Origin of the sequence: Streptomyces sp. NPDC102406, from assembly GCF_044765725.1 — a bacterium.
Lineage (GTDB): Bacteria > Actinomycetota > Actinomycetes > Streptomycetales > Streptomycetaceae > Streptomyces.
Genome location: NZ_JBIWKP010000007.1, coordinates 57672 through 114359 on the forward strand (window position 1 = coordinate 57672; position 56688 = coordinate 114359).

Below are 56688 nucleotides of genomic sequence, written 5' to 3' on the forward strand. Positions count from 1 at the left end.
ACGGGCCGCGGTGCCTTCCGCGTCGTCCCCGGCGTCCCCGCGTACGTGAGCGGTCGCCGGATCCGGTGGCCGCGCAGTTCTGGAAGGGGATCTCCCGCGCATGGCTCTCGAACCGCCGCAGCGACTGGTGAACGCGCTCGGCGAGGTGCGCGACGACGGGGCGTCGGCGTGGCTCGCCCGGGTCGGTGATCTGCTCGACGAGGCCGCGGCCCGGCGCCGGGTGACCGTCGAACGGGTGCATGTGCCCGGCGGGCGCAGCAGTCTGGTCGCCCATGTCCGGACGGCGGACGGCGCTCCCGCGGTGCTGAAGGTGGCGCCGGAGCGGTTCCGTCCCGAGGCGGAGCGGGCGGCGCTGACGCACTGGGACGGGTTCGGCGCGGTGCGCCTGCTCGACCCCGGGATCAACGACGGGGCGCTGCTCCTGGAGCGGCTGCACCCGGAGGTCTCCGTGCGGACGCTGCCGGAGGCCAAGGCGCTCCTGGAGGCGGCGGGGACGCTGCGGCGGTTGTGGACGGAGCCGCCCGCCGGGCGCAACTGCGAGACGGTGCCCGAGCGCACGGGCCGGCAGGCGACCGTGATGCGGGCGAGCGTGGCGGCCTTCCCGGAGGTGGCGCCGCTGGTCGACGCGGCTCTGGAGGCCCGTGCGGAGCTGGTGGCCGCGCCGCCCGAACCGCGTCTGCTGCACGGCACGTTCCGGCAGAGCAAGGTGCTCCAGGGCGAACGGATGCCGTGGCTGGCGGTCGGCCCCGACCCGGTCGTCGGTGAGTGCGCCTTCGATCTGGCCCGCCTTGTGCGCGACCGGGTCGAGGACCTGATCGGCTCGCCGTCCGGGCCGGCCATCACGCGCCGTCGGGTCAAGCGCCTCGCCGAGTCCCTCGATGTGGACCAGGAGCGGCTGCGGGGCTGGACGCTGTTCCGGGCCGTGGAGTCCGGGGTGCGGGCGATGCGCGTGGGCCGGGAGCGGGACGGCGAGAACCTGCTGGAGTTCGCGGGCTGGCTCTGAGACACCTGGACGACAACGCGACGAGCCGCGGGCGACGCCCGCGGCTCATGCGTTCTCCGGACGTGCTCAGGCGGTCAGGCGGGCGACGGCCTCCTCGACCGTCAGCTCCTCGCGCTCGCCGGTGCGGCGGTCCTTCAGCTCCACGACGCCGTCGGCGCTGCGCCGCCCGGCGACGAGGATCTTCGGCACACCGATCAGCTCGGAGTCGGTGAACTTCACGCCCGGGGAGATGCCGGGGCGGTCGTCGACCAGGACGCGGACGCCGGCGGCGGCCAGCTTGTCGGAGACCTCCAGGGCCAGCTCCGTCTGGAGGGCCTTGCCGGCGGCGACGACGTGCACGTCGGCCGGGGCGATCTCCTCGGGCCAGACGAGGCCCTTGTCGTCGGCGTGCTGCTCGGCGAGGGCGGCGACGGCGCGGGAGACGCCGATGCCGTAGGAGCCCATGGTGACGCGGACCGGCTTGCCGTTCTGGCCGAGCACGTCGAGCTGGAAGGCGTCGGCGTACTTGCGGCCGAGCTGGAAGATGTGGCCGATCTCGATGGCGCGGTCCAGCTTGAGGCCGGTGCCGCAGTTGGGGCAGGGGTCGCCCTCCTGCACGACGACGACGTCGACGTACTCGGAGACCTCGAAGTCGCGGCCCGCGACGACGTTCTTCGCGTGCACGCCCGCCTTGTTGGCGCCGGTGATCCAGGCGGTGCCGGGGGCGACGCGCGGGTCGGCGAGGTAGGTGACCTTCTCCAGGCCCTGCGGGCCGACGTAGCCGCGGACCAGGTCCTCGCGGCCCTCGAAGTCCTCGGCGGTCACGAGTTCGACGGGGGCGGGCGCGAAGTGGGCCTCGACCTTGTCCATGTCGACCTCGCGGTCGCCGGGGACACCGAGGGCGACGATCTCGCCGTCGACCTTGACCAGGAGGTTCTTCAGGGTCGCCGACGCCGGGACGTCGAGGTACGCGGCGAGCGTCTCGATCGTCGGGGTGTCGGGGGTGGGGATCTCCTCCAGGGCGGGGGCGTCGGTCGCGTCGACCGGCTTCAGCGCGTACGTGATGGCCTCGGTGTTGGCCGCGTAGTCGCAGTTCGGGCAGTCGGCGAAGGTGTCCTCGCCGGCCGCGGCGGGGGCCAGGAACTCCTCGGACTTGGAGCCGCCCATGGCGCCGGCGGTGGCGGCGCAGATGCGGTAGTCGAGGCCGAGGCGCTCGAAGATGCGCTGGTAGGCGGCGCGGTGCAGGGCGTACGACTCGGCGAGGCCCTCGTCGGTCAGGTCGAAGGAGTACGAGTCCTTCATCTGGAACTCGCGGCCGCGCAGGATGCCGGCGCGGGGGCGGGCCTCGTCGCGGTACTTGGTCTGGATCTGGTAGAGGATCACCGGCAGGTCCTTGTAGGACGTGCACTGGTCCTTGACCAGTTGGGTGAAGATCTCCTCGTGGGTCGGGCCGAGGAGGTAGTCGCCGCCCTTGCGGTCGTTGAGGCGGAACAGCTCGGCGCCGTACTCCTCCCAGCGGCCGGTCGCCTCGTAGGGCTCCTTGGGCAGGAGCGCGGGGAGCAGGACCTCCTGGGCGCCGATGGCGTCCATCTCCTCGCGGACGACGCGCTCGACGTTGGCGTAGACCCTGCGGCCGAGCGGCAGCCAGGACCAGACGCCCGCGGCGGTGCGGCGCACGAAACCGGCGCGGACCAGCAGCTTGTGGCTGAGCACCTCGGCGTCCGCCGGGTCGTCGCGCAGGGTCTTCACCATCAAGCGGGACATGCGCTGGACCTGGGCCTTGGCCATGATTTCTCGACTCCTGCGACGAAAGGGTTGTGTCCAGGAGGTTAGCCGGGCGGTGGGCGGAGCCGGAAATCGGTTCCCGCGCGGCGGCTGTCAGCGGCGCAGCGGCAGGGGCGCGCCCATCACCGCGTACGGCTTGGGGGCGCTCGGGAACAGGACCTGGCGGGACAGGTCCTCGTAGCCGAGGGAGTGGTAGAGGCCGCGGGCCGGGCTGTCGAAGTCGATCGCGGAGAGGATCGAGCGGGGCTGGGTGGCGGCGTCGGTGATGGTGGTGATGAGGGTGCGGCCGATGCCGCGGTTCTGGTAGCCGGGGTGGACGTGCAGCTCGGTGATGACGAAGGAGTCGTCGAGCCAGTGGTCGTGGCCGGCCGCGCGCAGGTACGGCTCGACGACCGTGGACCACCAGTGGGTGCGGTCGTTGGGCATGCCGTAGACGAAGCCGACGAGGCGGCCGGTCTCCGTGGTGGCGCCGAGGGCGCGGGCGCCCGCGTAGGTGATGTGGCGCAGCACGATCTGGCGGCGGACGGCGATCTCGTCGTCGCTGAGGCCGAAGGCGTGCGCCTGGACGGCGAGCGCCTCGTCGACGCGGGCGTGCAGATCGAGGGGGCCGATGGTGACGGCGGCGGCGTCGTCCGTACGGTTCCGGTGCGGCATGCCCGGAGAGTACCCGGGGTCAGGCCTCGGCGGGCAGCCGGGGCACGCTGGCGAGCAGGCGACGGGTGTAGGCGTGTGCGGGCGTGCCGAGGACCGTGGAGGTGGCGCCGGACTCGACGACCCGGCCGCGCTCCAGTACGGCGGTGCGTTCGCACAGGGCGGCCACCACCGACAGGTCGTGGGAGACCATGACGATCGTGAGGCCCGCCGTCTCCTTCAGCTCGGCCAGCAGGTCGACGACCTTCACGCGGGTCGTGACGTCGAGCGCGGAGACCGGTTCGTCGGCGAGCAGGACGCGGGGGTCGCAGACCGTGGCCCGCGCGATGGCGATGCGCTGGCGCTGGCCGCCGGAGAACTCGTGCGGATAGCGCTCCCCCGCGTCCGCCGGGAGGCCCACCCGTTCGAGTGCGTCGGCGACGCGGCGGGCGGCGTCCGCGCCGGTGGCGACGCCGAGCGAGCCGAGCGGTTCGGCCACGATGCGGCGCACGCGCTGGCGCGGGTCGAGGGAGGCGTACGGGTCCTGGAAGACGCACTGGACGGTGCGCCTGAAGCTCCGCATCCGCGCCCGGTCGCCCGGCCGCAGGGGATCGCCGTCGAAGCGCACCGTTCCGGCGGTGGGCCGGGCGAGACCGAGCAGCATCCGCAGCAGCGTCGTCTTGCCGGCTCCCGACTCGCCGACGAGCGCGAGGCTCCGCCCGGCCTCGACGCTCACGGACACGTCCCGGACGACCGGGTCCTCGCTGCCGCGGTACGCGTACGACACCGCGTCCAGTTCCAGGATCGCGGTCATCGCGCACCTCTCAGGTCGAGCGCCGATTCCAGTTGACGTGCGCTGTCGACCAGCGCCTTGGTGTAGGGCTCGCGGGGAGCGCGTACGACGTCGGCGACGGCGCCCGTCTCGACCGCGCGGCCGTCCTTCATGACGAGCACCCGGTCGGTGACGCGGGAGACGACGGCGAGGTCGTGGCTGACGAACAGCACGGCCATGCCCCGGTCGCGGACGAGTGCGTCGATCAGGTCGAGCATCTCGGCCTGCACCGTCACGTCGAGCGCCGTCGTCGGTTCGTCGGCGATGAGCAGCGCCGGGTCGCAGGCCAGGGCCATGGCGAGCGCGACGCGCTGGCGCTGGCCGCCGGAGATCTCGTGCGGGAAGGCGCGGGCGACGCGGTCCGGGTCCGGCAGCCGCACCTGGTCGAGCAGGGCGGTCACCGCACTCCGCAGCGCCGCGCCCTTCACCTGCCGCCGCCTGCGCAGCGGACCGGCGATCTGGCGGCCCACCCGCATCAGCGGGTCCAGGGCGGTCAGCGGTTCCTGGAAGACGACGGCGGCGGCGCGGCCACGCACGCCGGCGAGGGTCCGTTCGGCCGCGCCGACGATCTGGGTGCCGTCCAGTTCGACGCTGCCGGTCGCCGTCATGCCGGGGGGCAGCAGGCCGAGCGCGGCGAGCGTCGTCAGGGACTTGCCCGAGCCGGACTCGCCGATGAGGCCGAGCCGTTCGCCGCGCGCGATCGTGAGGCTCAGGTCCGAGACGAGCGGGCGGCCCTCGGCGGTCCGGATCGTCAGGCCGGAGACCGCGAGCAGGGGGTCGTTCACAGCGCTGCCCTTCCCTTGCGGGCCGTCGGGTCGAGGACGTCGCGGAGCCCGTCCGCGATCAGGTTGACGCCGATCACCAGGAGGACGAGCAGCACGCCCGGCGCGAGCGCGCCCGCCGGCGCCGTCGTGAACGTCGCCTGGGCCTCCTGGAGCATGCGGCCCCACGAGGCGTTCGGCGGCGGTGCGCCGAGGCCCAGGTAGGACAGGCCCGCCTCGGCGAGCACGGCGAGGCCGAACTGGAGCGCCAGGTTGACCGCGAGCGTCGGCCAGATGTTGGGCAGGACGTGCCGGGCGACGACCCGGGGCCAGGACGTGCCCGAGGTACGGGACGCGGTGATGTAGTCCTGGGCGAGGACGCGCTTGACCAGGATCCGGGTCAGCCGGGCCACGACGGCGCTCTGGGCGAGGCCGATGGCGAGGATCGCGGAGCCGAGCGTCGCCGAGCGCGCGGCGACGATCAGCATGGCGAGCAGCAGCGTCGGGAACGCGATGAGGATGTCGAGCAGCGCGGAGAGGGTGTCGTCGAACCAGCCCTGGGCGAAGGCCGCGAGCACGCCCAGGCAGACGCCGAGCAGCGCGGCCACGGCGACCGCTCCGAGGCCGGACTCCAGGGCGATCCGGGAGCCGGTCATGAGCTGCGTGAACAGGTCACGGCCGAGTTTGTCGGTGCCGAGCAGGTGTCCGTCGCCGGGGCCCGAGAGCCGTTCGCCGGAGGTGTCGTCGCTGTCGTAGGGCAGCCAGAAGAGGGAGACGAGGGCGAGCAGGACGACGAGTCCCGCGAGCACCGAGCCCGTCCACAGGGTGAGGGACGATCGGCGTTTCATCGCAGGCCACCGCCCGACAGCCGGCCGCGCAGCCGCGGGTCCACGACGCGCTGCACGAGGTCCGCGGCGAACCCGATGATCAGCACGGCGAACGTCGACACGAACAGCACGCCCTGGATGACCGGGTAGTCGTGCTGGGCGATGCCGGTCGCGAGCATCGAGCCGAGGCCGGGCAGCGCGTACACGGACTCGACGACGACGGCGCCGAGCAGTGTGGAGGCCAGTTCGATGCCGAGGACCGAGATGACCGGCACAGCGGCGTTGCGCAGCCCGTGGCGCCACATGGCCCGGCCGAAGGAGGAGCCGAGGGCCCGTGCCGTGCGCAGGTACTCGCTGTCGAGGACGTCGAGGGTGGCCGAGCGTACGTACCGGATCAGGGAAGCGGACATCACCAGCGCCACCGTCACCACCGGCAGGACGAGCGAGCGGACCGCCTCGGCCGGGGTGTCCCAGCCGTCCTGCGGGAAGCCGCCGGAGGGCAGCCAGCCCGCGTTCAGCGCGAAGACCGCGATGAGGATCATGCCGAGCCAGAACACCGGTACGGCGATGCCCAGTTGGGAGACGCCGCTGAGCAGCGCCCCGTACCAGGTGTGCTTCTTGTACGCGGCCACGAACCCGGCGGGAACGGCGACGAGCACGGCGAGGACGAACGCGGAGAGGGTCAGCGGCACGGTCACGTTCAGGCGCTGGGAGACCTCGGGTCCGACGGGCAGCGAGCTGACGAACGACGTGCCGAGGTCGCCACCGGCCAGTTGTCCGACCCAGTGGGTGAACTGCTGCGGCAGCGGCCGGTCGGAGCCGATGGCGTGGCGGGCCGCGGCGATCTGCTGCGGCGAGGCGCCCACCGAGGTGAGCGCGTTCGCCGGGTCGCCGGGCAGCATCCGCAGGAGCACGAAGAGCACGACGGACGCGAGGACGAGGGAGACCAGCAGGAACACCAGTCTCCGCAGGAGGTACCTGACCATGGCGGGGTCAGCGGTTCTTCTTGATGCCGTACGCGAAGAACTGGGAGTTGAGGCCGTTGAGCGGGTAGCCCGACAGCTTCGTGTTCGCGACGACGATCTGCGGATACAGGTACAGCCAGTCGCTGGCCGCGTCCTCGGCGGTCTTGCGGTTGACCTTCTTCAGCAGCTCGGTCTGGCGCGCGGTGCTCGACGCCTCCTCGGCCTGCTCGACCCACTGCTGGACCTGCTTGTCGTCGTAGCCCCAGTAGAAGTCGGGGTTGCCGTACCAGACGAGGTCGCGGTCGTTGACGTGCTCCTGGAGCGTCGCCGTGAAGTCGTGGTTCTTGTAGACCTTCGTGTACCACTCGTCGGGTGTGATCGTGTTGATCTCGACGGTGATGCCGACCTTGGCGAGCTGCGACTTGATGAAGGTGGCGGCGGTGGGGTGCGGGTCGTAGTTCGGGGTGTCGAGCGTGAAGCTGAACCCCTTGCCGTATCCCGCGTCCTTCAGCAGCTTCTTGGCCTTGGTGACGTCGTACGCGTCGACGTCCGTCAGGTCCTCGTACCAGGGGTCGGTGGGCGGCACCATCGACCCGATCTGCTTGCCGTAGCCGCCCCAGACGGACGAGAGGAGTTTCTTGTCGTCGATGGCGGCGGAGACGGCCCGGCGCACCTTGACGTCGGTGAACGGCTTGGCCTTGTCGTTGAAGGCGAGGAGCAGCTTGGTGGTCGAGTCGCCGTCGTTGACCTTGTAGTTCTGGTTCGACTTGAACTGGTCGAGGGCGTCCGGCGACTGCTCGCCGGTGACGACGTCCACGGCGTTCGTGAGCAGCGCGTTGTTGAGGGCGGTCGCGTCCTTGTAGTAGTGGAAGACGACCTGCTTGTTCTTGGCGGCGGGACCCCAGTAGCCGGTGAAGCGGTCGAGGCTGAGCGCCGAGCCGCGCGTCCACTTGTCCAGCGTGTACGGGCCGGTGCCGTCCTCGGTCGTCTTCAGGTTCTTCGCGTCGGCGTTGATGATCCAGACGTAGGAGAGGTTGTAGACGAAGGAGATCGACTTCTTCTTCAGCGTGACCTTGACGGTCCTCGCGTCGGGTGTGGCGATGTCCTTGACGACCTCGAGGTTCGCCTTGCGCGCGGACTGCGAGTCCTTCGCGAGCACCTTCTCCAGGCTGTACTTGACGTCCTTGCTGGTCAAGGCCTTGCCGCTGTGGAACTTGACGCCCTTGCGGAGGGTGAAGGCGTAGCTGAGGCCGTCACCGGAGACCTTGTAGTCCTCGGCGAGGAGTTTGTCGACCTTGCCGTCGTCGGTGAGCTTGAAGAGACCTTCGTAGACGTTGCCGTTGAGGGCTTCGGTGACGCCCTGGCCGCCGCCCCCGGTGTTGTCGAGGTTCTGCGGTTCGTAGAGCGAGCCTATGGCGACCGTGGCGTTCTTGTCGTAGGTCCCGCCGCCCGACGTGGAGCCGGTGCCGCCACCGCCGCAGGCGGCCAGGGTGACGGCGAGGGCGACGGTGAGCACGCCGACGGAGAGGGGCTTCTTGGGGAGGTTCATGGAGGTGCCTTCGCGCGGAGCTTCGGGGGAAGCGAGGGGAGGATCAGTGGGCGGTGCCGGCGGCGCCGCCGCGGAAGACCGGAAGCTTTTCGCCCGCCTCGACGGGCAGGTGGAAACGGTTCTGCCGCGGCGGCATCGGACAGTTGTACTGATCGGAGAAGCCGCACGGGGGCACGAAGGCCCGGTTGAAGTCGAGGCGTACGCGGCCCTCGCCGGTGTGCTCCACGAAGAGGAAGCGCCCGGCGCCGTACGTCGAGTCACCGTTGGTCGGGTCGCCGAAGACGAGCAGCAGGGTGCCGTCGTCGTCGAAGGCGGAGAGCGTGTAGGCGGTGCCGTCGACGGTGAGGGTGATGTCGCCGGGGACGACCTTCTCGCGGGTGCCGCCGTTGTCGCGAAGGTGCTCGAAGGCGACGAGTCGGGCGCCCTCGACGGGGGTGTACGTGGCGTCGAGGACCCAGCGCGGGTCGTACGGGAAGGCGTCGATGCGCTCGAAGTCCCGCAGGGCGGGGGCGTTCGCGTCCCAGCGGCGCAGGCCGTGCTCGGGTTCGCCGGTGACCAGGTCGGTGCGGTCCAGCGCGGTGACCGTCACGGTGTCGGGCTGTTCGGCGCGGACGGTGTCCAGGTCGGGGAGTTCACCGGCGGGCAGCCAGCGGGTCTCGACGAGGGCCAGGTTCCCGGTCGGCGCGGTGACGGAGCGGTGCCGCTCGGCACGCCACGCCTCCCAGTCCCGCTGGGGGTCGTCGGACGGGGCGGCTCGGCCGGAAACAGACATCGCGTGGCACCTACAGTCAGTGAACCTTAAACCAAAGTTCTCCCTTTATGGTTCATAAGACTCACTAATGTCAAACGCCGTCAAAAAGATGAGACGGGCACCACAGGAGACGGGCACCGCAGGAGCGGACAGCGTCCTAGAACAGGACGCTCATGAACTCCCCGACCTCCTCGAACCCCACGCGCCGGTAGGTGGCGCGGGCCGGGGCGTTGAAGTCGTTGACGTAGAGGCTGACGACGGGGGCGACGTCGGCGAGGGCGTAGCGCAGCACGGCGGCCATGCCGGGGGCGGCCAGGCCGCGACCGCGGTACTCGGGCGCCACCCAGACGCCCTGGATCTGGCAGGCCTGGTCGGTGGCCGCGCCGATCTCGGCCTTGAAGACGACCTTGCCGTGCTCGTCGAGGCGGGCGAACGAGCGCCCGGAGCCGACCAGTTCGGCCACCCGCGCCTGGTAGAGCAGGCCGCCGTCACCGGCCAGCGGGGAGACGCCGACCTCCTCGGTGAACATGGCCACGCACGCCGGCATGATCGCGTCCATCTCGTCCTTGCGGATCCGGCGCACGTACGGGTCCGGGGCGATGTCGGCGGGCATCCGGTCGGTCACCATCAGCGGCTGGTGCGGGCGGACGTCGCGGGCGGGGCCCCAGCTCCCTTCGAGCAGCCGCCACAGCAGGGCGGTCGGCCCGGAGGGCCCGACGATGGAGGAGCAGCGGCGGCCGGAGCGCCTGGCCCGGTCGGCGAAGCCGCGGACGGCGCGGTCGGTGGCGCAGATCGGCACGAGATTGGCGCCCGCGTAGCAGAGCGACTCCAGCATGCCGTCCTCGTACCAGCCCCACATCTCGCCGCCGAGCCGCCACGGGTCGAGGCCCGCGACCCGGACGCGGGCCGTGACGAAGGCATTGGTCACCGGCTCGCGGTCGAGCACGGCGAGCGCGGCGTCGAGGTCACTCGGTTCGAGGACCCGTGTGGTGGTCTGGGTCAACACGTGCGGGGCCTTCGGGGTGGGCTGCTGATCTCCGCACTGTACCTGCCGGTGGTTCGAGCCGCCTCCGCCCGGGCCGTGGGGCACGGGCGGAGCGCCGGGGCTCAGCCCGCGACGGCGACGGACGGCTCGCCGGAGGCCACGCCGTCCTTCTCCATCTGCTCGGCGATCTTCATAGCCTCCTCGATCAGCGTCTCCACGATCTTCGACTCGGGCACGGTCTTGATGACCTCGCCCTTGACGAAGATCTGTCCCTTGCCGTTGCCGGAGGCGACGCCGAGGTCGGCCTCGCGGGCCTCGCCGGGGCCGTTGACGACGCAGCCCATGACGGCCACGCGCAGCGGGACCTCCATGCCGTCGAGGCCGGCGGTGACCTCTTCGGCGAGCTTGTAGACGTCGACCTGGGCGCGGCCGCAGGAGGGGCAGGAGACGATCTCCAGGCGGCGCGGGCGCAGGCCCAGCGACTCCAGGATCTGGTTGCCGACCTTGATCTCCTCGACCGGGGGCGCGGAGAGCGAGACGCGGATGGTGTCGCCGATGCCCTCGGAGAGCAGCGCGCCGAACGCGACGGCCGACTTGATGGTGCCCTGGAAGGCGGGGCCGGCCTCGGTGACGCCGAGGTGCAGCGGGTAGTCGCACTTCTCGGCGAGGAGCCGGTAGGCGTTGACCATGACGACCGGGTCGTTGTGCTTGACCGAGATCTTGATGTCGCGGAAGTCGTGCTCCTCGAAGAGGGACGCCTCCCACAGCGCCGACTCGGCGAGGGCCTCGGGGGTCGCCTTTCCGTACTTCTGGAGCAGGCGGCGGTCGAGGGAGCCCGCGTTCACACCGATGCGGATCGGGGTGCCGTGGTCCCGGGCCGCCTTGGCGATCTCCTTGACCTTGTCGTCGAACTGCTTGATGTTGCCCGGGTTGACCCGGACCGCGGCGCAGCCCGCCTCGATGGCGGCGAAGACGTACTTCGGCTGGAAGTGGATGTCGGCGATGACCGGGATCTGCGACTTCTTGGCGATGATCGGCAGCGCGTCGGCGTCGTCCTGCGTGGGGCAGGCCACCCGCACGATCTGGCAGCCGGACGCGGTCAGCTCGGCGATCTGCTGGAGCGTGGCGCCGATGTCGGAGGTGCGCGTCGTCGTCATCGACTGCACCGAGATCGGGGCGTCGCCGCCGACCGCCACGGTGCCGACCTGGATCTGCCGGCTCTTGCGCCGCTCGGCGAGCTTGATCGGTACATCCGGCATGCCGAGTGAAATCGCAGTCATCTGCTGTGCAACCCCAAGGTATGGATCGAGTCCCAGGCATCCGAGATTACGTCACCGGCGCGCGGCCGAGCACACCGCGCCCCTTAAACCCACTCGAAGGTTGGCAGCCGGGCACACAGGATGCCCAGCCGCCGCGAATCATCCTCAATCAGGAGATCTTCACAGGGTTGACCACGTCGGCGATCAGTACCAGGACCGTGAAGCAGACGAAGATCCCGGCCACCACGTACGCGACCGGCATGAGCTTGGCGACGTCGAAGGGGCCCGGGTCGGGGCGCCGGAAGACGCGGGCGAGGTTGCGGCGCAGCGCCTCCCACAGGGCGCCCGCGATGTGCCCGCCGTCCAGCGGGAGCAGGGGCAGCATGTTGAAGAGGAAGAGCGACAGGTTGAACCCGGCGACCAGCATCAGCGACATGGCCACCTTCTGGGTGGCGGGGATGTCGAGCGCCGCGATGTCGCCGCCGACGCGGGCCGCGCCGACCACGCCCATCGGGGAGTCCTGCTCGCGCGGGCCGTCGCCGAAGGCCGCGTCCCACAGGGCGGGGATCTTCGCCGGGAGGGCGACGATGGAGTCGACGGCGTCGCCGACCCGGTCGCCCATCCAGGTCACGGAGTCGCCGAAGTCCTGGTGGACGACGCCGGTGGCCGCGGTGAAGCCGAGGAAGCCTGCCTTGACGTAGCCGTCGGTGATCTGGCCGCTGGAGTCCTTCTTCGCGACCGTGTTCGTGGCGATCTTCGCGGTCAGCGTCTTTCGCTGCCCGTCGCGCTCCACGACGATCGGGACGGTCCGGCCCGCGCTCTCGCGGATCTTGTCGGACAGGGTGTTCCACTTGTCCGTCGGAACGCCGTCGAACGAGACGATCTTGTCCTTGGCCTTGAGGCCCGCGGCCTTGGCCGGGGACCGCGGGTCGGAGGCCTTGCAGGTGTCGCGCTGGGCGCTGGCCTGGATGACGCACGGCGAGACCGACTCGACCGTGTTCGTCTGCTGCGTGATGCCGAAGCCCATGAGGACCACGAAGAAGAGGGCGACCGCCAGGATCAGGTTCATGAAGGGGCCCGCGAACATCACGATGACGCGCTTCCAGGGCTTGCGCGTGTAGAACAGGCGGGTCTCGTCGCCGGGCTTCAGCTCCTCGAAGGCGGCGGCGCGGGCGTCCTCCACCATGGAGCGGAACGGGGAGGTCGAACGGGCCTCGATCTTGCCGTCCTCGCCGGGCGGGAACATGCCGATCATGCGGATGTAGCCGCCGAGCGGGATCGCCTTGACGCCGTACTCGGTCTCGCCCTTCTTCCGCGAGAAGATCGTGGGTCCGAATCCGACCATGTACTGCGGGACGCGGATGCCGAAGAGTTTCGCCGTCGACAGGTGGCCGAGTTCGTGCCAGGCGATGGAGATGAGCAGGCCCACCACGAAGACGACTACGCCGAGAATCATCATCAAGGTCGTCATGCACGAGCCTCCGCGGTCGTCGTCCGGTTCGTCGCCGTCAGTTCACGGGCCCGGGCGCGCGCCCAGGTCTCCGCTTCGAGGACGTCCGCGACGGTGAGAGAAGTTCCCGGTACCGCCGTCGAAGGGGCGTCGTGTTCCTCGACCACCTTCGTCACGGTCTCCATGATCCCGTTGAACGGCAGGGCGCCCTTCAGGAAGGCGTCCACACATTCCTCGTTGGCGGCATTGAACACCGCCGGGGCCGTGCCCGCGAGCTCCCCCACGTGCCGGGCCAGGTTCACCGACGGGAACGCGTCGTTGTCGAGCGGGAAGAACTCCCAGCTCGCGGCCTTCGTCCAGTCGAACGCGGGGGCCGCGTCGGGGATGCGCTCGGGCCAGCCGAGTCCGATCGCGATGGGGCCGCGCATGTCGGGCGGGGTCGCCTGGAGGAGCGAGGAGCCGTCGACGTACTCGACCATGGAGTGCACGTAGGACTGCGGGTGGACGACGACCTCGATGCGGTCGAAGGGGATGTCGTAGAGCAGGTGCGCCTCGATGACCTCCAGGCCCTTGTTGACCAGGGTCGCCGAGTTGACCGTGATGACCGGGCCCATCGCCCAGGTGGGGTGGGCGAGCGCGTCCTCGACCGTGACGTCGGCGAGGTCGGCCTTCGTGCGTCCGCGGAAGGGGCCGCCGGACGCGGTGACGACGAGCTTGCGGACGTCGGCGCGGGTCCCGGCGGCGAGGGCCTGGAAGAGGGCGGCGTGCTCGGAGTCGACCGGGATGATCTGGCCCGGCTTGGCCAGCGCCTTGACCAGGGGGCCGCCGACGATCAGCGACTCCTTGTTGGCGAGGGCCAGGGTGCGGCCCGCCTCCAGGGCGGCGAGGGTGGGCGCCAGACCGATGGAGCCGGTGATGCCGTTGAGGACCGTGTGGCAGTCGCCGCGGCCCGCGATCTCGGTGGCGGCGTCCGGGCCCGCGAGGATCTCCGGGAGCGCCTCCCCCGGCCCGTACCGGTCGGCCAGCGCCTCGCGCAGCGCGGGCACGGCCTCCTCGCGGGCGACGGCGACGGTGCGTACGCGCAGCCGGTACGCCTGCTCGGCCAGGAGGGCGACCCGGCCGCCCGCGGCGCTGAGCGCGGTGACGCGGAAACGGTCCGGGTTGCGCAGCACGAGGTCGATGGCCTGGGTGCCGATCGAGCCCGTCGCGCCGAGGACGGCGATGTCCCTGGGGGCGTCGCCCGGGGCGGGGTCGAAGACGAGGTGGGGGTCGGCGAGCGGCGCTGGGCTGTCGGTCATGCCCCTATTGTTGCCTGGCCTCCCTGTGTGACCGACACCATGCCCCCGCACCGGCTTCCGGCGCGGGGGCGGCTGTCAGCGGATCGGGCGGTGGACGTTCTCCCGCTTGCTCGGGCCGGGGGTCGCGTCGGCGATCCAGGGCCCTTCGCCGCTCGGGTCGACGATGCCCTGCTCCAGCCAGGTGTACGTGCCGCTGAGGACACCCTTGACGACCTTGTGGTCGAGGTCGTCGGTGTTGGTCCACAGGCGGTCGAAGAGTTCGTCGGCGCGGATGCGGGCCTGGCGGCAGAAGACGTCGGCGAGCTGGTAGGCCTCGCGGCCGTACTCCTCGGTGGTGCGCAGGAGTTCGGCGCGTACGCAGGCCGCGCTCATGGCGAACAGTTCGGCGCCGATGTCGACGACGCGGCCGAGGAAGCCCTGTTTGGTCTCCATGCGGCCCTGCCAGCGGGACATGGCGTAGAAGGTGGAGCGGGCGAGTTTACGGGCGGAGCGCTCGACGTAGCGCAGGTGGCCGGAGAGGTCCGGGTGGCCCTCGGGGTGGAACTCGGCGTAGGAGCGCGGGAGTTGACCCGGCCCTGTGACGAGCTTCGGCAGCCACTTCGCGTAAAAGCCACCGGCTTTTGCGCCTGCCTTCGCCTTGTCCGTGAGGGACTTGTCCGGGTCGATGAGGTCGCCGGCCACGGACAGGTGGGCGTCGACGGCCTCGCGGGCGATCAGCAGGTGCATGATCTCGGTCGAGCCCTCGAAGATGCGGTTGATGCGCAGGTCGCGCAGGACCTGTTCGGCGGGGACGGCGCGTTCGCCGCGGGCCGCGAGGGAGTCGGCGGTCTCGAAGCCGCGCCCGCCCCGGATCTGGACGAGTTCGTCGGCCATGAGGCAGGCCATCTCGGAGCCGTACAGCTTGGCGAGGGCGGCCTCGATGCGGATGTCGTTGCGGTCCTCGTCGGCCATCTGGGAGGACAGGTCCAGCACGGCCTCCAGGGCGAAGGTGGTGGCCGCGATGAAGGAGATCTTCGCGCCGACCGCCTCGTGGAACGCGACGGGCTTGCCCCACTGCTCGCGCGCCGCCGACCATTCGCGGGCGATCTTCAGACACCATTTCCCGGCGCCCACGCACATCGCGGGCAGGGAGAGGCGGCCGGTGTTGAGCGTGGTGAGGGCGATCTTGAGCCCCGCGCCCTCGGGGCCGATGCGGTGGGCCGCGGGGACCCGGACCTGGTGGAAGCGGGTGACGCCGTTCTCCAGGCCGCGCAGGCCCATGAAGGCGTTGCGGTTCTCGACCGTGATGCCGTCGGCGGCGGCCTCCACGACGAACGCGGTGATGCCGCCCTTGTGCCCCTCGGACCTCGGCACGCGCGCCATGACGACGAGGAGGTCCGCGACCACCCCGTTGGTCGTCCACAGCTTCACCCCGTCGAGGACATAGCTGTCGCCGTCCGGGACGGCCGTCGTGGCCAGGCGGGCGGGGTCGGAGCCCACGTCGGGCTCGGTCAGCAGGAACGCGCTGATGTCGGTGCGCGCACACCGCGGCAGGAACGCGTCCTTCTGCTCCTGGGTGCCGAACATCTTCAGCGGCTGCGGTACGCCGATCGACTGATGGGCCGAGAGCAGGGCCCCGATGGCGGGGCTCGCCGAGCCGGCCAGGGCGAGCGCCTTGTTGTAGTAGACCTGGGTGAGGCCGAGACCGCCGTACTTGGTGTCGATCTTCATGCCGAGGGCGCCGAGCTCCTTGAGCCCGTTGATCGTCTCGTCGGGGATCCGCGCCTCGCGCTCGATGCGGGCCGAGTCGATCTTCGTGTCGCAGAAGTCGCGCAGCCGGGCGAGGAACGCCTCGCCGCGCCGCGCGTCCTCGGCGGGGGGCATCGGGTGCGGGTGGATGAGGTCGAGCCGGAACCGGCCGAGGAACAGTTCCTTGGCGAAGCTGGGCTTGCGCCAGTCCTGTTCCCTGGCCGCCTCGGCGACCTGCCGGGCCTCCCGTTCGGAGACCTTGGCCCGGGGCTTGGGTGTTGCGGACATGAGGTTCACCTCGCCGCGCGTCGGGTGCACCGGGCCGGCCCGTTACCGATCGGTGCTACCCGATCGTATGTACCCGATCCGGCCCGTCCCGGCCAGCCCTCGCGCGGTGGGTGCGGCTCAGGCGCGGACGAGCGGGGTGTCGACCAGGTGCTCCGCGAGGAACCATGCCTGGCGTTCGCCGGTCCTGATGATCTGCGAGACGAGGAGGTCGTTGGTGCCGTCGTCGCCGAGTTCCGCGGTGCGGGCGGCGGCGTCGTGGGCGGCTATGAGGATCGCCTCGTGGGCCTCCAGGAGGCGGGACAGCATCGCCGGTACCTCCTCGACGCCGTCCGGGGGGCGCGGGATCGAGGTGAGCTCCGCGACGTGCCGGGGGTCGCCGACCGCGACGCCGCCGAGGGCCTGGACGCGTTCGGCGAGGGTGTCGACGAGTTCGAGCTGTTCCCCGGCGTGCTTGTCGAGGACGATGTGCAGTTGGTAGAAGGTCGCGCCGCGCATCAGCCAGTGGTGCTTCTTGTAGAGGCCGTAGAGGATCTGCGTGTCGGCCAGGACCTTGTTCAGGCGCTGGCAGGCGTACATCCGGGCCTCGTAGGACAGGCCGAGGGGGAACTGCTTGACGGTCCCGAACTCCTGGATGACCTCGCCCTTCTGGTGCAGCCACGGCTGACTGCCGTGCACGGGCTGGGTGTCGCTGGTCATGTTCCGCCTCCGTTGGTGCTGTGCGCTGACTGGAGCGGCGACGTTAGGCGGCTGGGGGCCGGGCGGGTTGCCGGGGAGCGCACGACCGGATGCCCGTGAGCGCACACTGTCGCCGGGACAGTGGATGACCTGGGGCGATGGAGTGCGCTGTCAGGCCACGTGTGGTGCGCGGGCAGACAAGGCGCCCCGCTCCCGCGCCGCTAACTTGGCGAGGCGGCCCCACCGGACAGTCCGGTCACGCGGGCCGAGCCAAGTGGTGCCGAATCCTGAGGAGTTCTCCATGTCGGATGCATTCGAGCCGGTCGTGCCGGTGCTGGAACCGGCGGCTGCCGCGTTCGCGGAGGCGACGGCGCGTCCCCCGTTTTTGTTCGACCTGGCGCCCGAGGAGGGCCGCAAGGCCGTCGACGAGGTGCAGTCCGGCCCGGTGGAACTGCCGGAGGTGGACGAGGAGTGGGTGACCGTCTCCGGTGGTCCGACGGGCAGTGTGCGGGCGCGGATCGTGCGGCCCGCGGGCGTCTCGGGGACGCTGCCGGTGATCCTCTACATCCACGGCGCGGGCTGGGTGTTCGGCAACGCGCACACGCACGACCGCCTCGTACGTGAACTGGCCGTGGGCGTCCGCGCCGCCGTGGTCTTCCCCGAGTACGACCTCTCCCCCGAGGCCCGCTACCCGGTGGCGATCGAGCAGAACTACGCGGTGGCCCGGTGGATCGTCGCCGAAGGCGCCTCGCACGGTCTGGACGGGGCGCGGCTCGCCGTCGCCGGTGACTCGGTGGGCGGCAACATGAGCGCCGCCCTGACGCTCATGGCCAAGGAGCGCGGGGACGTTGCGCTGCTGGGCCAGGTGCTGTTCTACCCGGTCACCGACGCGAGCTTCGACACGGGCTCCTACCACCAGTTCGCGGAGGGCTACTTCCTGCGCCGCGACGGCATGCAGTGGTTCTGGGACCAGTACACGACCGACGAGGGCGAGCGCGCGCAGATCACCGCGTCGCCGCTGCGGGCCACCACCGAGCAACTGACCGGGCTGCCGCCCGCCCTGGTCATCACCGGCGAGGCGGACGTGCTGCGCGACGAGGGCGAGGCGTACGCGAACAAGCTCCGCCAGGCGGGCGTCCCGGTCACCGCGGTCCGCTTCCAGGGCGTCATCCACGACTTCGTCATGCTCAACGCCCTGCGCGAGACGCACGCCGCCGGGACGGCCATCGCCCTGGCCGTCACCACGCTGCGCACGACGCTGGCCGCGGGCTGAGGGCCTGAACCCACGACGGCCGGAGCCCCCGCACAGTGGGCTCCGGCCGTCGTGGTGCTTCGGACGTCGCTACAGGGCGAGCCCGGTCAGGACGAGGACCCGCTCGTACGTGTAGTCGTCCATGGCGTAGCGCACGCCCTCGCGGCCGACGCCGGACTGCTTGGCGCCGCCGTACGGCATCTGGTCGGCGCGGTAGGACGGCACGTCGCCGACGACGACCCCGCCGACCTCAAGGGCGCGGTGGGCGCGGAACGCGGTCTGCAGGTCGTGCGTGAACACGCCTGCCTGGAGGCCGTACTTGGAGGAGTTGACCTCGTCGAAGGCGGCGGCCTCGCCGTCCACCTTCTTCACGGTGAGGACCGGCCCGAAGACCTCCTCGCAGGAGATGGTCACGTCGTCCGGTACGTCGGCGAGGACGGTCGGCGCGTAGGTGGCGCCGTCGCGCTCGCCGCCCGCGAGGAGGGTCGCGCCGGCGTCCACGGCCTCGCTCACCCACGCCTCCACGCGCTTGGCGGCGTCCTCGCTGACCAGCGGGCCCACGTCGGTGGCGTCGTCGGCAGGGTCGCCGGTGACCTGCGCCTCGACGGCGGCGACGATCTTCGGGAGCAGCCGGTCGTACACGGCGGCGTCGGCGATCACGCGCTGCACGGAGATGCAGGACTGGCCGCCCTGGTAGTTGGAGAACGTGGCGATGCGGCCGGCCGCCCAGTCCAGGTCCGCCTCGGAGGCGTAGTCGGCGAGGACGACGGCCGCGCCGTTGCCGCCGAGCTCCAGCGTGCAGTGCTTGCGCGGCACGCTGTCCATGATCGCGTAGCCGACGGGGCCCGAACCCGTGAAGGAGATGACGGGCAGGCGCTCGTCCTGGACGAGGGCGGGCATCCGGTCGTTCGGGACGGTGAGGACCGACCAGGAACCGGCGGGCAGCTCCGTCTCGGCCAGCAGCTCGCCCAGGACCAGGGACGACAGCGGGGTCGCCGGGGCGGGCTTGAGGATGATGGGGGCGCCGACCGCGATGGCCGGGGCGACCTTGTGGGCGCTGAGGTTCAGCGGGAAGTTGAACGGGGCGATGCCGAGGACGACGCCCTTGGGGATGCGGCGCGTCAGGGCGAGGCGGCCGGTGCCGCCCTGGTCGGTGTCGAGACGCTGGGCGTCACCGCTGTTCCAGCGGCGGGCCTCCTCGGCGGCGAACCGGAACACGGACACGGCGCGGCCGACCTCGCCCCGGGCCCACTTGATCGGCTTGCCGTTCTCGGCGGAGATCAGCCGGGCGATCTCCTCGGTGCGCTCGGTGAGGCGGTCGGCGACGTGGTTCAGCGCCTTGGCGCGGACGTGCGCCGGGGTCGCGGCGAACTCCTCGCGGACCGCGTGCGCGGCGGCGACGGCCTCCTCGACCTGCGCCTTTGTCGGCACGCTGACGGTGCCGACGAGACGGCCGTCGTAGGAGTTGGTGACGTCGAAGGTGGCGTCCCCGGTGGCCTGGCGGCCGGCGAGCCAGAAGGCGTGGGCGGCGGTCATGTGTCTCTACCGGCCTTTCGTGTACGTAGGCGTGTTCCGGCCCCCACGGTAGGCTCCGCCGGCCGGGTGTCGGATTGGCCGGGGTGGAGTGTTCGGGGGGTTGGGTTCGCCGGAATGGACTAGGCGCCGTGGGGTGACCTAGAGGTGGCGGGTGCGCCGCCGTCGTGGCCGGTCGCGCCCCGCGGCGAAGCCGCTGATCGGCACAGCCCCGCGCCCCTGAGAGGCGCACTCCGTGCGCCCTCGGGGGGCTGCGGCGAAGCCGCGCGGCGCTACGCCCCGGTCGCCTTCAGTGCCAGCCACAGCTCCATCCGGACGTCCGGGTCGTCCAGGGACCGGCCCAGGATCTCCTCGACCCGCCGCATCCGGTACCGCAACGTATGCCGGTGCACCCCCAGATCCGCGGCGGCGGCGTCCCACTGTCCGTGCCGTGACAACCAGGCCCGCAGGGACGCGACGAGGTCGCCGCGACCGGTCGCGTCATGGTCGCGCAGCGCCCGCAGCAGCCCGTCGGCGAAAGCGCGCACCGCGTCGTCGCCGAGCAGCGGCAGCACCGAACCGGCGACGACGTCCTCGTGCTCGACGAGGACCCGCCCGCGCCGCCGCGCGACGGACAGGGCCTGCTCGGCCTGCTTGAACGCGGTCGCGGCGGCGATCGGCCCGGACGGCGCCGAGAAACCGATGACGAGTTCGTCGTCGGCGGAGCCCTCCGCCCGCGTCGCCTCCAGCACCTCGGCGTACTGCACGCACGCCTCCGCGGCGGCTCCGCCGTCGACCACCAGCAGCACCGTCCGCTCGCCGTGCGGGACGACCAGGACGGCCTCGCCCGCGCGCGCGGCGGCGGACTCCACGACGTCGGCGAGGACGGACAGCGGGCCGCCGGACGCCCCGCCCGCGCCGGTCACCGCCTCCGCGAGGAGCAGCGCCGTGCCGGTCCCCCCTGAGGCGCCCGCGGGAGCGGCGACACCGGTCGGCGGGGGTGCCACGACCTCCGCGGCGACCATGCGGAACGGGGCGTCGAGGAGCGCGCCGTACAGGTCGCCGGCGACGGCTCGCGCGTGGTCGGGTTCGCCCGCGAGCAACATCCGCAGTACCGCCGCGCCGATCCGCTGCTCGGCGGCGTACAGGGCGCGGGACCGTTCGGTGGTGAGGGTCAGCAGGGCGATCGCGGAGTGCAGGGCGTACCGCTCGGCGGTGCCGAGGGCCGCCGCGGTGCCCACGGCGAGGGCGGCGCGCGGCCGTCGCCCCGTGCCGATCGAGTGCAGTTCGACGCGGTCGTCGGCGCCGCCCGCGACGACGGCGCTGGCGGGGGCGGGGCGATCCCGCAGCCGTTCGACGTCGGCGGTCAGCCGGGCGGCCCTGCGGCCCGCCCATTCGGGGGCGGTGGCGACGACGGCACCCGACGCGTCGTACAGGGCGGCCCAGCCGTCCACCTGCGCCGCGAGGACGGCGAGCAGCCCTTCGGGGCCTTCGTTCAGGGCCTGCTTGGTCAACTCGCGCTGGGCGGCGAATCCGGAGGTGACGGCCCGGTACTGGTCGGCGGCGATGGCCGCGGAGACCGCTTTGCTGATGGCGATGAAGGGCGTGCGGGGCGGCACTTCGAGCAGCGGGAGACCTTCGTCCTTCGCCGCCTTGACGAGTGCTTCCGGTACGTCGTCGTAGTTGACGCCGACGGCGAAGCCGAGCCCGACCACGCCCGCGGCCGACAGCCGCTTCACGTACCGGCGCATCGCCTCGAAGTCCTCAGCGTCCAGTTTCAGGGCGGTGATCAGCAGCAGCTCGCCGCCCTCCATGTAGGGGACGGGGTCGGCGAGTTCGCTCACGTGGGCCCAGCGGACGGCGGTGTCCAGATGGTCCTCGCCCGCCCGCACGGTGAGTTTGAGCGCCGAGTGGTGGACGAGGGAGGCGAGCGTGGGCGGCATGGGGCCTTCAGGTGAGCTGGGGCACGTGGGGGGCGCGGGTCCTGTGAAGCTTTTGGCCGGTCCGTATGAACGACCAGTGCCGATTCTGCCTCACCGTACGTACTCCAGGGCCCCGCCCCCGCGATTCTCAGCCCACCTTCAGGTGCGCAGCTCCATCAGCAGGGGCGGCGCGTGCTCCCCGCGCACGGTGGTGAGCGAGAGCACGGCATGGCCGGGCGGGACGGCGTGGGCCAGGTCGGAGGCGGACCAGCGTTCGCGTTCGACCTGGCGGACGGTGACGGCGCGGGCGGTCGGCGCGCGCCCGGTGATGACGCGGCGCACGGCGTGCAGCGCCTTGCCCGCCGGGGTCTCGGCGATGATCTGCCGGTCGGTGACGTCGCGGGCCTCGGTCCACTCCTTGCCCCACACCTCGGCGAAATCCTGCCCGTCCCACGGGGTGAGCCCGGACAGTGCCATCCGGCAGCCGACGGAGCCGAGCAGGGGCCCGCGCAGCGGGCGCGGCACGTCGTCGAGGGTGCGCAGGGTCAGCACGGCCCCCGCGTTGGCGGAGCGCAGCCGCTGGACGGAGCGGACGGCGTGCGGGGTGACGACTCCGGTGGCGTCGTCGAGGACGAGGCACGCGAACAGCGAGCGGTCCTCGCGCACGGCGACGCTCGTCATGAACTGGGCGAGCACGAGCCGGGCCAGGATCCGGGAGGCGTCCGCGTGGCCGCGTTCGGGCAGGTCGATCCGGACGCGGACGGGGTGGTCGAGGGCGCGCAGCGAGAAGGGGCGGGTGGCGCCCGAGGTGTCGAAGAACGGGGCGAAGGCGGGCCGGTCGAGCAGGGCGATCCGGTCGGCGAGCACCGCGCCGACGTCGCCGGGATGGCCCAACTGGCGCTCGCGGGCGTCGAGTTCGCGCAGCATGGCGTCCTGTCCTGCCTCGGTGAGCGCCGTGCGCAGGGAGTCGAGCGCCGCGGGTGTTCCGTCGAGCAGGCGGCGCAGCTCGGGCACGGAGGGGAAGCGCCCGTGGACGGTGTGGAAGGGGCCGAGGAGCTGGGCGAGGACGGTCGTGGAGCGGCGGCTGTCGCCACCGGGGTGCGGGTCGGCGAGGTCGCCGACGAGCGCTTCGGCGAGCATGGCGGCGGCCTCGTCCGGGTCCTTGCTGCCGCCGTACAGGTCGAGGTCGTAGACGGAGTCGGGCTGGCCGACGCGGACCACGACGTCGTACGTCTCCTGCGAGCCGAGGCCCGCTCCGGCGGCCCCGACGACGACCACGGCGGCCCGTCCGGCGAGCGCGCCCAGGCACAGCGACTCCGCCAGCGGCCACACGACACCGCCTGTCTTGCCGGCGCCGGGCGGGCCGACGGCCAGCAGAGAGGTGCCGAGCAGGTCCGGGCCGAGGGCGAGGCCGACGCCCCGGTACGCGTAGGGGTTGCGGGGGTCGTCGGCCGCGGTGCCGATCCTGACCTGGGCGGTGGCGAGGTCGTGGCGGGCGGCGCGGGCGGGCAGGTCGCGGGTGCCGGAGGGGTGCGGGCAGGCGGCGGCACCGTCCTTGACGACGGCGGCGGCGAACGCGGCGAGGGAGTGCCGGCCGCGCTTGACGCCCTGCCACGCGCGCGTGATGCGGGCGTGGTCGACGTCGCGCATGAGCCCGGCGCGGGCGTCGGCGCCGAGTCGTTCGGCGGCCTCGACGGCCCCGGCCTCGCGGAGCTGGGGCCACTGGGCGGGGTCCTTCTCGGGGGCGGGCGCGCGCTCGGCCTGGGCGGGGGCGGCCGAGCGCCAGGCGGGCGGGCCGAAGCGGCGCCAGACCTCGCCCCAGCGGCCGAGCCGGCCGACCGCGACCATGATCCCGACCGCGAAGACGGCGTAGTAGAGGTAGACGACGACCACCGAGGCGACCGAGTGCGGGGAGGCCCAGGAGTCCGGGACCATCGCGTACAGCGGCAGCAGCCACCAGCCGCCCAGGTAGCCGTTCCACAGCAGCGACCAGACGAGCCAGCCCACCAGGAAGGCGATGAGCGCCCCGCTGAGCAGTTGCCGGGTCGGGGTCCGCTCGGGTTCCTGGGCCGCCCGCGGCTTGTGTCCGAACCGCCAGACGCCCGGCGGGGCGGCGGGCCTCGGCGTGCGCAGCCAGGTCAGGAACGTGGCGCCCGCGGGGACGCCCTGCTCGCCCGGTGCGTGGGCGGGGCGCGGCGGCGGCACCGCCCCGCCGGGCGGAAGACCGCGTTCCGCGGCGAAGCCGTCCGTGCCCTGCATGCCCTCGCTGCTCATGGCCTTGCCCCCTGACCTGCCGGTCCGTCCGTACTCAGCGCGTGGATCGGGGCTCAATCTAGTGCCCGCGCCAGGGGAGTTCACTGCTTACGCGCCCCGGCGGGCCCCGCGCGCCGCCGCACCCATGTGTCCATCTCGGACAACACGGCGCTCCGACCCCACCCCAATGGAGCATGACCGGTCGGCGACGCCCCACCTAACCTGCGAGAACACCCCCCTGATCCCACCCGGCGAGACCGGAACCAGAACCAGGAGCCCCGCATGAGCGACATCCCGCAGGAGCGCCGCGTCGTCACCGCCATCCCCGGCCCGAAGTCGCAGGAGTTGCAGGCCCGCCGTGTGGCGGCCGTCGCGGCCGGCGTGGGCTCCACGCTGCCCGTGTTCACCGCCCGGGTGGACCGCGGCATCATCGAGGACGTCGACGGCAACCGTCTGATCGACTTCGGTTCCGGTATCGCCGTCACCTCGGTCGGCGCGAGCGCCGAGGCGGTCGTGCGCCGGGCCTCCGCCCAGCTCCAGGACTTCACCCACACCTGTTTCATGGTCACGCCGTACGAGGGCTACGTCGCCGTCGCCGAGGCGCTGGCCGAGCTGACGCCCGGTGACCACGCGAAGAAGTCGGCGCTGTTCAACTCGGGCGCCGAGGCCGTCGAGAACGCCGTCAAGATCGCCCGTGCGTACACCAAGCGCCAGGCGGTCGTCGTCTTCGACCACGGCTACCACGGCCGTACGAACCTGACGATGGCGCTGACCAGCAAGAACATGCCGTACAAGCAGGGCTTCGGGCCGTTCGCGCCCGAGGTCTACCGGGTGCCGGTGGCCTACGGCTACCGCTGGCCGACCGGCCCGGAGAACGCAGGACCCGAGGCCGCCGCCCAGGCCATCGACGAGATCACCAAGCAGGTCGGCGCGGACAACGTAGCCGCCATCATCATCGAGCCGGTGCTCGGCGAGGGCGGCTTCATCGAGCCCGCCAAGGGCTTCCTGCCCGCGATCCGCCGGTTCGCCGCGGACAACGGCATCGTCTTCGTCGCCGACGAGATCCAGTCCGGCTTCTGCCGCACCGGCCAGTGGTTCGCCTGCGAGGACGAAGGCATCGTCCCGGACCTGATCACCACCGCCAAGGGCATCGCGGGCGGCCTCCCGCTCGCCGCCGTCACGGGCCGCGCCGAGATCATGGACGCCGCGCACGCGGGCGGCCTCGGCGGCACCTACGGCGGTAACCCGGTGGCCTGCGCCGGTGCGCTCGGCGCCATCGAGACGATGAAGGAGCTCGACCTCAACGCACGCGCGAAGGAGATCGAGCAGACGATGAAGGCGCGGCTGTCGTCCATGGCGGAGAAGTTCTCCGTCATCGGCGACGTGCGCGGCCGGGGCGGCATGATCGCCGTCGAGCTGGTGAAGGACCGGGAGACCAAGGAGCCGGCCGCGGAGGCGACGGCCGCGCTCGCCAAGGCGTGCCACGCGGAGGGACTGCTCGTCCTCACCTGCGGCACCTACGGCAACGTGCTGCGCTTCCTGCCCCCGCTGGTGATCGGTCAGGACCTGCTGAACGAGGGCCTCGACATCATCGAGAACGCCCTCGCGGCCCTGTGACCACGGGCCGTCGGTCCATGGCCACCACACCGGTGGCCCTTCCGTGACCTGCGGCGACGGTCGGGCCGTGTGAAGAAGGTGTGGGGGGCCGATGGGATGTTGCCCGACCGACTGTCGCGCCCCCGCCCCCTGCCGTACGGTTTTCGCAGATGAGAGAAACACCTCGCCCACAGGGGACTGCGGGCGATGCCGGGTCGGAGCCTCCCCAGCCCCGCCCTGGTCGTGCCCTCGCGCACACACCCGGAGCTTCCGGCTCCGGAACTCCTCACCGATCGGACGGCTGCCCGCCCCACACCCCCCGGGGCGCGCGGCACGCCGGTCAGTTCGGCCGGCCCGGAACCACCCCCCCTGTTCCGGGCCGGCCGACCTTCTTCTCCGGCCTTCTCGCGGGCGTCGTCCTGCTCCTGTTCACCGGGATCACCTGGCAGGTGGCGGTGGACGGCCCGCTCCTCTCCCCCGACGAGCGCCTCGGCGACGCGATCCGCACGAGCGCGATCCCGGCCGGTCCGGCCGAATTCTTCGCCGACCTCGGCAGCATGGCCGTGGCGCTGCCGGTCCTGGCCGCCACGCTCGCCTACGTCACCTGGCGCACCCGGCACCGGCTCCCCGCCCTCACGGCGGTCGTCACCATGGCGCTGGTCCCGGCCCTCGTCGTCCCGCTCAAGGCCTGGCTCGCCCGCCCCGGCCCGCCGCCGATGGCCCCGGCGACCGGCTTCTACCCGTCGGGGCACACGGCGACGGCGGCGGTCGCGTACGGGCTCTGCGCGCTGCTGCTGTATCAGGTGCACCGGGGACGCGCGGCGGCCCACGGCCGCGTCGGGGTCGTCGTGGTCAACGCGGCCGTGGGCCTGGGGCTTGTCCGGCAGGGGTATCACTGGCCGCTGGACGTGCTCGGCAGTTGGTGCCTGTCGGTGCTGCTGCTGTGCGGCGCCGCCTACGTCCTCAGCCGAAGTAGGCGTCGAAGTTCTTCTGGAACTCCCCGTTGTTGTAGCGGTCCCAGTTGATCGACCACGTCATGAGGCCCCGCAGCGCGGGCCAGGTGCCGTGCGGGGCGTACCCGCCGCAGTCGGTCTTCTTGGTGAGGCAGTTCAGGGCCTTGTTCGTCTCGGCCGGGGAGACGTGGCCGTTGCCCGCGTTGGTCGAGGCGGGCATGCCGATGGCCACCTGGTCGGGGCGCAGCGGCGGGAAGACGTTGTTCGCGTCGCCGGCCACCGGGAAGCCCGTGAGGAGCATGTCCGTCATGGCGATGTGGAAGTCGGCGCCGCCCATGGAGTGGTACTGGTTGTCGAGGCCCATGATCGGGCCGGAGTTGTAGTCCTGGACGTGCAGGAGCGTCAGGTCGTCGCGGAGCGCGTGGATGACCGGGAGGTAGGCGCCGCAGCGCGGGTCCTGGCCACCCCATTTCCCGGTGCCGTAGAACTGGTAGCCGTTCTGCACGAAGAACGTCTCGGGGGCCATCGTCAGGACGAACCGGTCGCCGTATTTGGCCTTGAGGGTCTTGAGCGCCGAGATCAGGTTCACGATGACCGGGGTCCTCGGGTTCCTGAAGTCCGTGTCGTCGGCGTTCAGGGAGAGGGAGTGGCCCTCGAAGTCGATGTCCAGACCGTCGAGGCCGTAGGTGTCGATGATCTTCGAGACGGACGAGACGAAGGTGTCGCGGGCCGCGGTCGTGGTGAGCTGGACCTGGCCGTTCTGGCCTCCGATGGAGATGAGGACCTTCTTGCCCGCCGCCTGCTTGGCCTTGACAGCCGCCTTGAACTCGGCGTCCGACTCGACCGTGGGGCACTCGGTGACCGGGCAGCGGTCGAAGCGGATGTCGCCGGAGGTCGTCGACGTGGGTTCGCCGAACGCGAGGTCGATGACGTCCCAACTGTCGGGTACGTCGGCGAGGCGGGTGTAGCCGGCGCCGTTGGCGAAGCTCGCGTGGAGGTAGCCGACCAGGGCGTGGGCGGGGAGGCCCGAGGAGCCGCCGCCGCTGTCCGAGCCCTTGGCGGTGGTCGCCGTGACCGTCGCGGACCTCGGGGACTCGCCCGCGTCGTTGAGCGCCGTCACCTGGTAGCTGTACGCGGTGGCGGGGGTCAGCCCTGTGACGGTCGTGGACGTGCCGGTCACCGTGCGGGACCTGGTGCCGTCGGCGTAGAGCGCGTAGCTCGTCGCGCCGGGGACGGCCGTCCAGGACAGGGCGATGCTCGTGGAGGTGACCGGACCGGCCTTGAGGCCCGTGGGCGCGGTCGGCGGGACGGGGGCCTCGGTGCCCGGGCCGGTCAGGGTGAGGTCGTCGGCGTAGTAGGCCGGGGAGCCGTACCAGCCGTGGGTGTAGATGGTGACCTTGGTCGTGGCCGGGCCGGTGCGGAACGTCGTCGTCAGCTTCTGCCAGTCGGCTGCCGACGGGGTCCAGGTCGACACGTCGGTGGTGCCGGTGCCGCTCGCGCCGAGGTAGACGTAGGAGCCGCGGACGTGGCCGGACAGGGTGTAGGCGGCGTCCGGTTTCACGGTGACGGTCTGGGCGCACTGGGCGTTGTCGGCGGCGGTCGGGGTGGCCCGGAGGGCCGAGGTGCCGCTGTGCACCGGGGAGGTGACGGTGGTCCCGCTGTTCGCCGAGCAGGTCCAGCCGGTGAGGGACGACTCGAAGCCGCCGTTCCTGGCCAGGTCGGTGTCGGCCGCGCCCGCCGGGGTGGCCGACAGGGCGGTGAGGCAGGTCGCGGCGAGGGCCGCGGCCGTGAGCGCGGTGAGCAGGGGGCGCCGTCTGCGGATACGGGGTCTGGGACGGTTCATGGGTGCCTCCGGGCAGGGCGGGGGACGGGCACGGCGGGGAAGCGGGCACGGTGGGAAACGGGCCCGACAGCGCGCCCAACTTGGTCCAGACCAATCCGCTTGTCAAGACCCTCCGTCGCCCCTAATCCCCCTGCCTCCGGCCCAGTTGGGCCGCCGCCTCGTGCATCGCGAGTTCGAGCACGCCGGGATCGGTGAGCGTGCCGGAGCCGTCCGGCGGCACCAGCCAGCGCACCTCGCCGCGGGCCCGGCCCGGGTAGGGCACCACGATCCAGGTGCCGCTGCCCGCGGTGCGCACCCCCGTACCGAGCCAGCGGGCGGCCGTGCCCGCCGGTACGAAGAACCCCATACGGGCATCGCCGAAGTCCGCGAGCACCGGGCCCGGGCGGTCGATGACCCGGGTCAGGACGTCGAGCGTGGGGTAACCCAGCTCCCCCGGGAGGATCAGCACGTCCCACCGCACTCCCGCGGGCAGCAGCGCCACCCCGAGCGGATTGCGCTCCCACTCCCAGCGGCACGCCTGCGGATCCGGCGCCACCGCCGCCAGCCACTCGACCGCCGCCTTGTCCCCCGAGCCCGCCATGGGGACCTCCCTCTCCACTTCGTCGCGAACGTGACACGAGGGAGAGGGGGCACAGGGCCGGGCATTACGCGGGTTCGGGCTCCTTCTTGACGGCCGACGCGCGAGGCGGGGCCGGGCGGGTCAACTGTCGAAGCCCAGGCCCAGTCCGTCCATCGCCCTCAGCCACAGGTTGCGGCGGCCGGCGCGGGCGTCGGCGCGGGCCAGGGACCACTTGGTGAGGGCGATGCCGGTGTACGCGAACGGCTCGGGCGGGAACGGGAGCGGCTTCGTGCGGACCATCTCCAGCTCCGTACGTTCCGTGCGCTCGCCCGACAGCAGGTCGAGCATGACGTCCGCGCCGAACCGGGTCGCGCCGACGCCGAGCCCGGTGTACCCGGCGGCGTAGGCGACGCGCCCGCCGTGGGCGGTGCCGAAGAACGCCGAGAAGCGGGAGCACGTGTCGATGGCGCCGCCCCACGCGTGCGTGAAGCGCACCCCCGCCAACTGCGGGAAGCAGGTGAAGAAGTGCTCCGCGAGCTTGGCGTACGTCTCCGGGCGATGGTCGTGCTCCGCACGGACGCGACCGCCGTACGGGTAGATCGCGTCGTAGCCGCCCCACAGGATCCGGTTGTCCGCCGACAGCCGGAAGTAGTGGAACTGGTTGGCCGCGTCCCCGAGCCCCTGCCGGTTCTTCCAGCCGATCGACGCCAGGTGCTCCGCGGTCAGGGGTTCGGTCATGAGCGCGTAGTCGTAGACCGGGACCGTGTACGCGCGCACCCGCTTGACCAGCGAGGGGAAGACGTTCGTGCCGAGGGCCGCGTGCCGGGCGAAGACCCGGCCGTAGGGGGTGCGGACCGCCACCCCGGCGCCGTGGGAGGCCAGTCGGGTGGCGGGCGTGTGCTCGTAGATGCGTACGCCGAGGTCGGCGCAGGCCCGTTTGAGGCCCCACGCGAGCTTCGCCGGGTTGAGCAGGGCGACGCCGGTGCGGTCGTGCAGGGCGCCGAGGAAGGTCGGCGAGGCGACCTGTTCGCGTACCTCGTCCGCGCCCAGGAGCTCCAGCCCGCCGGCGAGCCCCGCCTCGTTCAACTCCGCGTAGTAATCGCGCAGTTCGGTGACCTGGTGCGGCTGTGTCGCCACGTCCAGCTCGCCGGTGCGCTCGAAGTCGCAGTCGAGGGAGTAGCGGGCGACGGCCTCCTCGATGGCGTCGAGGTTGGCGGCGCCCAGCTCCTCCAGCTTCTTGATCTCGCCGGGCCAGCGGGTGAGCCCGTTCGCCGTGCCGTGGGTGAGGGAGGCGGCGCAGAAACCGCCGTTGCGCCCGGACGCGGCCCAGCCGATCTCGCGGCCCTCGACGAGGACGACGTCACGGCCCGGGTCGCGCTCCTTGGCGAGCAGCGCCGTCCACAGGCCGCTGTAGCCGCCGCCGACGACCAGCAGGTCGCAGCGCTCGTCGCCGGTGAGGGCGGGGCGGGCCTCCGGCCTGCCCGGGTCGTCCAGCCAGTACGGGACGGGCTTGGCGTCGGCGAGCGACGCGGTCCAGCGGTTGACGCGATTCATGGCTCCAGCGGCCATGATTCCAACTCCCTCGATACTTGGTGACTAGTTCGCTGTTCTGTTCTTGCGTCTGCCGACCATCATTCCGGTCAGCACGCACAGTACGGCGACGAGGAACATGGCCGTACCGATGACATTGATCTGCACGGGCGTGCCGCGCTGCGCCGATCCCCAGACGAACATGGGGAAGGTGACCGTCGAGCCCGCGTTGAAATTCGTGATGATGAAATCGTCGAAGGAGAGCGCGAAGGCGAGCAGCGCGCCCGCCGCGATACCCGGTGCCGCGATCGGCAGCGTCACGCGGAGAAAGGTCTGGACGGGACCGGCGTACAGATCCTGCGCGGCCTGCTCCAGGCGCGGGTCCATCGACATCACGCGCGCCTTCACGGCCGTCACCACGAAGCTCAGGCAGAACATGATGTGGGCGATGAGGATGGTCCAGAAGCCCAGTTGGGCGCCCATGTTGAGGAAGAGCGTGAGCAGCGAGGCCGCCATCACGACCTCCGGCATCGCCATCGGCAGGAAGATCAGCGAGTTGACCGCGCCCCGCGCCCGGAACCGGTACCGCACGAGCGCGAAGGCGATCATCGTGCCGAGGACCGTCGCGCCGAGGGTCGCCCAGACCGCGATCCGCAGGCTGAGCGACAGCGAGCCGCACATGTCGGCGACACCGCACGGATTCTTCCAGGCGTCGAGCGAGAACTGCTGCCACTCGTAATTGAAGCGGCCTCTTGGTTTGTTGAAGGAGAAGACGGTGACGACGACGTTCGGCAGGAGCAGATAGGCGAGCGTGATCAGGCCCGCTATCACCACGAGGTTCTTCCGCAGCCAGCGCATCAGACGAGGTCCTCCGTTCCGGACCGGCGGATGTAGACGGTGACCATGACGAGAATGGCCGCCATGAGGATGAAGGACAGGGCCGCCGCCGTCGGGTAGTCGAGGATGCGCAGGAACTGCGTCTGGATGACGTTGCCGACCATGCGGGTGTCGGTGGAGCCGAGCAGGTCCGCGTTGACGTAGTCGCCGGCCGCCGGGATGAAGGTGAGCAGGGTGCCGGAGACGACGCCGGGCATCGACAGCGGGAAGGTCACCTTGCGGAAGGTGGTCGCGGGTGAGGCGTACAGGTCACCGGCGGCTTCGTGGAGCCGGCCGTCGATGCGCTCCAGGGAGGTGTAGAGCGGCAGGATCATGAACGGCAGGAAGTTGTAGGTGAGTCCGCACACCACCGCGAGCGGTGTGGCGAGGACCCGGTCGCCCTCGGTCATGCCGAGCCAGGTCGTGACGTCGAGCAGGTGCAGGGTGTTGAGGGCTCCGACGACGGGCCCGCCGTCCGCGAGGATCGTCTTCCAGGCGAGCGTACGGATCAGGAAGCTGGTGAAGAACGGCGCGACGACCAGGACCAGGACGACGTTGCGCCAGCGGCCCGCGCGGAACGCGATGAGGTAGGCCAGCGGGTAGCCGAGCAGCAGGCACAGGAGCGTGGCGCAGCCCGCGTAGAGGACGGAGCGCAGGAACTGCGGGTAGTAGTCGGCCAGCGCGTCCCAGTACGTGGCGAAGTGCCAGGTGACCTTGAAGCCGTCCTCCAGGGAACCCTCCTGGACGGAGGTGGAGGCCTGGTAGACCATCGGCAGGGCGAAGAAGACGACCAGCCAGAGGATGCCGGGCAGCAGCAGCCAGTACGGGACGAGGCGGCCACGGCGCCGGGGCCCTCGCGGGGTCTGGGTGGGCGCCGCCGGGGGCGCGTCGGTGAGCGTGCTCATGCGGCCGTGTCCTCCGCGACCTTCTCGACGCCCGCAGCGGCGTCCTGCGCGGCGTCGAGCCCGAAGGTGTGGGCCGGGTTCCAGTGCAGGACGACCTCGGTGCCGGGCACGAGCCGGGCGTCCCGCTCGATGTTCTGGGCGTACACCTCGAAGGCGTCGCAGAGCGGACTGTCGACGACGTACTGCGTGGAGACGCCGATGAAGCTGGAGTCGGCGATGCGGCCGGTGATGCGGTTGCGGCCGTCGGGGATCGCGCCCGCGTCGTCGGCGTGGGTGAGCGAGATCTTCTCGGGCCGTACGCCGAGCAGGACCTTGCCGCCCGTGGTGGTGGGGGCGGAACATCGCGCGGCGGGCAGGACGAGCTTGCCGTCGCCCGCCTTCAGCGTCAGGTCCTCGCCCGAGCGACCGGCGATCTCGGCCTCGATGAAGTTCGAGGTGCCGAGGAAGTTGGCGACGAAGGTGGAGCCCGGGTTCTCGTAGAGGTCGGTGGGGGCGCCGAGCTGTTCGACGCGGCCCCGGTTCATCACGGCGACGGTGTCGGCCATGGTCATGGCCTCCTCCTGGTCGTGCGTGACGTGGACGAAGGTGATGCCGACCTCGGTCTGGATGCGCTTGAGCTCCAGTTGCATCTGGCGGCGCAGCTTGAGGTCGAGGGCGCCGAGCGGCTCGTCGAGCAGCAACACCTTGGGGTGGTTGATGAGGGCGCGGGCCACGGCGACACGCTGCTGCTGGCCGCCGGAGAGCTGCTGCGGCTTCTTGCGGATGTGCTCGCCGAGCTGCACCAGGTCGAGCATCTCCTCGACCTGCTTCTTCACCGACTTGATGCCGCGCCGGCGCAGGCCGAAGGCGACGTTCTCGAAGATGTCCAGGTGCGGGAAGAGCGCGTAGGACTGGAAGACGGTGTTCACCGGCCGCTTGTAGGGCGGGAGCGCGGTGACGTCCTGGTCGCCGAGGTGCACCGTTCCCGTGGTCGGTTCCTCCAGGCCGGCGATCATGCGCAGCGTGGTGGTCTTGCCGCAGCCGGAGGCGCCGAGCAGCGCGAAGAAGGAGCCCTGCGGCACGGTGAGGTCCAGCGGCCGGACGGCGGTGAACCCGTTGCCGTACGTCTTGCTGATCCCGGTGAGACGGACGTCGCCGCCGTGGTCGGTCGTCATGGTTGCAGTCCAAGGAGTCTGGGGACGGGGGCAGGGGGCGCGGGCCGGTCCGGTGGCTCAGCCGCCGGAGAGCTGGGCGAACTTCTCCTCGAACGCCGTCTCTTCCTTCGCGGTCAGCGAGCGGAAGCTGTGCGCCTTGGCCGCCATCGCCTTGTCGGGGACGATGAGGGGGTCGTTCGCGACGTCCTTGTCGATCTTGGCGAGTTCGGGCCTGACGACGCTCCCGTCGAGCGGGGTGACGTAGTTGATCCAGGCGGCGAGGCGGGCGCCGACAGCCGGCTCGTAGTAGTAGTCCATGAGCTTCTCGGCGTTCGTCTTGTGCCGCGCCTTGTTCGGGACCAGCATGTTGTCGGTCGAGGAGAGGTAACCGGCGTCCGGGATCGCGAACTCGATGTGCGGGTTGTCCGCCTGGAGCTGCACCACGTCACCGGCCCAGGCGAGACAGGCCGCCAGGTCGCCCTTGCTGAGGTCGGCGATGTAGTCGTTGCCGGTGAAGCGGCGGACCTGCTTCTTGTCGACGGCCTTCTGGAGGCGGGCGATCGCCGCGTCGAAGTCGTCCGCCCGGAAGTCGCGCGGGTCCTTGCCGAGGTCGAGCAGGGTCATGCCGACGGTGTCGCGCATCTCGGAGAGCAGCCCGACCCTGCCCTTCAGCTTCGGGTCGTCGAGGAGCTGCGCGACCGAGGTGACCTTCTTCCCGCCCGTGGCCTTCGTGTTGTACGCGATGACCGTGGCGATGCCCTGCCACGGGTAGGAGTAGGCGCGGCCCGGGTCCCAGTCGGGGTCGCGGAACTGTCCGGCCAGGTTGGTGTACGCGTGCGGGAGATGCGCCGGGTCGAGCCTTTGCACCCAGCCGTAGCGGATGAGACGGGCGGCGAGCCAGTCGGTGAGGACGAGGAGGTCGCGGCCGGTGTCCTGGCCCGCCGCGAGCTGCGGCTTGATCTTGCCGAAGAACTCGACGTTGTCGTTGATGTCCTCGGTGTACTTGACCTCGATCCCGGTCCGCCTGGTGAACGCCTCCAGGCTCGGCCGGTGCTTCTCGTCGTCGCTCATGTCGATGTACTCGGTCCAGTTGGAGAAGGTGAGTCGTTTCTCCTTGGCCGAGTGGTCCTCGGACGAGACGCCGCCCTGCGTCTTGCCCGCGGCCGGGATGCCGCAGGCGCTCAGCGTCCCGATCCCGCCGACGGCGAGCGCGCCACCGGCCGAACCGCGCAGCAGGGAGCGCCGGGAGAGCGCCGCCCTGGCACGGCTGTTCCTGACGCTGCGCCGTACGGCGGCCACTTGGGCTGGGGACAGGCGGTCGGGCTCGTACTGCTCCATGCGCGTGGTGCCCTTTCGGGAGGCCCTTGCCGGAGGCGGAGCGGCCGTTGGTCGGGCGGCCTCTCCCGTCCCCGGTGACGGGAGGTCGATTACGGTCGGTCCCCGAAGACGGTGCGGTGCCAGTCCTTCCGGGCCACCGCGGTGTTGTCGAACATGACGTGCTTGATCTGCGTGTACTCCTCGAAGGAGTACGCGGACATGTCCTTGCCGAAGCCGGACGCCTTGTAGCCGCCGTGCGGCATCTCGCTGAGGATCGGGATGTGGTCGTTGACCCATACGCAGCCCGCCTCGATCTCGCGGGTGGCGCGGTTCGCGCGGAACACGGACCGGGTCCAGGCGGAGGCGGCGAGGCCGTAGGGGGTGTCGTTGGCGAGCCGGATCCCCTCCTCGTCACTGTCGAAGGGCAGCACGACGAGGACGGGCCCGAAGATCTCGGCCTGGACGATCTCGCTGTCCTGCGCGGCGTCGGCGACGAGGGTGGGCAGGTAGTAGGCGCCGCGCGCGAGCGTGCCCCCGGGGATCTCGCCGCCGGTGACCACGCGCGCGTAGCCGCGCGCCCGGTCGACGAAACCGGCGACGCGGTCACGGTGGGCGTGCGAGATGAGCGGCCCGAGGTCGGTGTCGGCGGCGAAGGGGTCGCCGGTCCTGACCGTCCGCATGAGGTCGGCGACCCCGGACACGAAGGCGTCGTAGAGCGGGCGTTGCACGTACGCGCGCGTGGCGGCGGTGCAGTCCTGCCCGGTGTTGATGAGGGCGCCCGCGACGGCGCCGTGCACGGCGGCCTCCAGGTCGGCGTCGTCGAACACGACGAAGGGGGCCTTGCCGCCGAGTTCCAGGTGCAGTCGCTTCACGGTGGCGGTGGCGATCTCGGCGACGCGCTTGCCGACGCCGGTGGACCCGGTGAAGGAGGTCATGGCGACGCCGGGATGGCCGACCAGGTGCTCGCCCGCGTCCCGGCCCGCGCCGGTGACGACGTTGACGACGCCGTCGGGGATCCCGGCCTCGGTCGCGGCCCGCGCGAAGAGGAGCGAGGTGAAGGGGGTCAGCTCGGCGGGCTTGAGGACGACGGTGTTGCCCGCGGCGATGGCGGGCAGCACCTTCCAGGCGGCCATCTGCAACGGGTAGTTCCAGGGGGCGACGGACCCGACGACGCCGATGGCCTCGCGGCGTACGTACGAGGTGTGGTCCGCGCTGTACTCACCGGCCGACTGGCCTTGCAGGTGCCGGGCGGCGCCCGCGAAGAACGCGGTGTTGTCGACGGTCCCGGGGACGTCGAACTCGCGGCTCAGCTTGAGGGGCTTTCCGCACTGGAGCGACTCCAGGCGCGCCAGCTCCTCGGCCCGCTCGGCCAGCACGCCCGCGAACCGGTGCATGGCGTCGGAGCGCTCGCCGGGCGTCGCGCCCGACCACGCGGGGAAAGCGGCCCGGGCGGCGGCGACGGCGGCGTCCACGTCGCCCGCGCCCGCCAGTTCGTAGCGGTACACCTCCTCGCCCGTGGCGGGGTCGACGACGGCGTGGGTCCGGCCCGAGGCGCCCTTGACCAGGCGTCCCGCGACGAAGTTCGCCCCGTCGGCGAAGCGTTCCCGCGCGGCGGCGGCGACGGACGCGGCGGTGAGGTCGTGGGCCGAGGTGGGGTTGTGCATGAGTGCTCGCTCTCGCTCTCCTCCGTCGGCGTCCCGTCCCGCAGGCACCGACGTGGCTCCAGCTCGATTTGAGTGCCGATCCTGACAGAGGGCCCGTACTCCAACAAGTGATTCCGTTGTTGCCTTTTGGTTACGCGACGGAATCTGTCGACCAGATGTCGAGTTCCCCTCAAAAACCCAGGACGGAGTGTCAGTGGTGCGTGCCAGACTCGCGTGCATGGAGATCGACAGCAGGGAATCGCTGGTCGCGGCCCTCGCTGCGGGGGCACGCGTGAAGTATCTGCACTTCTGGGGGCATGCGCCGCGCAAGGACGGTGCGCTGGGCGCCAGTTGCCTGAGTCAGTGGTGGCCGTCGCCGTTCACGGTGGACGGCGTGGAGTACGCGACGGCGGAGCACTGGATGATGGCGGCGAAGGCGCGGCTGTTCGGTGACGCGGAGGCCGAGCGGGCGGTGCTGGCGGCGGAGCACCCGTCCCAGGCGAAGAACGCGGGCCGCCTGGTGCGCGGCTTCGACGACGCGGTGTGGCGGCGGGAGCGGTTCCGCACCGTCGTCGAGGGCAGCGTCCACAAGTTCGCGGCCGACGCGGACCTGCGCGACTTCCTGCTCGGCACGGGCGAGCGGGTGCTGGTGGAGGCGAGCCCGGTGGACCGGATCTGGGGCATCGGCCTCGCGGCGGACGACACGGCGGCGCAGGACCCCCGGACATGGAGAGGACCGAACCTGCTGGGGTTCGCGCTGATGGCGGCGCGGCAGCGGCTGCGCGCCTGACACGCGGACGGGCCCGGGGCGGTGTCCCCGCCCGCGAGCCCGCCCCTCGGTCCTGTGGTTCTGCCGGTCCTGCGGTTCTGCCGGTCCTGCTGCTCCTAGGCGTTGAGCCCGATCAGCAGCACGATGAACCCGATGCCCACGACGAGCCCGAACGAGCCGCAGATGATGCCGGTCAGCGCCTGCCCCGGGTTGGCCGCCTCGCCGCGCTTGGCCTTGCCCCGGCCGATGATGCCGAAGACGATGCCGAGGATGCCCAGGATGATGGCGACCGGCCACATCATGCACAGCACGGCGGAGACGATGCCGGTCACCATCGCGGTGACCCCGATGCCGTTGCTCGGCTGCGCAGGCATCCCGCCGGGCCAGCCGTACTGAGGGGCCGCTCCGTACGGCGCGGGCTGCTGGCCCGGGTAGCCGAACTGCGGGGCGCCCTGCTGGTAGCTCCCGTACGACGGCAGGCCCGGCCCCCCGGGCGCGACCGGCGGGGGCGGCACCGGACCGCCACCGTGCTGGGCCGGGGGCGCCGCGTACGGGGACTGCGGCGCCTGCGGGGCGTAGGGCGACTGCGGAGCCTGCGGGGCGTAGGGCGACTGGGGAGCCTGCGGCGGCTGGGGTGCCTGCGGGGGGCGTGGCGCCTGCTGCGCGGGCATCGCCGTCACCGTCTGGCTGTCGTGCAGGCCACGGGCGTCCGGCCCGTTCGGCTGCTGTGCCGCCGCGTCCTGCGGCGCGTCCCAGGGGCCCTTGCCCTGTGGTGTGGTGCCGCCTGCCATGTGAAGCGCCCCCTTAGGTCGTCGTCCCGACATGCTACGGGGCCCGCCCACGGCCCCGGTCCCGCCCACCGGCGGCCGGTACGCCCCCGCATACGATGCCGGGGACCCGATCAGCCGATCACCCGAGTTCCTGGGGAGGAACCGTTGAGCCAGAGCCTCCAGACCTTCATCGCCGGCCTGCCGAAAGCCGAACTCCACGTGCACCACGTGGGCTCCGCCTCCCCCAGGATCGTCTCGGCGCTCGCCGCCCGGCACCCCGACTCCAAGGTGCCCGCGGACCCCGAGGCCCTCGCGGACTTCTTCACCTTCCAGGACTTCGCGCACTTCATCACCGTGTACCTGTCCGTGGTCGACCTGATCCGTACGCCGGAGGACGTGCGCCTGCTCACCTACGAGGTGGCCCGTGACATGGCCCGGCAGAACGTGCGCTACGCCGAGCTGACCCTCACCCCCTTCTCCTCCACCCACCGCGGCATCGACGCCCGCGCCTTCATGGACGCCATCGAGGACGCCCGCAAGGCCGCCGAGTCGGAGTTCGGCACGGTCCTTCGCTGGTGCTTCGACATCCCCGGCGAGGCGGGCCTGGAGGCGGCCGAGGAGACGACGCGCCTCGCGACCGACGACGCGCTGCGCCCCGAGGGCCTGGTCTCGTTCGGGCTCGGCGGCCCCGAGATCGGCGTCCCCCGGCCCCAGTTCAAGCCCTACTTCGACCGCGCGCTCGCGGCCGGTCTGCGCTCCGTGCCGCACGCCGGTGAGACGACCGGGCCGGAGACCGTGTGGGACGCGCTGACCTACCTGGGCGCCGAGCGCATCGGCCACGGCACGTCCAGCGCCCAGGACCCCAAGCTGCTCGCGCACCTCGCCGAGCGCGGGATCCCGCTGGAGGTCTGCCCGACCTCGAACGTCGCGACCCGCGCCGTGGCCGGCCTCGACGAGCACCCGCTGCGGCGGTTCGTGGACGCGGGCGTGACCGTCACGATCAACTCGGACGACCCGCCGATGTTCTCCACGGACCTCAACAACGAGTACGCGGTCGCCGCCCGCCTCCTCGACCTCGACGAGCGGGGCCTGGCCGAGCTGGCGAAGAACGCGGTGCGCGCCTCCTTCCTCGACGAGCCCGGCAAGGCCCGGATCAGCGCGGAGATCGACACGTACACGCAGGACTGGCTCTCCGAGGCGTAACCGCACCCGGAACCCGTGGCCCACCACACAATGGTGGCCATGCGCACTGTGACTGTCGTGGCCCACCGGGGCGATCCCTACCGCGTCCGCGAGAACACCCTGCCCTCCCTGCGCTCGGCGCTGGACAGGGGCGCGGACGCGGTGGAGATCGACGTCCGCCTGACCCGCGACGGCGTCCCCGTCCTCCTGCACGACTCCACGCTCAAGCGCCTGTGGGAGCACGAACGCCCGTTGTCGGCCCTCTCCGCCGACGAGGTGCGCGGACTGACGGCGGACGGCGTACCCACCCTCGTCGACGCCCTCGGCGGGACCGCCGGGGCCCGGGTGATGGTCGACCTGCCCGGCGCGGACACCGAAGCGGTCCGCACCGTCATCGGCACCGTCCGGGACTGCGGCGCCGAGGAGCGCGTCTACTACTGCGCGGGCGCCAAGGCCATGCTCAGGGTGCGGGCCGAGGACCCGGCCGCCGAGATCGCCCTGACCTGGACGTCACTCGCCCCGCCCCGCCGCGCCCTGCTCGACGCGATCCGCCCGCGCTGGCTCAACTACCGCTTCCCGCTGGTCAGCCGGGACCTGGCGGCCCGCGTCCACCGCGACGGCTGCCTGGTCTCCGCCTGGACCCCGGACACCCGCCGCTCGATGCGCCGGCTGATCGACGCGGGCGCGGACTCGATCACCACCAACCGCGTCGACGTACTGGCAGCTCTGCGCACCGCGTGACCCGCACCCCCTAGGGGTCCGGCGCGGCGCGAACCAGGGTCCGGCTCCTCCCGGGCGACGAGTCGGCGGGGACGGGCGCCGCCGAGGATGGTGCGTGTTGGCCACACGGGTCAACTCCTTCACCAGGAGGCCCCTTTGAAGCGCCGCGCTGTTCTCGCCCTGTCCGCGTCGGCCGCCCTCGGCGCGGTCGCCGTGCCGCTCGCGGCGGCCCCGGCACAGGCCGCGCCAGCCGCCACCGCCGCTCCCGCGCCCGGCGCCCCCGACGCCAAGGCGCTGGCCGCGGCCGTCGCCGGGCTGCCCGGCGCCGACGCCACCTCGGCCCTGGTCCGGGTCGGCGGCAGCGGCGGGTCCTGGCACGGGTCGGGCGGGGTGCACGACCTGGACTCGGGGCGGGCCGCCGACGAGCACGCCCGTTTCCGGGCCGGATCGACGACCAAGGTAGTCACGGCCGCGGCGGTGCTCCGGCTCGCGGCGGACGGCAGGCTGAACCTGAACGCCCCGGTGCAGCGCTACCTTTCCGGCCTCTTCCACGGCACCGCCTTCCACCACCCCGTCTCGGTGCGGCAGTTGCTCGACCACACGAGCGGCATCCAGCCCGGCGACGGCTGGGGCGAGTCGTTCGCCGAGGTGTACGCGCACCGCTTCGACGTCTTCCCGGTGCGGCGCGTGGTCGCCTCCGCGCTCGCCAAGGGCCCGGAGTTCCGTCCGGGCCGGCAGCAGCACTACCTCAACATCAACTACACGCTGCTCGGCATGCTGATCGAGCGCGTGACAGGACGCCCGTACGAGGAGGTCGCGACGCGGCTGGTGCTGCGCCCGGCCGGGATGCGCGACACGTCCTTCCCCGGCGACGACCCACTGATCCACGGCCCGCACAACCGCGGGTACCAGCGCGTGGGCGGCGAGTTCGTCGACGTCACGGAGTGGGTGCAGAGCGACCGGTGGGCCGCGGGCGACATGATCTCCACGACGGCCGACCTGGAGCACTTGCTGACCTCGCTGTTCCGCGGGCGGATCGTGCCCGCGCCGCAGTTGCGGGAGATGTTCCGGCTGCCGCCCGGCGTCGAGGGCGCGACGATGAGCGCGGGCCTGGAGCGGTTGACGGTCGACGGCACGGTGTACTGGGGCAAGTCCGGCGCGCGCTACGGGTACGCGAGCGCGCTCGCGGCGACCCGCGACCTGTCCAGGACCGTGGTCTACTGCGTCGGCGCCACGGACGCCAAGGCGGAGGGCACGAACCCGGTGGCCCAGCGCATCATCATGGCCGCCACCGCCGACGCCTGACCGCGCCCAGCGCCGCGGCCGTCTCCACCCGGCCCTCCGCCCCGCCGTGCGTGCCCTACAACCCGGCGATCGCGTTCCACCGCTGCGCGAACTCCGTCCGCTCCGACGACCTGATGTCCCGCGCGACGGCGAGCCGCGAGCGCATCGCGTCGTCGGGGAAGATCAGCGGGTCCTCGGCGAGTTCGGCGGTCTCCCGGTCCTCGGCGGAGGCGAGGATGTCGCGCGCGGCCGGGACGGGACAGACGTAGTTGACCCAGGCGGCCAGCTCGGCGGCGACCTCGGGCTCGTAGTAGTAGTCGATCAGGCGCTCGGCGCTGGCCTTGTGGTCGGCGAGGTTCGGGATCATCAGGGACTCGGACCACAGCTCGGCGCCTTCCTCGGGGACGACGAACTCGATGTCGGGGTCGTCGGCCTGGAGCTGGATGATGTCACCGCTGTACGCCTGGCACGCGAGGACGTCACCGCTCGACAGATCCTTGATGTAGTCGTTGCCGGTGAAACGGCGGATGTGCCGCTCCTTCACCAGCTTCTCGACCTGGTCGCAGATCCGGTGGAAGTCGTCGGCGGTCCACCGGGTGATGTCGACGCCGTTGCCCTGCATGAGCAGCGCGAAGGACTCGTCGAGCCCGGAGAGCAGGGTGACGCGCCCCTTGAGGTCGTCGGCCCACAGGTCGGAGACGTGCCGGATCTCGCGGCCCAGCCGGCGCTTGTTGTAGGCGATGCCGGTGATGCCGGACTGCCACGGCACGGTGTACTCGCGGCCCGGGTCGAAGGCGGGGGAACGCAGCAGCGGGTCCAGGTACCTGGTGACGTTCGGCTGGCGCGCGCGGTCCATCTCCTGGACCCAGCCGAGGCGTACGAAGCGGGAGCACATCCAGTCGGAGACGACGAGGAGGTCGCGGCCGGTCTTCTGATGGTTCATCAGCGAGGGGCTGACCTTGCCGAAGAACTCGTCGTTGTCGTTGATCTCCTCGGTGTACCTGACCTGGATGCCGGTCCGCTTCTCGAACGCGTCGAGCGTGGGCCGCCGCGCCGGATCGTCGTCGTCCACGTCGATGTAGAGCGGCCAGTTCGCCCAGGTCAGCCGCTTGTCGGAGGCGGAGCGGTCCTGGGCGGAGCGGTCCCCGGGCGCGACGTACGCGGCCGGCACCCCGCACCCGGCGGTGAGGGCGCCGACGGCCACGGCCCCGGCACCACCACCGAGGGCGCGCAGCAGGGAACGACGGGTGACCTGGGGAGTGACGCGGTTGGCTCGCACGCCCGCAGGATGCCGTCGCGGTCGGACCGGGGGCAATGGACGCTGCGTCGAGCACCGGCCGCCGCAGCCGACACCCTGTCGATCCCGGCCCCGCAGGGCTCAGCCGGTCCAACTGGCGAGCGGCGCCAGGTTCTCCGCGGCGTCCGTGTGGGGCGCGGGCAGGTAGGTCACCAGGACCTGTTCGGTGGCGGGCAGGTGCAGGGTCTCGAAGCCGAAGCCGAAGCCGAAGCCGAAGCCGAAGCCGAAGCCGAAGTCGAAGTCGAGGTCGAGCGGGCCGACGGCCGGGGGCGGAGCGTGTACCGCCCCGACCCCTTGTCATGGACGTCCTGCCGGGCCCACAGCGCCCCGAACTCCTCGCTCCGCATGGCGAGGGTGGCGATGAGGGAGGCGAGCGCCGGGTCGTCGGGGCGCGCCGCCGAGCCGAAGATCGGCTGGGCCGCGGACCATGCCGCGGGGGTGATCGTGTACTCGCCGCAGCGCCCCGGGCCGCTGTCGGCCGGCCCGGCGCGGGGTGACCGGCGCGATCGTCGGGGCGCGCGGTCCCGGGCAGGTGGCGGACTGGGCGCGGGGCCGCACAGCTCGTACTGTCCGCGGAGGATCGGGCGCGGCGCCCCAATGACCGTACGCGTGCGACGAGTTCGGTGAACGCGAAGGGTTTGGGCAGATAGTCGTCGGCACCCATGCCGAGCCCGGCGACCCGTTCGGCGACGGCGCCGGACGCGGTGAGCATCAGCACCCGTGCCCGTCCCTCGCCGTCCGCGAGGGCGCGGCACACCTGGTCCCCGTGGACGCCCGGCAGGCCGCGGTCGAGCACGACGACGTCGTACCCGTGCACCGCTGTGCGCTCCAGGGCGGTATCCCCGTCGAAGACCACGTCGACCGCCATGCCTGACGGCGCAGTCCGGCGGCGACGGTCTCCGCGAGTTCTTCGTGGTCCTCGACCACCAGCACACGCATGACATCAGTGTGGTCGCGGCGCGGTCACGCGGGCCATAGGGACGGCCGTTCCCGTGCCGTAACCGCCGTACGGGTGAGGTGAGTTGTCGCCGGGCGAACGTGTTCCGGCCCACCACCGACCGAGCGGGCCCCGGCCCGCCTCCCGGAAGGACCGACCTCGTATGCGCATCACCGCAGTCCCGCACCACCACCGCCTCCTCGCGGTCGGCGCGCTGATCTCGGCCGTCACCCTCGGCACGGTCACCGCTGCCTCGGCCTCCGGCGACCACCACACGCCGAACCCGCCGAAGGGCGGCCCGCCCATCGGTTACCAGCCCACCGACGACGCCCCGGACGACCTCGACGCCGCTGACGACGCGTTCGCCGCGTGCATGCGCGACCACGATCAGGACAACGTCCCGGCCCTCCACCCCACCAAGGACGCCACGGGCGGTATCCGCTTCACGGTGGAGATCCGGGAACGCGACGGCAAGGCGCCCGACGTGACGTCGCGCGCCTTCCAGAAGGCGTTCGCCGCGTGCAAGGGCCCGCTGGAGGAGGCCGGTGTCTCCTTCCCCGAACCGCGGTGCGTTCCCGGCGCCGCCGAAGCACCCGGGTGAGGGTCACACGGACGAGCACCGGGGCGGCAAGCACCCCGGTGGCCGGCGCGCGGTCCCGCCGGGCAAGGGCGTTTCGGAGCGCTCCCTGACCGGCTGACCCGTCACCACCGGTGCGAGGGCGAACCGAGAGCCCGCCCTCGTACCGGCCGGGACCGTCCGGCGCACCGCAGGCGGGCCCGTACCTGCGGCGTACCGCGACACCCAGTGCTCGGGGCGCCTCTCACACGCCGCCACCGGCCCGCTCGACGGCGCGCAGATACCGCCCCGTCACCCACACCTGCACGACCCGGCCCACCGGCCCCGCGACCCGCGTGTACCACCGCCCGGGGCGCGAGAACGCGCGGATGCGGAACCATACGGACCCGTCCGCGTCCCGCTCGACGAGGAACGCCTCCTCGCCGCACTCCGGGTGCCCGGGCAGCGTCCCGTACGCGAAGCCGACGCACGTGGTGTCACGCACGACCCGCACGACCCGGCAGGGGATGCGGAGCCAGAGCGCGCGCAGCACCACATCGGCGCCCTCACGCACGTCGTCGCCCGGCGTGACGCGCAGCCCGGCGCCGCGCTGCGCGCCCCACGCGAGGACCGCCGCGCCCGCCCGCTCGAAGCACTGCGGCCCCGAGCCGAGACGGACGCGGCGGTCCAGGTGGGCGTACCCCTGCGGGAGTCGTTTCGCCGCCAGGGTCGCGCCGATCTCCGTATAGGTGAGGCTCACGCGTCCAGCGACGTCATCACGTGCTTGATGCGCGTGTAGTCGTCGAAGCCGTAGCCGGAGAGGTCCTTGCCGTAGCCGGACTTCTTGAAGCCGCCGTGCGGCATCTCGGCGACCAGCGGGATGTGCGTGTTGATCCAGACGCAGCCGAAGTCGAGCACCTTGGACATGCGCATCGCGCGCGCGTGGTCCTTGGTCCACACCGAGGACGCGAGGGCGTAGTCGACGCCGTTGGCCCACTCGACGGCCTGTGCCTCGTCGGTGAAGGACTGGACGGTGATGACCGGGCCGAAGACCTCGTTCTGGATGATCTCGTCGTCCTGCTTGAGGCCAGAGACGACGGTCGGGGCGTAGAAGTAGCCCTTGTCGCCGACCCGGTGGCCGCCCGCCTCGACCTTGGCGTGGGCGGGCAGGCGCTCGATGAAGCCGGAGACCTGCTTGAGCTGGTTGGGGTTGTTGAGCGGGCCGTAGAGCACGTCCTCGTCGTCCGGCTGCCCGGTCTTCGTGTCGGCGGCGGCCTTGGCGAGCGCGGTGACGAACTCGTCGTGGATGGACTCCTGGACGAGGACGCGGGTGGCGGCCGTACAGTCCTGGCCCGCGTTGAAGAAGCCCGCCATCGCGATGTCCTCGACGGCCTTGGCGATATCGGTGTCCTCGAAGACGACGACCGGCGCCTTGCCGCCCAGCTCCAGGTGGACCCGCTTGAGGTCCTTGGACGCCGACTCGGCGACGGCCATGCCCGCGCGCACGGAGCCGGTGATCGACGCCATGGCCGGGGTGGGGTGCTCGACCATGAGGCGGCCGGTGTCGCGGTCGCCGCACACGACGTTGAAGACGCCCTTGGGGACGATCGAACCGATGATCTCGGCGATCAGCACCGTGGAGGCCGGGGTCGTGTCGGAGGGCTTCAGTACGACCGTGTTGCCCGCGGCCAGGGCCGGCGCGAACTTCCACACGGCCATCATCATCGGGTAGTTCCACGGCGCGACCTGCGCGCAGACACCGATCGGCTCGCGCCGCACGATGGAGGTCAGCCCCTCCATGTACTCGCCTGCGGAGCGGCCTTCGAGCATCCGGGCCGCGCCCGCGAAGAAGCGGATCTGGTCGACCATCGGCGGGATCTCTTCGCTGCGGGTCAGGCCGATGGGCTTGCCGGTGTTCTCCACCTCGGCCGCGATCAGCTCCTCGGCCCGCTCCTCGAACGCGTCCGCGATCTTCAGAAGGGCCCGCTGCCGCTCGGCGGGGGTCTGGTCGCGCCAGGCGGGGAAGGCGGCCTCGGCGGCGGCCATGGCGGCGTCAATGTCGGCCTGCCCGGAGAGCGGTGCGGTCGCGTACGCCTCGCCGGTGACCGGGTTGACCACCTCGGTGGTCCGTCCGTCGGCGGCGTCCCGGAACTCGCCGGCGATGTAGTTCCGAAGTGTGCGGAGCTGACGCAGCTCACTGGTGGTCACTGACCGGCCTCCTTGCGGATCGAAAAGGCAGATGTCCACTGCTTGAGACACCCACCCTAAGGCGTGCACCGACGTTTTCGACACCCCCCACCCAGCCACACCTACGAAATCCGTGACTATAGGAGTCACAGACAACGGATTACATCGATCTGGGGTTGCGGAACCGACGAGTCCTCGTGCACAGTGAAGTCGTGGCCAGTCGCAGCGCAGATCCCAAGGGACCCCGTTCGAGAAGCGGCGGGAGTCCGCCGCTGGACGCCGTCTCCCTCGCCATCATCGAACAGCTCCAGGAGGACGGCAGGCGCCCGTACGCCGCCATCGGCAAGGCCGTCGGCCTCTCCGAGGCAGCGGTGCGCCAGCGCGTGCAGAAACTGCTCGACCAGGGCGTCATGCAGATCGTCGCCGTCACGGACCCGCTCACCGTGGGTTTCCGCCGGCAGGCGATGGTCGGGATCAACGTCGAGGGTGACCTGGATCCCGTGGCGGACGCGCTGACGGCCATGCCGGAGTGCGAGTACGTCGTGATGACGGCGGGCTCGTTCGACCTGATGGTGGAGGTCGTCTGCGAGGACGACGACCACCTTCTGGACGTCATCAACAAACGCATCCGGGCCCTTCCCGGAGTGCGCTCCACCGAGAGCTTCGTCTACCTCAAGCTCAAGAAGCAGACCTATATGTGGGGAACCCGATAGCCGTGAGCAAGGACCTCAGCCGAACCGCGTACGACCACCTGTGGATGCACTTCACCCGCATGTCGTCGTACGAGAACGCGCCCGTTCCCACCATCGTGCGTGGCGAGGGCACCTACATCTGGGACGACAAGGGCAAGAAGTACCTCGACGGTCTCGCGGGCCTCTTCGTGGTCCAGGCGGGACACGGCCGCCGCGAGCTCGCCGAGGTCGCCGCCAAGCAGGCCGCCGAGCTGGCCTTCTTCCCCATCTGGTCGTACGCCCACCCCAAGGCCGTGGAGCTGGCGGAGCGCCTGGCCCACCACGCGCCGGGCGACCTCAACAAGGTCTTCTTCACCACCGGCGGCGGCGAGGCCGTCGAGACCGCGTGGAAGCTGGCGAAGCAGTACCACAAGCTCACCGGCAACCACACGAAGTACAAGGTCATATCCCGCGCGGTCGCCTACCACGGCACCCCGCAGGGCGCCCTGTCCATCACCGGTCTGCCCGCGCTCAAGGCACCCTTCGAGCCGCTCGTCCCGGGTGCGCACAAGGTGCCGAACACGAACATCTACCGCGCCCCGATCCATGGCGACGACCCCGAGGCCTTCGGCCGCTGGGCCGCCGACCAGATCGAGCAGGAGATCCTCTTCGAGGGCCCGGAGACGGTCGCGGCCGTCTTCCTGGAGCCCGTGCAGAACGCGGGCGGCTGCTTCCCGCCCCCGCCCGGCTACTTCCAGCGCGTGCGCGAGATCTGCGACAAGTACGACGTGCTGCTCGTCTCGGACGAGGTCATCTGCGCCTTCGGCCGCCTCGGCACGATGTTCGCCTGTGACAAGTTCGGCTACGTCCCGGACATCATCACCTGCGCCAAGGGCATGACCTCGGGCTACTCCCCGATCGGCGCGGCCATCGTGTCCGACCGCATCGCGGAGCCCTTCTACAAGGGCGACAACACGTTCCTGCACGGCTACACCTTCGGCGGCCACCCGGTCTCCGCCGCCGTCGGCCTCGCCAACCTCGACATCTTCGAGCGCGAGGGCCTCAACCAGCACGTGCTCGACAACGAGGCGAACTTCCTCACCACGCTCCAGAAGCTGCACGACCTGCCGATCGTCGGCGACGTCCGCGGCAACGGCTTCTTCTACGGCATCGAGCTCGTGAAGGACAAGGCCACCAAGGAGTCCTTCACGGACGAGGAGTCGGAGCGCGTCCTGTACGGCTTCGTCTCCAAGAAGCTCTTCGAGTACGGCCTGTACTGCCGCGCCGACGACCGTGGCGACCCGGTCATCCAGCTCTCGCCGCCGCTGATCGCGGACCAGTCGACGTTCGACGAGATCGAGGGGATCGTCCGCCAGGTCCTCACGGAGGCCTGGACGAAGATCTGATCAGCCTCGCGCCACGGCCCGGCCGGCACCCATCCGAGTGAGATGGGTACGGCCGGGCCGCGTCTTTTGTGGACGCATGGCCCAGGAAACCTAGCGTGCCCGTGTGACCGATCGGCCCTGCCTTCGTTCCCCCGTACGGGGGACGGGAACTCTCCCGGCACAACTGATCCGAACCGAGGTGTACGCCATGGTGGCCCCACCGGACAACGATGTGCTCTGGGCACGCGCCCTGCACTTCTCGCACAACGGCTCCCCCGCGCTCACCGGCGTCTCGCTCGGTGTCCGCGAGGGCGAGATCCTCGCGGTCAGCGGCCCGCGCGGCGCCGGCAAAACGACTCTGCTGCACCTGCTGTCGGGCCAGCTCCTGCCGCAGCAGGGCGAGGTGTGGTTCAACAGCAGCCCCGTGCACACCATGGGCGCGCTCACGCGCGAGCGGCTGCGCCGCGACCGGTTCGGCTGGATCGACCCCGAACCCGCCCTCGTCCCCGAGCTGAACGTCTGGGAGAACACGGCCCTGCCGCTGATGCTGCGCGGCACCGGCCGACATTCCGCGAAGAACGCCGCCCAGGAATGGCTGGAGCGGCTCGACGTCGGCCACCTCGCCCGCAAGCGGCCGGGCGCCCTGCGGATGGCCGAGCGGCAGCGCGTCGCCATCGCCCGCGCCCTCGTGCACGCCCCGAACGTCGTCTTCGCCGACGAGCCGACCGCGACCCTCCACCGCGCCGACCGCGCGCACGTCCTGCGCACGCTGACGGCCGCGGCCCGCTCGCACGCCGTCACCGTCGTCCTCGCCACGCACGACCCGGAGGTCAGCGCACTGGCCGACCGCACGGTGTCGCTGCTCGACGGACGCCCCGTCACCAACGTGCACCTGCCGACCGCTGCCGCCGACCCGGAAGGCCGCACCGCGTGCTCGCTCTCCGTCTAGCCCGCGGCGCCCGGCCCGCGGTACAGCTCCGCCGGCTCCTGGTGGCCGCCGCCTCCGCGGGCACCGGCTTCCTGCTGCTGTGCACGCTCGGCCACGCCCTGGGCCACCCCGAAGCGTCCACGGCCTCCCTGACCCGCCTCGCCTGGTGCGTCGTACCGCTCGCCGCCACCGTGTACCTCGCGGTCGCCGTGGCCCGCTCCGACCCGGCCACCGTGCCACGCCCCGGCCTCTCCGCGGTGGGCCTCGGCCCGGCCCGTCTCACCCTGCTCGCCGTGATCTCCACAGCGGTCGCCTGCACGCTGGGCTCGATGCTGGCGCTGCTGTTCTTCCTGCATCTGCGCGGCGACCTCGCGGGGCTCCCGTTCGACGGCGCGGCGCGCGGACTCCTCGCCGCCGACCGGCCGTTGCCGCTCGGCGCCGCCCTGACCCTGCTCGCCGTCGTACCGCTGACCGCGTCCGCCGCCGGGGCCGTCGCACTGCGCCCCAGGACCCAGGGGCCCGGCGCGGCGGCCGGAACCGACCCGGAGGAACCGTCGGCCGCGCCGTCCGCGGCGCCGACGGGGCTGCCGTGGGGCGTCGCCCTCCTCGCCGCCGGGCTCGCCGTGGAGACGTACGCCGCGCACACCCCCGGCGGCAGGGGTCCCGCGATGCCGGGCGGCCTCGGCGGCGGCCCCACCGGGGTGCTGGCCGGCTGGGCGCTGACCGCGCTCGGCCTGGCGCTCGCCGGGCCCGGTCTCACCCACCTGTGCGGGCGGGCTCTCCAGGCCGTACGCCCGGGCGCCGTGCGGCTGCTCGCCGGGCGCGTGCTCCAGGAGGAGGCCCGGCGCATCGGGCGCCCCCTCGGCGTCGTCTGCGCGGTGGCCTCGGGCGCGTACGCGGCGCACGTGATGTACGGCAGCGCCGGTAAGGCGGACGCGGGCCTCGGGCCGCTGTCGGCGCTCGGCGCCTCGCTCGTCGTCGGCTGCGCCCTCGCCGCGCTGGCGACCGCGGCCGTCGAGGCCCGGCACGCCCGCAGGCACACCACCTCCGCGCTCCTGCGGATCGGCGCGCCGGCGACGCGGCTGCGCGGCGTCGCGGCCCTGCGGGCGGGCGCCCTGCTGGCTCTCTTCACCCCGCTGACCTGGACCGTCGCGGAACTTTCGGCCATTCCTCTGATCTCCCGATGACTTTTGCCCTCGGGCCCCGTCTAATCCTGCGTACGAGCACCACACCTCCTTTGCAGAAGGCGACGGGCCTCCCATGTACCAGCAGATGATCTTCGTGAACCTGGCCGTGAACGACCTGGACGTCGCCAAGAAGTTCTTCACGGAGCTGGGCTACTCCATCAACCAGCAGTTCACGGACGAGACCGGCTCCGCCGTGGAGATCAGCGACACCATCGTGCTCATGCTCCTGACCAAGGAGAAGTACGCGGGCTTCACCCACAAGACGATCGTCGACCCGACCACGAGCAGCGAGGTGCTGCTGTGTCTGAGCGCGGAGAGCCGCGAGAAGGTCGACGAGCTGGTCGAGCGGGCCATCGCGGCGGGCGGCACCGAGCACGGCGAGAAGCAGGACCACGGCTTCATGTACGGACGCGCCTTCGACGACCTGGACGGCCACACGTTCGAGGTCGCCTGGGTGGACCCGTCGACGATCCAGGGCTGAGCGACAGGCGCTCGGGAGCGGGCTTCTAGCATGGGCGGGTGCAGCCGACATCAGAAGATCCAGAGTCATTCGCGCCCGCCCTTCCCGAGACCGCTGTCGACCGTGAGATCGAGACGCTCGCCGAGTTCGACGAGACCGTCGCCGCGCGCGGCACGCTCGCCGGTCACCGGGTGCAGGCCGTCGACCTGACGCAGCGCACGGACCGGCTGCTCGCGGCCGACGTCGCGGGCGCCGTCTTCCTCGGCTGCCCCATGGAACCGGCGGCGGCCGCGCACGTCCGGGCGGCGGGAGCGCTGGTCTTCCCGCCGGTCCCCGGCCTCCCGTTCGACCCGTACCGCGGTCATCTGTACACGCCCGACGAACTGTTCGACGGTCTGTCCGCGGGCGGCTACGAGGCGACCCCGGACGCCCGCGCGTACGCCTGGTTCCAGCGGACCAAGGCCGACGGCGACGTGTTCGCGTCCATGCTGCGTTCCGTGCACGACGACTCGGTCTCCGACGCCCTCGACGAACTCCTCGCCGGGGCGCGCGTGGTGGGCGTCATGGGCGGCCACGCGATGGCGCGCGGCACGCAGGAGTACGCGGGCGCGGCCCGGCTCGGGCGGACACTGGCGCGGGCCGGGTTCACGGTGGCGACGGGTGGCGGACCGGGCGCCATGGAGGCCGCGAACCTGGGCGCGTACACCGCCCCCTACGCCGACGCCGTGCTGGACGAGTCGCTGCAACTCCTCGGCAAGGCACCGTCGTTCACGCCGTCGGTCACCGACTGGGCCGCCGCCGCGTTCGACGTGCGCGCGCGCTGGCCGCGGGGCGGCGCCTCCGTCGGCATCCCCACCTGGTTCTACGGGCACGAGCCGCCCAACGCGTTCGCCGCGCACCTGGCCAAGTACTTCGCCAACGCCACCCGCGAGGACGGCCTCCTCGCCCGTTCGAACGCGGGCGTCATCTTCCTGCCGGGCGCGGCCGGCACGGTGCAGGAGATCTTCGACAACGCGACGCCCAACTACTACGAGTCGCGCGGCGAGCCGACGCCGATGGTCCTGGTCGACCGGGACCACTGGACGCGCAAGCTGCCGGCGTGGCCGTTGCTCCAGGCGCTCGCGCGGGGCCGGTCGATGGAGGCGCGGATCGCGCTCGTCGACACGGTGGAGGAGGCGGGCGAGGTGCTGGGGCGGATGGTTTCAAACCCGCGGCGGGTCAAGTAACGGTAAAGACCCAACTCCCGGTGGCTGCCGCGTATTGACGTTGTGTCATAGGCACTTGTAAACGTGAGGGGACCGTGAGGGCGCTGAGGCGAGGAGCCACGTGTTCCTCGCGGCATCCCGATTTTCTCTGCACTTGATCCCGTGAAGGACAACTGTGTCCGTAACTCCCCGTATATCCGCACGCGCCGCGCGCTTCGCCGGCGTGGCGGCCGCCGCCACCGCGCTGACGCTGGGCGTCGCCGGTACCGCTTCGGCGTGCAACATCAGCGAGTTCAGCGCCGAGGCCGTCTGCGACGGCGCCCAGGGCGTCATCACCGTCAAGGACGTCGACGCCTCTGGGACGCCCGCCACCATCACGCTCTTCGACGAGTCGGGCAAGGAGCTCGGCAGCCGGGTGGTCAAGGGCACCAAGGAAGGCGCCACTGTCACGTTCAAGGAGAACTGGGCGCCCAACGCGCACTACCGCGTCCACGTGAAGACCGACAGGTTCAACGTGGACGACGACATCAAGGGTGGCGTCACCACCCCGGCGACGGCCTGCGCCACGGAGAAGCCGACGGCCACCCCGGTGCCGTCCTCCCCGGCGCCGTCCTCCCCGGCACCGAGCGCGTCCACGCCGACCGAGACGGCCGAGCCGACCGCGTCGGCGCCGGAGTCCACCAGCCCGGCGGCCCCGGCCCCGGCGCCGAGCAACTCGGCCTCCCCGGCCGGTGGTTCGGACCTCGCCGAGACCGGCGCCAACAGCAACACCGGCCTCTTCGCCGGCATCGCGGCGGCGCTCGTCGTCGCGGGTGGCGGTGTGGTGTTCGCCCTGCGCAAGCGTGGTGCGGCCCAGCGCTAGCCGCTTGAGGGGCCGTACGAGGTGTCCTGACCCGGACAGTCGGGCGGGCGCCTCGTACGGCCCCTCTGTGTTTACGGGGTCCCGGGGTCCCGGGGTTCTGTGTTTCCGGAGTTTCGTGGTCCGTGGTCCCCCTCGCGCTCAGGCGAAGCTGGCCCGGGTCAGCCAGTGGTCGAGCAGTTCCCGGTCGCCCAGCGCCTCGACGCGCCCGCCGTCGACCGGTTCACGCCGGTAGAAGGCGAGCAGCACGGCCGTCAGCGGGCCGCGCAGCGCGGCGTCGGCCTTCGCGTGGTCGCGGCGCCAGACGACCCCCTCGTCACGCAGCTCGATCAGCCACTCGGCGGCGAGTTCCGGGGCGGTGTCGGTGGCGTGCAGATGCAGGGTGCGTCCACCGGCCCGCAACTGCTGTACCGCGTCACGGGCATCGACGTCCTGGACGAAACGCACGATCCGCAGCCACTCGTCGATCGCGTCGGCGGCGATCTCCGGCACCACGTCGTAACCGGTCTTCAGGGCGAGCGCCGCGTCCGCCCGGTGGATCACCGTCTCGTGGGTCATCCGGCGGGCCCAGAACCCGGCGTCCCGCCGCCAGCCCCAGCTCCAGCAGGCCGCGTCGGGCCCCGCCGCGCGCAGCGTGTCGGCAAGGCGCCGGGCGCCGTCGCCGAGCCAGGCGTCGAGCGCGGCGGGACCGTCGTCGGCCGGCGCGCGATCCGGCACCTGGTCGTCGGGCAGCGCCTCCGTCGCCCGGGTACGCACGACCGCCTCGGCCCAGCGGTGCGCGCGGCCGACGTGCTCGGCGAGTTCGCGTACGGTCCAGTCGGGGCAGGTCGGCACGGTCGCGGTCAGGTCGGCGTCGGTGAGATGCGCTCTCAACAGGTCGGTCTGGGCGGTGATCTCGTCGCAGAACCGGTCGTGGGAGAGGGGGGCAGGCGGTCGCGGCACGGAGGTCGTCATGCGCCGACCCTACGGAGTCGACCCCTCGCCGAGCAGCACGATTTCCGCCGCGTCGAAGGCGACACCGACCTCGGCGCCCTGTTCCGGCGCGGCGCGCAGCGCGCAGGCCGCTTCGAGCCGGGGCGCGCCGTCGGGTTGCAGGCGCAGCGCGACGTGCGTACCGCGGAAGGTGCGGGCGGTGACGGTGCAGGTCAACTGGGCGTCGGCGGCGGCGACAAGGCGTACGCCCGCGGGCCGTACGAGGATCTTGGCGGGGCCCTGCGGTGAGCCGGGCGGCACCGGCACCTTGCCCCAGGGGGTGTCGGCGGCGTCGCCCGAGACCGACACGGCCGCCTCGGTGACGTTGTCGAAGCCGAGGAAGCGTGCCACGAACTCGTCGGCGGGGTGCCGCCACACATCGAGCGGGGTGCCGGACTGGGCGATGCGGCCGTCGCGCATGACGACGACCCGGTCGGCGAGGGCGAAGGCCTCGCCTTGGTCGTGGGTGACGGCCAGGACGGTCGTGCCCAACTCGCCGAAGAGTTCGCGCAGTTCGACGACGAGCCGCTCACGCAGCGACCGGTCGAGCTGACCGAGGGGTTCGTCCAGCATCAGCAGCCGGGGGCTCGGGGCCAGCGCCCGGGCGAGCGCGACACGCTGCTGCTCGCCGCCGGACAGCGCGGTCACGGCCCGGCCTTCGGCACCGGGCAGCCCGACGAGCTTCAGCAACTCCCCGACCCTGGAAGCCTGTTCCGCGCGCCCGGCGCCGTGCATCCGCAGCCCGAAGGCGACGTTGCCACCGACGTCCCGCTGCGGGAACAACTGGTGGTCCTGGAACATGAGGCCCACGCCCCGCTTGTGCGCGGGCACGCCCCTCTGGTCGCGTCCGGCGAGCAACACCCGTCCGCTGTCCAGGTGTTGCAGTCCGGCGACTGCGCGCAGCAGCGTCGACTTGCCGCTGCCGCTGGGCCCGAGGACGCACACGATCTCGTGCTCGGCGACCTCCAGGTCCAGCGCGTCGAGCGCGGCGCGCCCCCCGAACCGTACGGTCGCGTCGTCGAGTGCGAGCATGGACGCCATCAGAACTCCCCGGTCGAGGCCCGCGCGGGCCGCATGCGTTCGAGCAGCAGCAGAGCGGCGGCACAGACGATCATGAGGACCGTCGAGAGGGCCATCGCCTGGCCGTAGTTGAGGTCACCGGCCCGGCCGAGCAGCCGCGCCACGGCGACCGGCAGGGTCGGGTTGTCGGGGCGCGCGATGAACACGGTGGCGCCGAACTCGCCGAGCGACACGGCGAACGCGAACCCCGCCGCGACCAGCAGCGCCCGCCGCACCATCGGCAGGTCGACCTCCCGCCAGGCCCGCAGCGGTGACGCCCCGAGCACGGCGGCGGCCTCCCGCAACCGCCCGTCGACGGCGCGGAGCACCGGCAGCATCGTCCGGACGACGAAGGGCACCCCGACCAGCGCCTGGGCGAGCGGCACCAGGATCCAGGAGGCCCGCAGATCCAGCGGCGGCTTGTCGAGCGTGATCAGGAAGCCGAACCCGACGGTCACCGCGGACACGCCGAGCGGCAGCATCAGCAGGGCGTCGAAGCCGCGCACCAGGCGTCCCGCCCGCCGGGTCAGCGCGGCGGCGGCGAGTCCGCCGACGACGAGGGCGATCCCGGTGGCGGCGAGCGCGTACTCCAGGGAGTTCCACACGGCGTTGATCGGCGGCACCAGGAAGGTTCCGCCGTCGGCGTCACCGAGGGCGCGGTAGTACGCGAACCCGTAGCCGCCCGGGGCGTCGAGCGAGCGCTGCACGAGCACGCCGAGCGGCAGCAGGATCAGCAGGGCGACGGTCGCCGCCACCGCACCGAGGAGCGCCCACTGGGCCGCCCCGCGCGGGCGGCGCGCGGTGTGCGCGGCGTCGACGAGCCGGAGCGCGCTCTCCCGCCGGCGCACGCTCCAGGCGTGCACGGCGAGGATGAGCCCCACGGCGGCGAACTGCACGAGCGTGAGGACGGCGGCGGTCGACAGGTCGAAGATCTGGGCGGTCTGCCGGTAGATCTCGACTTCGAGGGTCGAGTAGCCGGGCCCGCCGAGGATCTGCACCACCCCGAACGAGGTGAACGTGAACAGGAAGACCATGAGTGCCGCGGCGGCCACGGCGGGTCCGAGCGCGGGCAGTGTCACCGTGCGCCACGCCGTGAACCGGGAGGCACCGAGCATCCGCGCGGCCTCCTCCTGCCGCGGGTCGAGCTGCCCCCACAGCCCGCCCACGGTCCGTACGACGACCGCGTAGTTGAAGAAGACGTGCGCGGCCAGGATCGCCCACACCGTCGTGTCGAGCCGGACGCCCCACAGCGCGTCGAGCAGCCCGCCCCGCCCGACCAGTGCCAGGAACGCCGTCCCGACCACGACGGTCGGCAGCACGAACGGCACGGTCACGACGGCCCGCAGGATCTGCTTGCCGGGGAAGTCGAGCCGCGCGAACACATACGCGCCCGGCAACGCGATCAGCAACGTGAGCGCGGTCGAGGCGAGCGCCTGCCACCCCGTGAACCACAGGACGTGCCGGATGTCCGGCTCCCCCAGCACGTCCACGATCCGCCCGGTCTGCCAGACGCCGCCGACGAGCAGCCCCCGGCGGACGATCGCGACGACCGGGTACGCGAAGAAGACGGCGAAGAACACGACGGGCACGACCATGAGCCCGAGCCGCACCAGGCTCCCGGACCGACGGACACCGGCGGCGCGGGCCTTCGCCTCAGCCGCTACTTCCTGACGAGCGAGGTCCACGACTTGACCCAGTTGTCACGGTTGTCCGCGATCTTGCGCGGGCTCATGGTCTCGGGGTCGTCGACCTTCACGGCGTACTTCGTGTAGTCGGCGGGCGCCGTGGCGTCGTCGGTCACCGGGTCGACGAACATGTTGAGCGGCATGTCCTGCTGGAACTCCTTGGAGATCAGGAAGTCGAGCAGCGCCTTCCCGCCCTTCTCGTTCCTGGCGCCGTCGAGCAGCCCGGCGAACTCGACCTGCCGGAAACAGGTCCCGGTCGCGACACCGACCGGCGCCGTCGCGGGCTGCGGGTCGGAGTAGATCGCCTCGGCGGGCGGCGAGGACGCGTACGACACGACGAGCGGGCGCTCGCCCCCCGCCTTCTTGCCGCCGGCGCTGCCGCTGAACTCCTCGTTGTACGCCTGGTCCCAGCCGTCGACGACCTTGACCCCGTTGGCCACGAGCTTCTTCCAGTAGCCCTGCCAGGCGTCGTCGCCGTAGCGCGCGGCGGACCCCAGCAGGAACCCGAGCCCCGGC

The 56688-nt window shown here is 71.9% G+C and carries 51 protein-coding genes and 1 pseudogene (2 of these 52 running past the window's edge); 17 read left to right on the top strand and 35 right to left on the bottom strand.

The genetic code is table 11. The features are described 5' to 3' along the window. Window positions 1-49: the 3' end of a ferritin-like domain-containing protein gene (locus ACIRF8_RS26160; RefSeq protein WP_404218318.1), read on the top strand. The gene continues 416 nt to the left of window position 1, outside the view; the window shows 49 of its 465 coding nt (coding positions 417-465); the start codon falls outside the window, past its left edge; it ends in the stop codon at window positions 47-49. Between the two features lie 51 nt (window positions 50-100). Then, entirely contained in the window at window positions 101-1003 is a 903-nt protein-coding gene (locus ACIRF8_RS26165) for an aminoglycoside phosphotransferase family protein (protein WP_404218320.1), read from the top strand. Window positions 1004-1069: 66 nt separating this feature from the next. Here the strand turns inward: ACIRF8_RS26165 and ACIRF8_RS26170 are convergent, their stop codons facing one another. The 14 genes from ACIRF8_RS26170 to ACIRF8_RS26235 all read right to left on the bottom strand — a co-directional run bounded on the left by ACIRF8_RS26170 (window position 1070) and on the right by ACIRF8_RS26235 (window position 16786). Beyond that, window positions 1070-2770, bottom strand: a complete 1701-nt coding sequence (locus tag ACIRF8_RS26170; protein WP_404218322.1) for a proline--tRNA ligase — start codon at window positions 2768-2770, stop codon at window positions 1070-1072. A 90-nt stretch (window positions 2771-2860) separates the two neighbouring features. Beyond that, complete coding sequence (locus ACIRF8_RS26175; protein ID WP_404218324.1) at window positions 2861-3421, bottom strand: GNAT family N-acetyltransferase; 561 nt, start codon at window positions 3419-3421, stop codon at window positions 2861-2863. Between the two features lie 19 nt (window positions 3422-3440). Further along, window positions 3441-4211, bottom strand: a complete 771-nt coding sequence (locus ACIRF8_RS26180; protein WP_404218326.1) for an ABC transporter ATP-binding protein — start codon at window positions 4209-4211, stop codon at window positions 3441-3443. Then, a complete protein-coding gene (locus ACIRF8_RS26185; protein WP_404218328.1) occupies window positions 4208-5014 on the bottom strand; it encodes an ATP-binding cassette domain-containing protein in 807 nt (268 codons plus the stop codon). The genes ACIRF8_RS26180 and ACIRF8_RS26185 overlap by 4 nt, the downstream gene beginning before the upstream one ends. Beyond that, window positions 5011-5838, bottom strand: coding sequence for an ABC transporter permease (locus ACIRF8_RS26190; RefSeq protein ID WP_404218330.1), 828 nt, complete (start codon window positions 5836-5838; stop codon window positions 5011-5013). The genes ACIRF8_RS26185 and ACIRF8_RS26190 overlap by 4 nt, the downstream gene beginning before the upstream one ends. Next, entirely contained in the window at window positions 5835-6803 is a 969-nt protein-coding gene (locus ACIRF8_RS26195) for an ABC transporter permease (protein ID WP_404218332.1), read from the bottom strand. Before ACIRF8_RS26195 ends, ACIRF8_RS26190 begins: the two co-directional genes overlap by 4 nt. A 7-nt stretch (window positions 6804-6810) precedes the next feature. After that, window positions 6811-8331, bottom strand: coding sequence for an ABC transporter substrate-binding protein (locus tag ACIRF8_RS26200; RefSeq protein WP_404218334.1), 1521 nt, complete (start codon window positions 8329-8331; stop codon window positions 6811-6813). A 43-nt stretch (window positions 8332-8374) separates the two neighbouring features. After that, on the bottom strand, window positions 8375-9103 hold the full coding sequence (locus ACIRF8_RS26205) for a DUF1684 domain-containing protein (RefSeq protein WP_404218337.1): 729 nt from the start codon (window positions 9101-9103) through the stop codon (window positions 8375-8377). A 136-nt stretch (window positions 9104-9239) separates the two neighbouring features. Further along, on the bottom strand, window positions 9240-10088 hold the full coding sequence (locus tag ACIRF8_RS26210; RefSeq protein WP_404218339.1) for a GNAT family N-acetyltransferase: 849 nt from the start codon (window positions 10086-10088) through the stop codon (window positions 9240-9242). Between the two features lie 101 nt (window positions 10089-10189). After that, window positions 10190-11347, bottom strand: a complete 1158-nt coding sequence (gene ispG / locus ACIRF8_RS26215) for a flavodoxin-dependent (E)-4-hydroxy-3-methylbut-2-enyl-diphosphate synthase (protein WP_404218341.1) — start codon at window positions 11345-11347, stop codon at window positions 10190-10192. Window positions 11348-11495: 148 nt separating this feature from the next. Next, on the bottom strand, window positions 11496-12797 hold the full coding sequence (locus ACIRF8_RS26220; RefSeq protein WP_404218343.1) for a M50 family metallopeptidase: 1302 nt from the start codon (window positions 12795-12797) through the stop codon (window positions 11496-11498). Then, window positions 12794-14074: a 1-deoxy-D-xylulose-5-phosphate reductoisomerase gene (gene dxr / locus ACIRF8_RS26225; protein ID WP_404218345.1), complete on the bottom strand. Its 1281-nt coding sequence runs from the start codon at window positions 14072-14074 to the stop codon at window positions 12794-12796. The genes ACIRF8_RS26220 and dxr overlap by 4 nt, the downstream gene beginning before the upstream one ends. Before the next feature lie 75 nt (window positions 14075-14149). Continuing rightward, the gene (locus ACIRF8_RS26230; protein WP_404218347.1) at window positions 14150-16090 is read right to left on the bottom strand and encodes an acyl-CoA dehydrogenase family protein; all 1941 of its coding nucleotides are present in this window, start codon (window positions 16088-16090) and stop codon (window positions 14150-14152) included. 117 nt (window positions 16091-16207) lie between these two features. Then, window positions 16208-16786 (bottom strand): Dps family protein, encoded by a 579-nt coding sequence (locus tag ACIRF8_RS26235; RefSeq protein ID WP_404218349.1) that lies wholly within the window; start codon window positions 16784-16786, stop codon window positions 16208-16210. Between the two features lie 280 nt (window positions 16787-17066). Between ACIRF8_RS26235 and ACIRF8_RS26240 the strand changes: the two genes are divergently transcribed. Beyond that, window positions 17067-18038 carry an alpha/beta hydrolase gene (locus ACIRF8_RS26240; protein ID WP_404218351.1) on the top strand — a complete coding sequence of 324 codons (972 nt, stop codon included), beginning with the start codon at window positions 17067-17069 and terminating at the stop codon, window positions 18036-18038. Between the two features lie 69 nt (window positions 18039-18107). Here ACIRF8_RS26240 and ACIRF8_RS26245 read toward each other — a convergent pair whose 3' ends face one another. The 3 genes from ACIRF8_RS26245 to ACIRF8_RS26255 all read right to left on the bottom strand — a co-directional run bounded on the left by ACIRF8_RS26245 (window position 18108) and on the right by ACIRF8_RS26255 (window position 23725). Continuing rightward, entirely contained in the window at window positions 18108-19553 is a 1446-nt protein-coding gene (locus tag ACIRF8_RS26245) for an aldehyde dehydrogenase family protein (protein WP_404218353.1), read from the bottom strand. A gap of 269 nt (window positions 19554-19822) precedes the next feature. Then, the gene (locus ACIRF8_RS26250) at window positions 19823-21472 is read right to left on the bottom strand and encodes a PucR family transcriptional regulator (RefSeq protein ID WP_404218355.1); all 1650 of its coding nucleotides are present in this window, start codon (window positions 21470-21472) and stop codon (window positions 19823-19825) included. A gap of 138 nt (window positions 21473-21610) precedes the next feature. Beyond that, a complete protein-coding gene (locus ACIRF8_RS26255; protein ID WP_404218357.1) occupies window positions 21611-23725 on the bottom strand; it encodes an ATP-binding protein in 2115 nt (704 codons plus the stop codon). Between the two features lie 261 nt (window positions 23726-23986). On the opposite strand from ACIRF8_RS26255, the gene gabT reads away from it, so the two are divergent. After that, the gene (gene gabT / locus ACIRF8_RS26260) at window positions 23987-25321 is read left to right on the top strand and encodes a 4-aminobutyrate--2-oxoglutarate transaminase (RefSeq protein ID WP_404218359.1); all 1335 of its coding nucleotides are present in this window, start codon (window positions 23987-23989) and stop codon (window positions 25319-25321) included. A 434-nt stretch (window positions 25322-25755) separates the two neighbouring features. Further along, window positions 25756-26325, top strand: a complete 570-nt coding sequence (locus ACIRF8_RS26265; RefSeq protein ID WP_404218361.1) for a phosphatase PAP2 family protein — start codon at window positions 25756-25758, stop codon at window positions 26323-26325. On the opposite strand, the gene ACIRF8_RS26270 is transcribed toward ACIRF8_RS26265, so the two are convergent. The 8 genes from ACIRF8_RS26270 to ACIRF8_RS26305 form a co-directional block, all read right to left on the bottom strand. Beyond that, the gene (locus tag ACIRF8_RS26270) at window positions 26264-28096 is read right to left on the bottom strand and encodes a chitinase (RefSeq protein WP_404218363.1); all 1833 of its coding nucleotides are present in this window, start codon (window positions 28094-28096) and stop codon (window positions 26264-26266) included. The two genes, ACIRF8_RS26265 and ACIRF8_RS26270, sit on opposite strands and share 62 nt — an antisense overlap. 121 nt (window positions 28097-28217) lie before the next feature. Continuing rightward, entirely contained in the window at window positions 28218-28676 is a 459-nt protein-coding gene (locus ACIRF8_RS26275) for a hypothetical protein (protein ID WP_404218365.1), read from the bottom strand. A 120-nt stretch (window positions 28677-28796) separates the two neighbouring features. Further along, complete coding sequence (locus ACIRF8_RS26280) at window positions 28797-30224, bottom strand: NAD(P)/FAD-dependent oxidoreductase (protein WP_404218367.1); 1428 nt, start codon at window positions 30222-30224, stop codon at window positions 28797-28799. 27 nt (window positions 30225-30251) lie between these two features. Then, window positions 30252-31043 (bottom strand): ABC transporter permease, encoded by a 792-nt coding sequence (locus ACIRF8_RS26285; RefSeq protein ID WP_404218369.1) that lies wholly within the window; start codon window positions 31041-31043, stop codon window positions 30252-30254. Further along, entirely contained in the window at window positions 31043-31966 is a 924-nt protein-coding gene (locus tag ACIRF8_RS26290; RefSeq protein WP_404218371.1) for an ABC transporter permease, read from the bottom strand. Before ACIRF8_RS26290 ends, ACIRF8_RS26285 begins: the two co-directional genes overlap by 1 nt. Further along, entirely contained in the window at window positions 31963-33120 is a 1158-nt protein-coding gene (locus ACIRF8_RS26295; RefSeq protein ID WP_404218373.1) for an ABC transporter ATP-binding protein, read from the bottom strand. Before ACIRF8_RS26295 ends, ACIRF8_RS26290 begins: the two co-directional genes overlap by 4 nt. 57 nt (window positions 33121-33177) lie before the next feature. Beyond that, window positions 33178-34437, bottom strand: coding sequence for an extracellular solute-binding protein (locus ACIRF8_RS26300; RefSeq protein WP_404218375.1), 1260 nt, complete (start codon window positions 34435-34437; stop codon window positions 33178-33180). Between the two features lie 89 nt (window positions 34438-34526). Continuing rightward, window positions 34527-36080: a gamma-aminobutyraldehyde dehydrogenase gene (locus ACIRF8_RS26305; RefSeq protein WP_404218377.1), complete on the bottom strand. Its 1554-nt coding sequence runs from the start codon at window positions 36078-36080 to the stop codon at window positions 34527-34529. A gap of 217 nt (window positions 36081-36297) precedes the next feature. Here ACIRF8_RS26305 and ACIRF8_RS26310 point away from each other — a divergent pair, with 217 nt between their 5' ends. Next, a complete protein-coding gene (locus tag ACIRF8_RS26310) occupies window positions 36298-36849 on the top strand; it encodes an NADAR family protein (RefSeq protein WP_404218380.1) in 552 nt (183 codons plus the stop codon). 95 nt (window positions 36850-36944) lie between these two features. Here ACIRF8_RS26310 and ACIRF8_RS26315 read toward each other — a convergent pair whose 3' ends face one another. Then, window positions 36945-37619 (bottom strand): DUF4190 domain-containing protein, encoded by a 675-nt coding sequence (locus ACIRF8_RS26315; protein WP_404218382.1) that lies wholly within the window; start codon window positions 37617-37619, stop codon window positions 36945-36947. A gap of 117 nt (window positions 37620-37736) precedes the next feature. On the opposite strand from ACIRF8_RS26315, the gene ACIRF8_RS26320 reads away from it, so the two are divergent. From ACIRF8_RS26320 to ACIRF8_RS26330, 3 genes are all read left to right on the top strand, one after another. Beyond that, window positions 37737-38801 carry an adenosine deaminase gene (locus ACIRF8_RS26320; RefSeq protein WP_404218772.1) on the top strand — a complete coding sequence of 355 codons (1065 nt, stop codon included), beginning with the start codon at window positions 37737-37739 and terminating at the stop codon, window positions 38799-38801. 39 nt (window positions 38802-38840) lie between these two features. Next, complete coding sequence (locus ACIRF8_RS26325; RefSeq protein WP_404218384.1) at window positions 38841-39521, top strand: glycerophosphodiester phosphodiesterase; 681 nt, start codon at window positions 38841-38843, stop codon at window positions 39519-39521. Window positions 39522-39656: 135 nt separating this feature from the next. Further along, window positions 39657-40805 (top strand): serine hydrolase domain-containing protein, encoded by a 1149-nt coding sequence (locus tag ACIRF8_RS26330; RefSeq protein WP_404218387.1) that lies wholly within the window; start codon window positions 39657-39659, stop codon window positions 40803-40805. A gap of 55 nt (window positions 40806-40860) precedes the next feature. Here the strand turns inward: ACIRF8_RS26330 and ACIRF8_RS26335 are convergent, their stop codons facing one another. The 3 genes and pseudogenes from ACIRF8_RS26335 to ACIRF8_RS26345 form a co-directional block, all read right to left on the bottom strand. Next, entirely contained in the window at window positions 40861-42063 is a 1203-nt protein-coding gene (locus tag ACIRF8_RS26335) for a spermidine/putrescine ABC transporter substrate-binding protein (RefSeq protein WP_404218389.1), read from the bottom strand. A 167-nt stretch (window positions 42064-42230) separates the two neighbouring features. After that, the gene (locus ACIRF8_RS26340) at window positions 42231-42680 is read right to left on the bottom strand and encodes a hypothetical protein (protein ID WP_404218774.1); all 450 of its coding nucleotides are present in this window, start codon (window positions 42678-42680) and stop codon (window positions 42231-42233) included. Further along, a pseudogene (locus ACIRF8_RS26345) lies at window positions 42662-43020 on the bottom strand (response regulator transcription factor); the annotation flags it as partial. The gene ACIRF8_RS26340 and the pseudogene ACIRF8_RS26345, both read right to left, overlap by 19 nt. 161 nt (window positions 43021-43181) lie before the next feature. Here ACIRF8_RS26345 and ACIRF8_RS26350 point away from each other — a divergent pair. Next, window positions 43182-43619: a hypothetical protein gene (locus ACIRF8_RS26350; protein WP_404218391.1), complete on the top strand. Its 438-nt coding sequence runs from the start codon at window positions 43182-43184 to the stop codon at window positions 43617-43619. Window positions 43620-43839: 220 nt separating this feature from the next. Here ACIRF8_RS26350 and ACIRF8_RS26355 read toward each other — a convergent pair whose 3' ends face one another. Next, window positions 43840-44334, bottom strand: coding sequence for a DUF1990 family protein (locus ACIRF8_RS26355; protein ID WP_404218393.1), 495 nt, complete (start codon window positions 44332-44334; stop codon window positions 43840-43842). Then, complete coding sequence (locus ACIRF8_RS26360) at window positions 44331-45782, bottom strand: gamma-aminobutyraldehyde dehydrogenase (protein WP_404218395.1); 1452 nt, start codon at window positions 45780-45782, stop codon at window positions 44331-44333. The genes ACIRF8_RS26355 and ACIRF8_RS26360 overlap by 4 nt, the downstream gene beginning before the upstream one ends. Before the next feature lie 176 nt (window positions 45783-45958). Here ACIRF8_RS26360 and ACIRF8_RS26365 point away from each other — a divergent pair, with 176 nt between their 5' ends. From ACIRF8_RS26365 to ACIRF8_RS26395, 7 genes are all read left to right on the top strand, one after another. Further along, on the top strand, window positions 45959-46474 hold the full coding sequence (locus ACIRF8_RS26365; protein WP_404218398.1) for an Lrp/AsnC family transcriptional regulator: 516 nt from the start codon (window positions 45959-45961) through the stop codon (window positions 46472-46474). Beyond that, complete coding sequence (locus tag ACIRF8_RS26370) at window positions 46459-47838, top strand: aspartate aminotransferase family protein (protein WP_404218400.1); 1380 nt, start codon at window positions 46459-46461, stop codon at window positions 47836-47838. The genes ACIRF8_RS26365 and ACIRF8_RS26370 overlap by 16 nt, the downstream gene beginning before the upstream one ends. A gap of 187 nt (window positions 47839-48025) precedes the next feature. Continuing rightward, the gene (locus ACIRF8_RS26375) at window positions 48026-48766 is read left to right on the top strand and encodes an ABC transporter ATP-binding protein (RefSeq protein ID WP_404218402.1); all 741 of its coding nucleotides are present in this window, start codon (window positions 48026-48028) and stop codon (window positions 48764-48766) included. Continuing rightward, on the top strand, window positions 48748-49932 hold the full coding sequence (locus tag ACIRF8_RS26380; RefSeq protein WP_404218404.1) for a hypothetical protein: 1185 nt from the start codon (window positions 48748-48750) through the stop codon (window positions 49930-49932). Before ACIRF8_RS26375 ends, ACIRF8_RS26380 begins: the two co-directional genes overlap by 19 nt. Before the next feature lie 73 nt (window positions 49933-50005). Next, on the top strand, window positions 50006-50413 hold the full coding sequence (locus ACIRF8_RS26385) for a VOC family protein (protein WP_404218406.1): 408 nt from the start codon (window positions 50006-50008) through the stop codon (window positions 50411-50413). A 38-nt stretch (window positions 50414-50451) separates the two neighbouring features. Continuing rightward, the gene (locus ACIRF8_RS26390) at window positions 50452-51618 is read left to right on the top strand and encodes an LOG family protein (RefSeq protein ID WP_404218408.1); all 1167 of its coding nucleotides are present in this window, start codon (window positions 50452-50454) and stop codon (window positions 51616-51618) included. Window positions 51619-51772: 154 nt separating this feature from the next. Then, the gene (locus ACIRF8_RS26395) at window positions 51773-52459 is read left to right on the top strand and encodes an LAETG motif-containing sortase-dependent surface protein (RefSeq protein WP_404218410.1); all 687 of its coding nucleotides are present in this window, start codon (window positions 51773-51775) and stop codon (window positions 52457-52459) included. Between the two features lie 138 nt (window positions 52460-52597). Here ACIRF8_RS26395 and ACIRF8_RS26400 read toward each other — a convergent pair whose 3' ends face one another. The 4 genes in view from ACIRF8_RS26400 to ACIRF8_RS26415 are tightly spaced (at most 9 nt apart) and all read right to left on the bottom strand, a layout consistent with a single transcriptional unit that may run on beyond the window. Continuing rightward, window positions 52598-53410 (bottom strand): maleylpyruvate isomerase N-terminal domain-containing protein, encoded by an 813-nt coding sequence (locus ACIRF8_RS26400; RefSeq protein WP_404218412.1) that lies wholly within the window; start codon window positions 53408-53410, stop codon window positions 52598-52600. 9 nt (window positions 53411-53419) lie between these two features. Next, the gene (locus tag ACIRF8_RS26405) at window positions 53420-54469 is read right to left on the bottom strand and encodes an ABC transporter ATP-binding protein (protein WP_404218414.1); all 1050 of its coding nucleotides are present in this window, start codon (window positions 54467-54469) and stop codon (window positions 53420-53422) included. Beyond that, complete coding sequence (locus ACIRF8_RS26410) at window positions 54469-56172, bottom strand: ABC transporter permease (protein WP_404218416.1); 1704 nt, start codon at window positions 56170-56172, stop codon at window positions 54469-54471. The genes ACIRF8_RS26405 and ACIRF8_RS26410 overlap by 1 nt, the downstream gene beginning before the upstream one ends. Then, window positions 56148-56688, bottom strand: partial view of a thiamine ABC transporter substrate binding subunit gene (locus tag ACIRF8_RS26415; protein WP_404218418.1) — the final stretch only. It continues 548 nt past the right edge of the window; only the last 541 of its 1089 coding nucleotides appear in the window; its start codon lies beyond the right edge, outside the window; its stop codon occupies window positions 56148-56150. Before ACIRF8_RS26415 ends, ACIRF8_RS26410 begins: the two co-directional genes overlap by 25 nt.

Bases quoted from the DNA above. Each gene is read 5' to 3' on its own strand.
- ACIRF8_RS26165 (WP_404218320.1), top strand. From the start codon at position 101: ATGGCTCTCGAACCGCCGCAGCGACTGGTGAACGCGCTCGGCGAGGTG.
- ACIRF8_RS26170 (WP_404218322.1), bottom strand. From the start codon at position 2,770: ATGGCCAAGGCCCAGGTCCAGCGCATGTCCCGCTTGATGGTGAAGACC.
- ACIRF8_RS26175 (WP_404218324.1), bottom strand. From the start codon at position 3,421: ATGCCGCACCGGAACCGTACGGACGACGCCGCCGCCGTCACCATCGGC.
- ACIRF8_RS26180 (WP_404218326.1), bottom strand. From the start codon at position 4,211: ATGACCGCGATCCTGGAACTGGACGCGGTGTCGTACGCGTACCGCGGC.
- ACIRF8_RS26190 (WP_404218330.1), bottom strand. From the start codon at position 5,838: ATGAAACGCCGATCGTCCCTCACCCTGTGGACGGGCTCGGTGCTCGCG.
- ACIRF8_RS26195 (WP_404218332.1), bottom strand. From the start codon at position 6,803: ATGGTCAGGTACCTCCTGCGGAGACTGGTGTTCCTGCTGGTCTCCCTC.
- ACIRF8_RS26200 (WP_404218334.1), bottom strand. From the start codon at position 8,331: ATGAACCTCCCCAAGAAGCCCCTCTCCGTCGGCGTGCTCACCGTCGCC.
- ACIRF8_RS26205 (WP_404218337.1), bottom strand. From the start codon at position 9,103: ATGTCTGTTTCCGGCCGAGCCGCCCCGTCCGACGACCCCCAGCGGGAC.
- ispG (WP_404218341.1), bottom strand. From the start codon at position 11,347: ATGACTGCGATTTCACTCGGCATGCCGGATGTACCGATCAAGCTCGCC.
- ACIRF8_RS26220 (WP_404218343.1), bottom strand. From the start codon at position 12,797: ATGACGACCTTGATGATGATTCTCGGCGTAGTCGTCTTCGTGGTGGGC.
- dxr (WP_404218345.1), bottom strand. From the start codon at position 14,074: ATGACCGACAGCCCAGCGCCGCTCGCCGACCCCCACCTCGTCTTCGAC.
- ACIRF8_RS26230 (WP_404218347.1), bottom strand. From the start codon at position 16,090: ATGTCCGCAACACCCAAGCCCCGGGCCAAGGTCTCCGAACGGGAGGCC.
- ACIRF8_RS26235 (WP_404218349.1), bottom strand. From the start codon at position 16,786: ATGACCAGCGACACCCAGCCCGTGCACGGCAGTCAGCCGTGGCTGCAC.
- ACIRF8_RS26240 (WP_404218351.1), top strand. From the start codon at position 17,067: ATGTCGGATGCATTCGAGCCGGTCGTGCCGGTGCTGGAACCGGCGGCT.
- ACIRF8_RS26245 (WP_404218353.1), bottom strand. From the start codon at position 19,553: ATGACCGCCGCCCACGCCTTCTGGCTCGCCGGCCGCCAGGCCACCGGG.
- ACIRF8_RS26250 (WP_404218355.1), bottom strand. From the start codon at position 21,472: ATGCCGCCCACGCTCGCCTCCCTCGTCCACCACTCGGCGCTCAAACTC.
- ACIRF8_RS26255 (WP_404218357.1), bottom strand. From the start codon at position 23,725: ATGAGCAGCGAGGGCATGCAGGGCACGGACGGCTTCGCCGCGGAACGC.
- gabT (WP_404218359.1), top strand. From the start codon at position 23,987: ATGAGCGACATCCCGCAGGAGCGCCGCGTCGTCACCGCCATCCCCGGC.
- ACIRF8_RS26270 (WP_404218363.1), bottom strand. From the start codon at position 28,096: ATGAACCGTCCCAGACCCCGTATCCGCAGACGGCGCCCCCTGCTCACC.
- ACIRF8_RS26275 (WP_404218365.1), bottom strand. From the start codon at position 28,676: ATGGCGGGCTCGGGGGACAAGGCGGCGGTCGAGTGGCTGGCGGCGGTG.
- ACIRF8_RS26280 (WP_404218367.1), bottom strand. From the start codon at position 30,224: ATGGCCGCTGGAGCCATGAATCGCGTCAACCGCTGGACCGCGTCGCTC.
- ACIRF8_RS26285 (WP_404218369.1), bottom strand. From the start codon at position 31,043: ATGCGCTGGCTGCGGAAGAACCTCGTGGTGATAGCGGGCCTGATCACG.
- ACIRF8_RS26290 (WP_404218371.1), bottom strand. From the start codon at position 31,966: ATGAGCACGCTCACCGACGCGCCCCCGGCGGCGCCCACCCAGACCCCG.
- ACIRF8_RS26295 (WP_404218373.1), bottom strand. From the start codon at position 33,120: ATGACGACCGACCACGGCGGCGACGTCCGTCTCACCGGGATCAGCAAG.
- ACIRF8_RS26300 (WP_404218375.1), bottom strand. From the start codon at position 34,437: ATGGAGCAGTACGAGCCCGACCGCCTGTCCCCAGCCCAAGTGGCCGCC.
- ACIRF8_RS26305 (WP_404218377.1), bottom strand. From the start codon at position 36,080: ATGCACAACCCCACCTCGGCCCACGACCTCACCGCCGCGTCCGTCGCC.
- ACIRF8_RS26310 (WP_404218380.1), top strand. From the start codon at position 36,298: ATGGAGATCGACAGCAGGGAATCGCTGGTCGCGGCCCTCGCTGCGGGG.
- ACIRF8_RS26315 (WP_404218382.1), bottom strand. From the start codon at position 37,619: ATGGCAGGCGGCACCACACCACAGGGCAAGGGCCCCTGGGACGCGCCG.
- ACIRF8_RS26325 (WP_404218384.1), top strand. From the start codon at position 38,841: ATGCGCACTGTGACTGTCGTGGCCCACCGGGGCGATCCCTACCGCGTC.
- ACIRF8_RS26350 (WP_404218391.1), top strand. From the start codon at position 43,182: ATGCGCATCACCGCAGTCCCGCACCACCACCGCCTCCTCGCGGTCGGC.
- ACIRF8_RS26375 (WP_404218402.1), top strand. From the start codon at position 48,026: ATGGTGGCCCCACCGGACAACGATGTGCTCTGGGCACGCGCCCTGCAC.
- ACIRF8_RS26385 (WP_404218406.1), top strand. From the start codon at position 50,006: ATGTACCAGCAGATGATCTTCGTGAACCTGGCCGTGAACGACCTGGAC.
- ACIRF8_RS26400 (WP_404218412.1), bottom strand. From the start codon at position 53,410: ATGACGACCTCCGTGCCGCGACCGCCTGCCCCCCTCTCCCACGACCGG.
- ACIRF8_RS26405 (WP_404218414.1), bottom strand. From the start codon at position 54,469: ATGGCGTCCATGCTCGCACTCGACGACGCGACCGTACGGTTCGGGGGG.